This window comes from Streptomyces sp. NPDC045026 (assembly GCF_056432625.1).
This window is the reverse complement of record NZ_JBWKIS010000003.1, coordinates 317,243-373,686: the sequence shown is the minus strand read 5'-3', so window position 1 is coordinate 373,686 and position 56,444 is coordinate 317,243. Positions and strand designations below refer to the sequence as shown.

Genomic DNA, 56,444 nt, shown 5'->3' with positions numbered 1-56,444 from the left:
GCGGACGCGGACGAGTTGCGGGCCGGCGCGCAGACCGAGAGCGAGCGGGTCCGCACCGAGGCCATCGAGCGCGCCACGAATCTGCGCAAGCAGGCCGAGGAGACCCTGGAGCGCACCCGCGCCGAGGCCGAGCAGCACCGCGAGGAGGCCGCCGAGCAGGCCGAGGCCACCAAGGCGGAGGCCGAGCGGGCCGCGCAGGAGCTGCGAGAGGACACCGAGCGCGCGGTCGCCGCCCGGCAGTCGGAGGCCGCCGAGGAGCTGACCCGGCTGCACACCGAGGCCGAGCAGCGCCTGACGGCGTCCGAGACCGCGCTCACCGACGCGCGGGCCGAGTCGGAGCGCATCCGCCGCGAGACCGCGGACGAGACGGAGCGGCTGCGCGCCGAAGCCGCCGAGCGGATCCGTACGCTCCAGGCGCAGGCCGAGGCGGAGGCCGACCGGCTGCGCACCGAGGCCGCGTCGGACGCGTCCGCGACCCGTGCCGAGGCGGAGAACGTCGCCGTACGGCTGCGGTCCGAGGCCGCGGCCGAGGCCGAGCGGCTCAAGTCGGAGGCGCAGGAGAGCGCCGACCGGGTGCGCGCGGAGGCCGCCGCCGCGGCCGAGCGGGTCGCCACGGAGGCGGCTGAGGCACTGTCCGCCGCGCAGGAGGAGGCCGCCAGGCGGCGCCGCGAGGCCGAGGAGACCCTCGGTTCCGCGCGCCAGGAGGCCGACCAGGAGCGCGAGCGGGCCCGCGAGCAGAGCGAGGAACTCCTCGCGGTCGCCCGCGCCCGTGTCGAGGAGGCGCAGACCGAGGCCGTACGTCTCGTGGAGGAGGCCGACCGGCGCTCCACCGAGATGGTCGGCGCCGCCGAGCAGACCGCGCAGCAGGTGCGCGACTCCGTGTCCGGGCTCCAGGAACAGGCGCAGGAGGAGATCGCGGGCCTGCGCAGCGCCGCGGAGCACGCGTCCGAGCGCACCAAGCGCGAGGCGCAGGAGGAGGCCGACCGGGTCCGCGCCGACGCCTACGCGGAGCGCGAGCGCGCCACCGAGGACGCCAACCGCGTGCGCGACGAGGCCGCCGCCGAGTCGGAGGCCGCCAAGTCCCTTGCGGAGCGCACTGTTTCGGAGGCGATCGCCGAGTCGGAGCGGATGCGGTCCGAGGCGTCGGAGCACGCCCAGCGGGTCCGTACGGAGGTCTCCGAGCGGCTCGCGGCGGCCGAGCAGGACGCGTCCCGCAGCCGGGCCGAGGCCCGCGAGGACGCCAACCGGATCCGTTCGGACGCCGCCACCCAGGCGGACACCCTCATCACGGAGGCCACGAGCGAGGCCGAGCGCCTCACCCGCGAGACGAACACCGAGGCGGAGCGCGTCCGTTCCGAGTCGACGGCCGCGGCGGACAAGCGCGTCGGCGACGCCACGGAGGCGGCCGAGCGCCTGACGAACGAGACGAACGCGGAGGCGGAGCGCGTCCGTTCGGAGTCCGTCGCGCGTGCCGAGCAGCTCGTCGGCGACGCCACCGCCGAGGCCGCCAGGCTGCACGCGGAGTCCACCGCGGCGGCCGAACAGCTCGCGAACGAGACCCGCACCGAGGCGGAGCGGGTACGCGCCGAGTCGGTCGCCAAGGCCGAGAAGCTCATCGCGGACGCGGCCGGGGACGCCGAGCGGCTGCGCGCCGAAGCAGCCGAGACGGTCGGGGCGGCGCAGCAGCACGCCGAGCGGATCCGCAGCGAGTCGGAGCGCGTCAAGGCAGAGGCGGCGGCCGAGGCGGAGCGGCTCACGTCCGCGGCGCGCGGCGAGGCCGAGCGGACCCTCGACGAGACCCGCAAGGACGCCAACAAGCGCCGTTCGGAGGCCGCCGAGCAGGTCGACAAGCTCATCACGGAGGCGAGCTCGGAGGCCGAGAAGCTGACGTCCGAGGCGCAGCAGGCCGCGCTGAAGGCGACCACGGACGCCGAGTCGCAGGCCGACATGATGGTCGGCGCGGCCCGCAAGGAGGCCGACCGGCTGGTCTCCGAGGCGACCGTCGAGGGCAACTCCCTGGTGGAGAAGTCCCGTACGGACGCGGACGAGTTGCTCGTCGGCGCACGCCGTGACGCGACGGCGATCAGGGAGCGTGCCGAGGAGCTGCGCGAGCGCATCACCGGCGAGATCGACGACCTGCACGAGCGGGCGCGGCGCGAGTCCGCCGAGGCCATGAAGACGGCCGGCGAGCGGTGCGACGCGCTGGTGAAGGCCGCCGAGGAGCAGCTCGCCGAGGCGCAGGCGAAGGCCAAGGAGATGGTCTCGGAGGCGGGTTCGGAGGCGAGCAAGGTCCGGATCGCCGCTGTGAAGAAGGCCGAGGGCCTGCTCAAGGAGGCCGGGGCGAAGAAGAACGAGCTGACCCGCGAGGCCGAGCGCGTCCTGTCCGAGGCGCAGGCGGAGGCCGAGCGGACGGTGGCCGAGGGCAAGCGCGAGCTGGAGGTCCTGGTCCGCCGGCGCGAGGACATCAACGCCGAGATCTCCCGAGTCCAGGACGTTCTGGAGGCGTTGGAGTCCTTCGAGGCCCCGTCCGGTGGCGGCGGGACCAAGGACGGTGCCGTCAAGGCGGGAGCCGCCGCGGGAGCTACCCGATCGGGTGGCAAGGGGTCGGAAGGGTAGCCAGGACGGCAACGAGCGTGCTCGGTAAGGGCCTTCGGCGCTGCCGCTGGCAAGCCATCCTGCGGTTAGCCACTCAAAAGGGGTGTCATTCTCCAGATCAAACGGGCATCTGCTCGATGACACGCCGCTTTGACCCCTAGGATTCCCCCTATCACCTCACCGGTCTCATTCGACAGGAACCCCATGAGCGACACTTCCCCCTACGGCTTCGAGCTTGTGCGGCGTGGGTACGACCGCGCTCAGGTGGACGAACGCATTTCCAAGCTCGTCTCCGACCGTGACAGCGCTCTCGCTCGTATCACTGCTCTGGAAAAGCGCATCGAGGAGCTCCACCTCGAGACGCAGAACGCCCAGGCGCAGGTGAACGACGCCGAGCCGTCGTACGCCGGCCTCGGCGCGCGCGTCGAGAAGATCCTCCGCCTCGCCGAGGAGGAGGCGAAGGACCTGCGCGAGGAGGCCCGTCGCGCCGCCGAGCAGCACCGCGAGCTCGCCGAGTCGGCGGCCCAGCAGGTGCGCAACGACGCAGAATCGTTCGCTGCGGAGCGCAAGGCGAAGGCCGAGGACGAGGGCGTCCGGATCGTCGAGAAGGCCAAGAACGAAGCGGGCACGCTGCGCTCCGAGGCCCAGAAGGACGCTCAGTCGAAGCGTGAGGAGGCGGACGCCCTCTTCGAGGAGACCCGCGCCAAGGCCGCCCAGGCCGCCGCGGACTTCGAGACGAACCTGGCGAAGCGCCGCGAGCAGTCCGAGCGCGACCTGGCCTCGCGTCAGGCGAAGGCCGAGAAGCGTCTCGCGGAGATCGAGCACCGCGCGGAGCAGCTCCGCCTGGAGGCCGAGAAGCTGCGCACCGACGCCGAGCGCCGCGCCCGCCAGACGGTGGAGACCGCACAGCGCCAGGCCGAGGACATCGTGGCCGACGCGAATGCCAAGGCCGACCGGATCCGCTCGGAATCGGAGCGCGAGCTCGCCGCGCTGACGAACCGCCGCGACTCGATCAACGCGCAGCTCACCAACGTGCGCGAGATGCTGGCGACGCTCACCGGTGCGGCGGTCGCTGCCGCTGGGGCCCCGGCTGAGGATGAGCCGATCTCGCGTGGGGTTCCCGCCCAGCAGACCCGCTGAGCAACCGAAGTCGGACACCGAAGCCCCTTGCCGCTCCAGTGGCAGGGGGCTTTGTCCCGTTCTAGCGTTGCCGCATGATCGAGCTCGAGGGGCTGACCAAGCATTACGGCGAGAAGCTGGCCGTCAACAACCTCACGTTCACCGTCAGGCCGGGCATCGTCACGGGGTTCCTCGGCCCCAACGGCGCCGGGAAGTCCACGACGATGCGGATGATGCTCGGGCTCGACAACCCGTCAGCCGGCGACGTGCGCATCGACGGGAAGCACTACGCGCAGCTCAAGGACCCACTGACGTACATCGGCGCCCTCCTCGACGCGAAGGCCATGCACGGCGGCCGCAGCGCGTACAACCACCTGCTGTGCCTGGCGCAGAGCAACGGCATCCCGCGCGCCCGCGTCGCCGAGGTCCTCGACACGGTGGGTCTGACGCCCGTCGCCAGGAAGAAGGCGAAGGGCTTCTCGCTGGGCATGGGCCAGCGCCTCGGCATCGCGGGCGCGCTCCTCGGCGACCCGCGGATCCTGATGTTCGACGAGCCGGTCAACGGGCTCGACCCCGAGGGCATCCACTGGATCCGCAATCTGATGAAGTCGCTCGCCGCCCAGGGCCGTACCGTCTTCGTCTCCTCGCACCTGATGAGCGAGATGGCGCTGACCGCGGACCACATCGTCGTCATCGGCCAGGGCCATCTCCTCGCCGACACCTCGATGTCCGACTTCATCCAGCAGAACTCCCGCAGTTACGTGCGACTGCGCTCGCCGCAGCAGGAGCGGCTCCTCGACGTCCTGCACGAGGCCGGGATCACGGTCGTGGAGGCGGGCAACGGCACGCTCGAGGTGGACGGCGTCAGCCCCGAGCAGCTCGGTGACCTCGCGGCCGCCCACCATCTCGTCCTGCATGAGCTGAGCCCTCAGCAGGCCTCGCTCGAGGAGGCGTTCATGCAGCTCACCGCGGAGTCGGTGGAGTACCACGCGCACACCGACGAGCCCGGGATGTCGCCGCCCGTCCGGCTGCCGCCACCACCCCAGCAGCAGGGCTGGGGCGAGGGCTGGGACCGTACGCAGAACAAGGGAGCCCGATAGATGGCCGCGACCCAGGTTCTCCGGTCCGAGTGGACCAAGATCAGGTCCGTCGCTTCGACAGTGTGGACGCTCGGCCTCGCCGCCGTCCTGACGATCGTGCTCGGCGTGCTGATCTCGATCCTGTCCAGGAACGAGTTCAACAACATGCCCGCGCGGGAGCGGCTGTCCTTCGACCCCACGTTCATCAGCTTCGCCGGGATGAGTCTCGGACAGCTCGCGATGATCGTCTTCGGCGTCCTCGTCGTCTCGAACGAGTACAGCACCGGGATGATCCGCACCTCGCTCGCCGCGGTCCCCCAGCGGGGGACGTTCCTGTTCAGCAAGGTCGCCGTGGCCACCGTCCTGGCGTTCGTCGTGGGCCTCGCCACGAGCTTCATCGCGTTCTTCCTCGGGCAGGCGGTCCTGGGCGTGCACCGGGCGCAGATCGGCGACCCTGGCGTCCTGCGCGCCGTCATCGGCGGCGGGCTCTACATGACCCTCATCGCCATGTTCTCGATGGGCGTCGCGTCGATGCTGCGCAGCCCGATGCTGTCGCTCGGCATCCTGATGCCGTTCTTCTTCCTGATCTCGAACATCCTGGGCAACGTCTCGGCGACGAAGAAGATCGGCCGGTTCCTGCCCGACCAGGCCGGCAGCAAGATCATGCAGGTGGTGACGCCGATCGACGACGACACCCCGTACGGGCCGTGGGGCGGCCTCGGCATCATGGTGATCTGGGTGGTCCTGGCCCTGATCTTCGGATATGTACTCCTCAAGAAGCGGGACGCGTAGGGGCCGCGGGCAGGCCCGGGGGCTTTGCCTGGTCTTGGCCGGAACCGTCAGCGCCCCGATAACCTCCTAACCCTTACGGGGGCGTGTGCCCCGATGTCCTGAACCTTTCGATGGGTGCGGAGAATGATCGAGGCAGTCGGCCTGACGAAGCGCTACGGCGCCAAGACAGCCGTGTACAACCTTTCCTTCCAGGTCCGGCCGGGTACGGTGACCGGCTTCCTGGGTCCGAACGGGTCCGGCAAGTCGACGACCATGCGCATGATCCTGGGTCTCGACCAGCCGACCACGGGCCAGGTGACCATCGGCGGCTACCCGTACCGCAAGCTCCCCAACGCCCCGCGCCAGGTCGGTGCCCTGCTCGACGCCAAGGCGGTGCACGGCGGCCGGCATGCCCGTAACCACCTGCTCTGCCTCGCGCAGCTGTCCGGCATCCCGGCCCGCCGCGTGGACGAGGTGCTCGGCGTCGTCGGCCTCCAGGACGTGGCGAAGAAGCGCTCCAAGGGCTTCTCGCTCGGCATGGGCCAGCGCCTCGGCATCGCGGCCGCCCTGCTCGGCGACCCGCAGGTGCTGCTCTTCGACGAGCCGGTCAACGGCCTCGACCCGGAGGGCATCCTCTGGGTGAGGAACCTGATGAAGTCGCTCGCCGCCGAGGGCCGCACCGTCTTCGTCTCCTCGCACCTGATGAGCGAGATGGCCCTGACCGCCGAGCACCTGATCGTCATCGGCCGCGGGCAGCTCCTCGCCGACATGAGCGTGCGGGACTTCATCTCGCACAACTCGGCCGACTTCGCGCGGGTGCGCACGCCGGAGACGGAGCCGCAGCAGCGCGAGAAGCTGACGGCGGCGCTGACCGAGGCCGGCGGCCAGGTGCTGCCCGAGCAGGACGGCGCGCTGCGCGTCATGGGCCTGCCGCTCCCCCGCATCAGCGATCTGGCGCACGGCGCCGACGTACAGCTGTGGGAGCTCTCGCCGCACCAGGCCTCGCTGGAGGAGGCGTACATGCGGATGACGCAGGGCGCCGTCGACTACCGCTCGACCGTCGACCAGCGGGCCGGTCTTCAGCAGCAGCTCCCGCCGGGCGCGATGCCCCAGCAGCAGCTCCCCGCGCCCGGCCAGGGCCAGCCGGACTGGTACGCGCCGCCGCCGCCCCAGCAGGGCGGTCAGCCGTTCGCCCCGCCGCAGGCCGCCCCCGGCGGGCCGAACCCGTACGCCGCGCCGCCGCAGCAGCCGACTGCCGCGCCTGCCGCCCCGGCGCCCGTCGCCCCTGCCCCCGCCGACCTGAACAAGCCCGAGGACCACCGATGACGACGCCGTCCCCGCAGCCGGCTCCGCAGGCCTACGCCCAGCAGAGCGCGCCCAACTGGCAGGGCGCGCCCGGCACTTCGTACACCTCGCCCATCCCGGTCACGCGCACCCACCTGGGGCACGCGCTCGCCTCGGAGTGGACGAAGATCAAGTCCGTGCGCTCCACGCTCTGGACGCTCGGCATCTTCCTGTTCCTGGTCCTCGGCGGCGGCCTGTTCGTCTCCGCGCAGACCGAGGACCTCAACTACCAGGACCTGCCCTTCACGTTCCCGGCCTTCATCGGCCTGCTGCTCGGCCAGATCTGCCTGATCACGCTGGGCGTCCTCGTGACGTCGTCGGAGTACGGCACCGGCATGATCCGCACGACGTTCACCGCGTCGCCGCAGCGCTACCGCGTGTTCGCCGCCAAGATCCTGGTGTTCTTCGCGGTCTCGTTCGCCGTCTCCGCGGGCTCCATCCTCCTGGTGGGCCTGCTCACGTCGTCGATGCACAGCGGCCCCGACGCGGGCGACCTGAGCTGGGGCGGCACGGTCCTCAAGGGCGGGCTCTACGTGTCCCTGCTCGGCGTCCTCGGCCTCGCCGTGGGCTCCATGCTGCGGCACTCGGCGGGCGCGATCACCGCGATGCTCGGCATCGTGCTGCTGCCGTCGATCCTGCCGGTCTTCCTGATGATCTCGCGCAGCACGCGGACGCTCGGCGAGAAGATGCAGGAGTACAACGCCATCAACGCCCTCGCCAAGATCTTCGGCGCGGACGGGGACAGCTCGGGCGGGTCCCAGGTGTGGCTGCTGGTCGGCGTCACGGCCGCGGCCGTGATCGCCGCGTTCGCGCTGCTGGAGCGGCGCGACGTGTAGAGCCTTCAGGGGCTGGTGCTGTCAGCCCTTAGTAGCGTGGCGCGTTCCTGGACCGCTGCACCCGTGTGGTGCGGCGGTCCTTCGCGTTCCAGCAGGCCTTGTGCCAGTGCCGGCGCTCGTCCACGCCCGAGTGCTCGGGCCAGGCCACCACGTGCGCGACGCCGGAGGGGATCTCCTGGTCGCAGCCGGGGCACCGGTAGGTCTTGCCGGCGGCGCTCGCGCCCGCAACCTGGCGCACGCTCCACTCCTCGCCCTGCCACCTCTCCGTGCGCTCGAATCCGCCGTAGCGGCTGCCCTGCTCCTCGTCCGGTGCCTGGCTGGACGGTCGGCCGCCGCGACGGGGCGACGTCTGGTTTCGGCGGGGGGACACCGGCTCTCCTCTAGGACTTGTGCAGGTGCCTGCACAGGGGACTGGGGGTCACGTCCAGCGTACGCGGACGCCTCTCGGGTACCCGCACAACGTCACCCCCATGAGTTCTCCGGAAAATCTGTCAATCTCCATGGCAAGCCGTGCCCTTGGCACTTGTCAGCCGTTAATGCCCGTGGGGGAGTCTCGCGTCGGCGCCAAGAAAGGCAGGAGTGCGATGCGCGTAGGAACCTTTGTACTGGCGGCCCAGTTCCCCGGCCAGGGGCAGGGGGAGGCGCTGCACCGGGCGGTGCGGTCCGCCGAGGCGGCCGAGGAGGCCGGTCTCGACTCGGTCTGGCTGGCGGAGCACCACTTCGTGCCGTACGGCACCTGTCCGTCCGCGGTGACGCTCGCCGCGTTACTGCTCGGCCGCACCCGGCGCATCCGCGTCGGCACGGCGGTCAGTGTGCTCCCGACCGCCCACCCGGTCGCCCTCGGCGAGCAGGCGGCGCTGCTGCACCTCACGTCCGGCGGCCGCTTCTCGCTCGGCGTCGGACGCGGCGGCCCCTGGGTGGACCTGGAGGTCTTCGGCTCGGGCATCGAGGCGTACGAGGAGGGGTTCCCGGAGTCCCTGGACCTGCTGCTGCGCTGGCTGCGCGAACCCCACGTCGCGGCCGAGGGGGAACGGTTCGCCTTCCGTGAGGTCGCCGTGGTCCCGCGCCCCGACGAGGCGCTCGACTCCCCCGAGGGCCCCGAGGTCGTGGTCGCCTGCACCTCACCGAACAGCGTGCGGCTCGCGGCCGAGCGCGGCCTTCCGATGCTGCTCGGCATGCACTCCGGGGACGAGGAGAAGGCCGAGATGGTCTCCCTGTGGCGCTCGCACGCGCGGGCCTTTGGCCGCAGCCCGGAGGAGATCCACGCCGCGGCGCACGTCTCGGCCGGAGTGGCCCAGATCGGCGACCGAACGGCGCAGGCTCGGGAGACGCTCCTCAAGGCGATGCCAGGCTGGCTGAAGCAGGGACTCGACGCCCATGTGACGGTGGACGGCCGCACGCGGTCCATGCGGGACCCGGCCGCGTACACGGAACTGCTGTGCGCGCTGCACCCGGTGGGGACTCCCGGGCAGTGCGCCGACCGGCTCGCGGCGACCTCGGAGCGCACGGGCATCACGCGGTTCGCGCTGCTCGTCGAGGGCTCCGGAGATCTCGCGGCCACCGAGGAGAACGTGCGCAGGCTGGGCGCCGAGGTACTCCCCCGGCTCCGCTGAGTCGCGTAACGGCCGTGCGGCCCGTAGTCCACCGCTCCGTACTTGTGCACCTCCCACGCACGGAGCGGCAGACCATCCGATTCCGCCGTCAACCGGCCGTCAGCAGTCCCTGAGTTCCGGGGACTGGTTCAACAGCTGGTTGCGGGCCGAGGTGAAGCGGGCCAGCGTGCCGTCCACCGACGGGTCCTGTGGGAACACCGCCACACGGTGACAGTTCTGGAAGGCCAGCCGCACACCGAAGTGCCGCTGCAGCGCGCCACGAATCGCGTCACTCGCGAGCGCACGCAGCAGCTGCCCACGTGCCTGCTCGTCCGGCGGAGGCGTCTGGTTGTCGGCGAAGTCTCCGCCGTCGACCTTCAGCTGGGCCACCAGGGAGCTGATCATCTCCCATGCGTAAGGCAGGGAGGTCCGGACGCAGTCGACGAAGTCAGCTTCGTCGACCTCGCCTCGCTCGGCCTGTTCCAACAGTGCCGGTGAGACGTCGAGCGACATGGGTTCTCCTCTCGCACCCCCACGGGGAGCGGGGGCTGACGGGCAGGTAAGGAGCGCGCGACGACGTACGACCACGAACACGCTGCGTACAGGCGTCGCGACCTCCCGCTTATACGGTAAGCAACTGCCGGGGCCCGCAACAGGGGATCGCAGGCACAGTCGGTTCACAACCGGCCAATAACGAACCCGGGCCAAAAGGGGCGACTCGGAGGGACTCGACATAAGGGAGGTGGTGGGTGACGGGAGGGAGAATCGCGTGGACCACCCCGCGTCGAGTAGCGTTGTCGACCATGCGTCTCGTCATCGCCCGTTGCTCCGTGGACTACGCGGGCAGGCTCACAGCCCATCTCCCGTCGGCTCCCCGCCTGATCCTCGTGAAGGCGGACGGCAGCGTCTCGATCCACGCGGACGACAGGGCCTACAAACCTCTCAACTGGATGTCCCCGCCCTGCACCCTCAAGGAGGGCACGGGCGACGACAGCGGCATCTGGACCGTCATCAACAAGGCGGGCGAGAAACTCATCATCACCATGGAGGAAGTCCTCCACGACTCCTCGCACGAACTGGGCGTGGACCCGGGGCTCATCAAGGACGGCGTGGAAGCGCACCTCCAGGAGCTCCTCGCCGACAGGATCGACACGCTCGGCGAGGGCTACACGCTCATCCGCCGCGAGTACCAGACGGCGATCGGGCCCGTCGACATCCTGTGCCGGGACGGCAACGGCGCGACCGTCGCCATCGAGATCAAGCGGCGCGGCGAGATCGACGGCGTGGAGCAACTCACGCGCTACCTCGATCTGTTGAACCGCGACCCGCACCTCGCGCCGGTGCGCGGCATCTTCGCCGCCCAGGAGATCAAGCCGCAGGCGCGCGTCCTGGCCACGGACCGCGGCATCGGCTGCACGGTCCTCGACTACGACGCGCTGCGCGGCATCGAGGACGACAAGCTCCGCCTGTTCTGACCGGTCGAACAGCATGACGAAGGGCCGGGTTCCCGCGAACCCGGCCCTTCGTCCTGTGCTGCGTGCGTACGGCCCTCAGATCGTCGCCGAGGCGTCCGGCCCGCTGGGCGAACCCGGCGCGCCGTCCACTGGGCTGCTCATCGCGGAGCTGGCGCTCGGCGCCGGACCGCTCGCCGAGTCCGACGTGTCCGGGGACGACGGCGAGGTGGACGGCGACGACGGAGGCGGCTGGGAGCTCGTCGGGGGCTTGGACGTCGGAGACGTCGGGGGCTTGGACGTCGGAGGCTTCGACGACGGCGGCTTCGACGTGGTCGGCTTGTCCGACGGCTTGCCGGAGGGCTTGTCTGAGGGCTTGTCGCTCGGCTCGTCCGACGGCTTGCCGCTCTCGCCGGACGTGGGCCCGGTGCTGGGCGTCGGGTCGTCCGACGTGTTCGGGATGCCGTCCTTGCCCGGGTCGGCGGGCCCCTGAGTGGAGCCCGCGCCGTCGCCGCCCTGGTCCGCCTTGTCGGCGCCGATGTCGCCGCCGTCCTCGCCCTGCGAGGCCGACGGGTTCACGTTGACGTTGTCGGACGGGGTCTCGTTGTTCGACGTGGCGCCGAGCGTCACGACGGTGCCGAGGACGGCCGCGAGGAGCGCTCCGGCGCCCACGGCCACGAGGTTGCGCCGGGCGCCGGTGACGACGGCACGACCGGCTCCGCCGGGCTTGCCCCCGGGTCCGTGACCGGCCTGCCGGGAGACCAGCGTGTCGGGTTCCCGGGGCGGCGCGGGCGGCGCGAAGGCGGCCGGCACCCCGCCGGGGGGCGACGCCGACTCCTCGTAGCGCGCCGCGGGAACCTCTTCGCCCGCCGCCGTACGCCCGCCGGGGAGCGCGCCGCCGGAGCGGTCCGCGACCAGGGCGAGGGCGCGGCGGCCCGCGATGGTGCCCCGCTTGTCGGCCAGCGCACCGCGCAGGGCGATGGAGGCCTCCAGCTCGGCGCGGGCCCGGTCGAGCTGCCCGCCGAGCAGCGCGAGAATGCCCAACTCGTGGTGGAAATAGGCCTCTTCGGCCACTTCGCCGGAGAGCCGCGCGGCCTCCTGGCCGGCCCGCAGGCACCGCTCCCACACGGTCCAGCTGAGCCCGGCGGCGAACGCGGGCGCGGCGGTACGGGCGAGCAGCACCGCGACGCTGCCCGTCGTCTCGTCCGGCGCGTCCGGCGCGGTCGGCGGCGTGGCGGGGACGAGTACGGTCAGTGCGGCGAGCAGCGCGTGGGCCTCGGCCGCGACCCGCTCGGGCCCGACCGAGGGGTGCCCGGCCCACCACGCGTAGTGCTGGGCGGCGGTGTGTGCGTGGCCGTCGGCGTCGTCGGCGTATCCCGCGGTCGCCAGCTGGTCCTGCACTCCGCAGGCCAGGCGGTAGCGGCCACCGACCGGTGTGACGAGGGCGCAGCCGACGAGTTCGGCGAGGGCCGCGTCGGCGTGGGTGTCGCCCACGAGGGCGGGCAGGTGGGCCTGGTGCGGCACTTCGCCGCCGAGCGCGACCGCGAACCGCAGGGTGGCGCGGGCCGACTCGCTGAGCCGGGACGCGAGCAGGGCGCCGGGCGCGGCGCCGTCGGCGAGCGAGGGCAGCGGCACGTCGTGGCCGTCCTCGGCGTCGAAGGGCGCGTCGACGGGCGGGGCGCCGGGGCCTCCGAAGTAACCGAACTCGTCGAAGGCGTTCGGGTCGGCGCGCAGCCGGTCGCGCTGGCGCAGGAGCGCGCCGGCCTGCACGAAGCGCAGCGGGAGCCCCTCCGACTCGAACCAGAGGTCGCCGGCCCAGTTCGCCTCCTCGTCCGTGAGGACGCGGCCGACGGACCGCTCCAGGAGTTCGAGGCCGCCGCCGCGGCCGAGGCCGCCGAGGAAGACCTCTTCGAGGTGCGAGTCGGCGGCCGGCGCGGCGACGTCGGGCGTGGCCGCGACCAGGAAGGCACACTCGGGCGTCGCTTCGAGGAGCTCTTCGAGCGCGGCGCCACCGAACTCGAGGTCGTCGAGGACGACCACGGCGCCGATGTCGTGGACGAGTTCGAGGAGCAGGGCGCGGTCGGGGCGGTGCAGCGGCGCGTTGTACACGGCCGCGAAGAGGTCGTACAGCAGGTCGCTCGACGAGCGGCGGTGCCCTGAGAGCCGGACGACGCCGTCGGGCGCGATGTCCGCGCAGTCCCCGGCGACGGTGTCGAGCAGCGCGGTGCGCCCGGAGCCCGAGGGTCCGGTGAGCCGCACGGAACGCCCACGCGCCAGGAGCCGGACGAGCCGCTCGCGCTCCTCCTGGCGCTCCAGGAGCGGCAGCCGGGGCAGCGGGGGTCCGGCCGGCAGCGGCGGACGTGCGGCGCGGGCCATCTCGGCGCGTTCCGCCGGTGCGTACTTGACGGGCCGTCCCGGCCGCTCCCCCGGCGGGCACGGCTCGATCTCGCTGCCGTCGACGGGGTTGACGGTGAGCAGGAAGTCGCCGGACACGAGCTGCACGGTGCGGGCCAGCCCTTGTGCGGGCTGGCCGAAGTCAGGAGTGAGGGGATCCCTGGGCGGGCGCGGACGGCTCGCCTGGGTGTCGCTCTCGTCGTCGTGGTGGCCACGGTCCGCGCGGTCGTAGGGATCCCCGCCGTACGGATCGTGCCCGAAGTCTTCCGGTCCCCGGTTCATCGGGTCCATGGTCAAAGCCCCCCAAAAGCGTCGTGCGCCACTGCCCCTCCCGGCCTGTGCACACTGCGCTGTCGCTTCTGGTCCGGTGCCCGCGAGAGGGTCCGTCAATCCGCGGGCGACCGAACCCTAGACCTGGGTCAGTATCGCCGAACGGCCGGGGTACCGCCCCGTCCGAGACGTCACAGTCTCGTGAGGATTGTGGGTGCTGCATACCGGAACGCCCGATTCACACCCTGGGCAACGATTCGACCCCGATGCCGCCTTCGATGGCGAGGATGCGGTGCAGCCGCGTCGCCACGAGGAGGCGCTGCATCTGGGGCGGCACACCGCGCAGCACGAGCCTGCGGCCGCAGCGTCCGGCCCGCCGGTGGGCGCCCATGATGACGCCGAGGCCGGTCGCGTCCCACGAGTCCAGCTCTGACAGATCGAGCACCAGGTCGCCGACGCCGTCGTCGAGGGCCGTGTGCAGGACCGTACGGGCGTCCGCCGCGCTGCGGACGTCGAGGCGGCCCCCGACGACCAGCCCGGCGTGGTCGCCCCTGATGTGCATATGCGCTCCCCGAGAGTGCTGGTGTGCGGTGATTCCAGTGGTCTCTGTGTCGTACGGCGATTCTTGGTATGTCACTGCAACTGACTGGCGCGGGGGCGCAGAAGTTGCCGTCTGTAAGCGAACCGATACCGAATTCACCCCGTGGGGTTACCCACGGGGTGACGAGGGATCAGTGCTTATAGAACCCCTGCCCGCTCTTGCGCCCGATGTCACCGGCGTCAACCATCCGGCGCATCAGCTCGGGCGGAGCGAACTTCTCGTCCTGGGACTCGGTGTAGATGTTGCTGGTGGCGTGCAGCAGGATGTCGACACCCGTGAGGTCGGCGGTGGCGAGCGGCCCCATCGCGTGGCCGAAGCCGAGCTTGCAGGCAATGTCGATGTCCTCGGCGGTGGCGACGCCCGACTCGTACAGCTTGGCGGCCTCGACGACGAGGGCCGAGATCAGCCGCGTGGTCACGAAGCCCGCGACGTCGCGGTTGACGACGATGCAGGTCTTGCCGACGGATTCGGCGAACTCCCGCGTGGTGGCGAGCGTTTCGTCGCTCGTCTTGTAGCCGCGGACCAGCTCGCACAGCTGCATCATCGGCACCGGCGAGAAGAAGTGGGCGCCGACGACGCGCTCCGGGCGCTCCGTGACGGCCGCGATCTTCGTGATCGGGATGGCAGAGGTGTTCGAGGCGAGCACGGCGTCCTCGCGGACGATCTTGTCCAGCGCCCGGAAGATCTCGTGCTTGACCTCGAGCTTCTCGAAGACGGCCTCGACGACGATGTCAGCGTCGGCCACCGCGTCCAGATCGGTGGTCGTGGTGATGCGCCCGAGCGCGGCCTCGGCGTCCTGCGCGGACAGCTTGCCCTTGCTCACGAACTTGTCGTACGAGGCCTTGATGCCGTCGGTGCCACGGGCCAGGGCGGCGTCGGTGACGTCGCGCAGGACGACGTCCCAGCCCGCCTGCGCCGAGACCTGGGCGATGCCGGACCCCATGAGTCCGGCTCCGATGACGGCGAGCTTCCCTGCCACTGTGCGACTCCCCTTACCCGCTGACCGCGTACCACTTGCAACTGACCGCTGACCGCTGTTCACGTGTCTCTCCGGCGGACATTAGCGTCCGCGAGGGGTCGTGGGGCCGCGAAGTAATGCGCGTCACGTCTCGAATGACGGACATCACACCGGACGGGCCATCAGGCGTCGCGTACGGCGTAGTTGAGCACCGGCTCACCCAGGAGGCCCTCCATCTCGTCGAGCAGGCCGAGTGCTTCGCGGGACACCTCCCCGGCCGGCCTCGCCTTGATCATCTCGGCGGCGATGCGGGAAAGCAGCGTCGTGTGGATCCAGTTGATCTGTCCGGCCATGAGGGCGGGCAGCGTGTCGCGGTCGTCCGCCGCCGTCTCCTCGCGCAGCGTCGCCTCGAGCAGGGTCAGCGACTCCTGCTGCATGTACCAGAGCCGGGCCCGCAGTCCGGCCGCTCCCTCGATGACCTTCATGAAGCGGTCGTAGCCCTCGATCAGGCCGACCTCGGGCGACACGGCGACGACTTCGCGACGCAGCTCGCGCAGGACGGCCTCGGCCGCGGACTCGCCCCGGTCACGTCCGCGCACGAAGCGGGAGAGCCGGGCCACGCTGCCCTTGGCCCGGTCGAGGAACAGGTCTTCCTTGGCCTGGAAGTAGTTGTAGACGGTGTTGACGGAGACGTCGGCCGCTTCGGCGACCTCGGCGATCGTCACCTCGTCGAAGCCGCGCTCCAGGAAAAGGCCCGTGGCCACATCGGAGATGTGCTGCCTGGCCAGCCGTTTCTTGCGCTCACGCAGTCCCTCTGCCATGCGGCCAGTCTAGCTTTCGTTGTGCTCACTTGAATTTTGGGGACATTGCAAAATTTCAGTGACTCTGTTTTTCTGGACCCATGGCAGTCATCAGCACGTCCGGCCTGGCCCGGACCTTCACCACCCCACGCGGCCCCGTCGAGGCGGTGCGCGGCATCGACCTGACCGTGCGGCCCGGCGAGATCCTCGGCCTCCTCGGCCCGAACGGCGCGGGCAAGACGACGACCCTGCGCATGCTCACGACGCTCCTCCCGCCCACCGGGGGCGCCGCCACCGTCGCGGGCTGCGACCTGGCGACGGATCCGGCGGGCGTGCGCCGTGCGGTCGGATACGTCGCCCAGTCCGGCGGCGTCGACCCGAACATCTCCGTACGGGAGGAACTGGTCACCCAGGGGCGGCTGTACCGGCTGCCCAAGGCGCGGGCGGTGGCGCGCGCCGGCGAGCTGGCCGAGGACCTCGGTCTCACGGAGCTCCTCGACCGCAGGACCGCCGCGCTCTCCGGCGGGCAGCGGCGCCGCCTCGACATCGCGATGGGAATCGTGCACCGCCCGAAGGTGCTCTTCCTCGACGAGCCGACGACCGGACTCGACCCGGCCGGCCGCGCCGATCTGTGGGACCTCGTGCGGCGCCTGCGCGACGAGCACGGCACGACTGTCTTCCTCACCACCCACTACCTCGACGAGGCCGACGCGCTCGCCGACCGGATCGCCGTCGTGGACAAGGGAGTTGTGGCCGCGGAGGGCACCCCGGGCGCGCTCAAGCTGGCGTACGGCGGGTCGCTCGACGCGACGCTCCAGGACACCTTCCTCGCGATCACCGGGCGCGGCCCGGCGACCGCACCGACGACTCCCGTGGCGGTGTGACGGGCATGAACACCGGGACCGGCATGAAGACCCTGCTCTCCGACACCGCGCTGATCTTCGGGCGCTATGCCCGACAGACCCTCAACTCCAAGTTCCAGATGCTCTTCGGCGTCCTGATGCCGCTGCTGTACCTGCTGTTCTTCGGGCCGCTGCTCACCGATGTGCCCTTGGGCTCGGCCGGCAGCTCCTGGCAGGTGCTCGTGCCGGGGCTGCTGCTCCAACTGGCCTTGTTCGGCGGGCTGTTCTCCGGTTTCGCGATCATTATCGAGAAGAACTACGGCGTGGTGGAGCGCATGCGCGTCACCCCCGTCAGCCGTCTCGCGCTGCTGCTCGGGAGAGTGCTGCGCGACGCCGTGCTCTTCGTCCTCCAGGCGGTCCTCCTCGTCCTCGCCGCGCTGGTGATGGGGCTGAGGGCGCCGCTGGCCGGCGTCCTCATCGGGTTCGCGTTCGTCGCGCTCCTGACCGTCGCCCTCGGCTCCATGTCGTACACGGTGGCCATGAAGGTCGACCGGCCACAGGAGTTCGGCCCGATCGTCAACGCCGTCTCGATGCCGTCGATGCTCCTGTCCGGGCTGATGCTGCCGATGGCGCTCGCGCCTGGCTGGCTCGACGTCCTGTCGCACTTCATGCCGATCCGCTATCCGGTCGACGCGATGCGCGACGCGTACGTCGGCCACTACGCGACCGCGCACATGCTGTACGGGGTCCTGGTCGCCCTCGCCCTGGCAGCGCTCGCCGTGACGGTCGGCACACGTGGCTTCCGCAGGGCGGCCGCGTAACTACGCTGACCCCATGGTCAATCTGACGCGTATCTACACCAGGACCGGCGACCAGGGCACGACCGCCCTCGGCGACATGAGCCGGACCGCCAAGACCGATCTGCGGATCTCCGCCTACGCCGACGCCAACGAGGCCAATGCCGTCATCGGCACGGCGGTCGCGCTCGGCGGGCTCGACGAGGAGGTCGTGAAGGTCCTCGTACGGGTCCAGAACGACCTGTTCGACGTGGGCGCCGACCTGTCGACGCCCGTGGTCGAAGAACCGAAGTACCCGCCGCTGCGCGTCGAGCAGTTCTACGTCGACAAGCTGGAGGCGGACTGCGACCACTTCAACGAGCAGCTGGAGAAGCTCCGGTCCTTCATCCTGCCCGGGGGCACCGCGGGCGCGGCGCTGCTGCACCAGGCGTGCACCGTGGTCCGCAGGGCCGAGCGCTCCACGTGGGCGGCGCTGGAGGTGCACGGCGAGTCGATGAACCCGCTGACGGCGACGTATCTGAACCGCCTCTCCGACCTCCTGTTCATCCTGGCGCGCACGGCGAACAAGGAGGTCGGGGACGTGCTGTGGGTCCCGGGCGGCGAGCGCTAGCAGTCGAGAGCGGGCGCCTTCTTCGGGAACAGCGTGTAGCTGAGCGCGATCACGAGGTTGATGCCGATCACGAAGAGCATCTTCTGCTGCCACATCCGCAGCGAACCGATGTTCCCGTCGCCGCCCACGTACCAGATCGCGCCCTGAAGCAGGGCGAGCGCGACGGCGCAGGCGAGGATCCAGCGCGCGGCCGTCCGCCACTCGTGGGCGGCGCGCGCGGCCCCGTACCTCGGCGGCTTCACCGGGGGCGGTCCCCCGGCGAAGCGGTGGGCGACCCGGGCGTCCACCCACTTGACGGTGGAGTGGCCGAGCCCCACCGAGAAGCCGATGTAGACGGCGGCGAGGCCGTGTTTCCAGTCCGGCTCGGCCCCGTTCTTGAGGTCCATCGCGGTGACGACGAACAGGACGACCTCCAGGAGCGGCTCGCACAGCAGGACGCCGACGCTCGTGCGCGGCATCTTCGCCACGTAGCGCAGGGCGAGTCCCGCGGCGAGCAGCACCCAGAAGCCGATCTCGCAGGCGACGATCAGCGTGACGATCACGGCGGGCTCCTCGGGACGGGGCTGGTAGTCCGACCGGTGGGTCTGACTGGTGGTCCGGTTTGTGGTCCGGCTTGTGGTCTCCTTCCAGCGTCGGGCCGCCGCGCCCGCCCATCGTCGTCGCCGGTGACGAAACGGGACTGCATCCTTCGATGTACACCGGTCGCGCGGGCCCGCCCGCCAGGTGCAGGCGCGGCCCCGTCCCGCCGTATTGAATGGGTGGCATGCCCCTGCCCTTCGCCCGCCCGCACCGCGACGACGTCCGTATCGCGGCGGTCGGGCTGCTCGGCGGACTCCTGCTGTGGGCGCTCGGCCTGACCAACAGCCAGGGCTTGCGGGTCCTCGGCGGTGGCTGGCTGCTGCTGCCGCTCTGCGCGATGGCGGGCCTGGAGCTGCTGCGCAGGAGCGCGCCGCAGACCGCTCTGGTCCTCGGCACGTTCGTCCTGATCGCGGACCAGTTCACGCCGGGCAGCCTCGCGACGACGCTGATGTTCACGGACCTCGTCTACGCGGCCGTCCTGTACGGCACCCCGGCCGCCGCCCGCCGCATCCCGGTGACCACGGCGCTGATCACCATCGCGGTGACTCTGGGGTTCCTGGCCTGGTTCCGGCGGCCGGAGGCGTTCCTGATCGGGGTCGTCACCGGCCTCGTGTCGTTCGCGCCGGCCGCCACCGGAGTCCTCGTACGCAACCACCGCGAGGCCGCCGACTCCGCGCGGCTGCGTGCCGAACAGACCGCGCTGCTCGCCGAGATGGACCGCACCCAGGCGGTCGTCGCCGAGCGCGCCCGGATGGCCCGCGAGCTGCACGACATGGTCGCCAACCATCTGTCGGCGATCGCCATCCACTCGACGGCGGCGCTCTCGCTCGACGATCCGAGGACCACACAGCAGGCCCTCACGGTCATCCGCGAGAACAGCGTGGAGGGCCTCGCCGAGATGCGCCGCCTCATCGGCATCCTGCGGGACGACAGCGGAGACTCCCAGGGCGAGCCCGTCGCCGCACCCACGCTGGACGGCCTCGGAGCCCTCGTCGGGCAGTCCCGCGCCAACGGCCTCGATGTCGCGCTCACCGTCGGCGACGGCGTCGGCGGCCTGCCCGCGCCGATCGAGCTGGCCGCGTACCGCATCGTGCAGGAATCGCTCACGAACGCCCTCAAGCACGCGTCACCCGGCACCGTCTCCGTGGCCGTCCACCGTACCGACGGCGCCCTGACGGTGCGGGTGACCAGCCCGTACGGGGATCTGGACGGTCCGCGCGCACCCGGCTCGGGCGCCGGGCTCATCGGGATGCGCGAGCGCAGCGCTCTGCTGCGCGGCACGTTCGAGGCGGGTCCCGAGAGCGGGCCCGGCAGCAAGATCTGGCTGGTGAGGGCCGAGCTGCCCGTCGGCCCGGCTGACGAAGGAGTGTCCGAATGAACCGGGTGATCCGGGTACTTGTCGCCGAGGACCAGTCCGCCGTACGGGCGGGGCTCGTCCTGATCCTGGGCAGCGCCCCCGACATCGAGGTCGTCGGGGAGGCGGCGGACGGCGAGCAGGCGGTGGCGATGGCGCGCGAACTTCGGCCGGATCTGGTCCTCATGGACATCCAGATGCCGCGCCTCGACGGCGTCTCGGCGACCCGCCAGGTGGTCTCCGAGGGGCTCGCGGACGTACTGGTCCTGACGACGTTCGACCTCGACGAGTACGTCTTCGGGGCGCTGCGCGCGGGCGCCGGCGGCTTCCTGCTGAAGAACACCGAGGCGAAGGACCTGATCGAGGGTGTCCGCACGGTCGCGCGCGGTGAGGGGCTGATCGCTGCGGCGGTCACCCGCAAGCTCATCGCCGAGTTCGCGGCGAAGCCCGTGCGCCCGGAGCCGGGGCCCGCGCCCGCGGGGCTCGACACCCTCACGCGCCGGGAGCGGGAGGTGCTTTCCTGCCTCGGCGACGGCTTGTCGAACGCGGAGATCGCGGTGCGGCTGGGGATGGCGGAGGCGACGGTGAAGACGCACGTCAGCAGGATGCTGGGGAAGCTGGAACTGCGCAGCAGGGTGCAAGCGGCCGTGCTGGCGCAGGAGTTGGGGCTGTGAGGGGCCAATTCCTGTAATTGGTTTAGACCTTGACCGCTGGTCCAGACCTTTCTATTCTCACGGCACTGCGGTGAGCGCAACCATGCACATGACCATCACGACCAGCACGGCGATGCTCACGGGCGGCGCAGGGTTCCACCCCCGTCATGTCCCCCGGACCACCCGAGGAGCACCCCTTGCGCTTGAGACTCAGACAGAGAGCCGTCGCAGGCCTCACCACCCTGCTGCTCCCGGCCGCCGCCCTCGTCGGCCTCGCCACCCCCTCCCACGCGGCCGCCGCCGCGAGCACCGCCACCGCGACCTACGCCAAGACCCAGGACTGGGGCACCGGCTTCGAAGGCAAGTGGACCGTCAAGAACACCGGTACCACGGCGCTCAGTTCATGGACCGTCGAGTGGGACTTCCCCGCCGGCACCAAGGTGACCTCGGCCTGGGACGCCACCGTCACCAACTCCGCCGACCACTGGACCGCCAAGAACCTCTCCTGGAACGGGTCGCTCGCCCCCGGCGCCTCGATCTCCTTCGGATTCAACGGCTCGGGCCCCGGCGCCCCCTCCGGCTGCAAGCTCAACGGCGCCTCCTGCGACGGCGGTGACGTCCCCGGTGACGCGGCCCCCTCCGCGCCCGGCACCCCGACCGCCTCCTCCGTCACGAACACCTCGGTCAAGCTCGACTGGACCGCGGCCACCGACGACAAGGGCGTCAAGAACTACGACGTCCTGCGCGACGGCGCCAAGGTCGCGACGGTGACCGGGACTTCGTACTCCGACACCGGGCTCACCGCGGGCACCGACTACTCGTACACCGTCCAGGCCCGCGACACCGCGGACCAGAGCGGCCCCGCCTCCGGCTCGGTCCGGGTGCACACGACCGGCGGCGGCACCGACCCGGGCCCCGGCGGCAAGGTCAAGATGGGGTACTTCACCGACTGGGGCGTCTACGGCCGCCAATACTTCCCGAAGAACCTGGAGACCTCCGGCTCCGCCGCGAAGGTCACCCACATCAACTACGCCTTCGGCAACGTGCAGAACGGCCAGTGCACCATGGGTGACTCCTACGCCGACACGGACATGGCGTACACCGCGGCCAACTCCGTCTCCGGCGTCGCCGACACCTGGGACCAGCCGCTGCGCGGCGCGTTCAACCAGCTGCGCCAGCTGAAGGCCAAGCACCCGAACCTCAAGATCATCTGGTCGTTCGGCGGCTGGACCTGGTCCGGCGGCTTCCCGCAAGCGGCGCAGAACCCGGCAGCGTTCGCCGACTCCTGCTACAAGCTGGTCGAGGACCCGCGCTGGGCCGACGTCTTCGACGGCATCGACATCGACTGGGAGTACCCCAACGCCTGCGGCCTGTCCTGCGACACCTCGGGCCAGGACGCCCTGAAGAAGCTGTCCTCCGCACTGCGCGCCAGGTTCGGCTCCAGCAACCTGGTGACGGCGGCGATCACGGCCGACGCCTCCACCGGCGGCAAGATCGAGAAGAACGACTACGCGGGCGCGTCCCAGTCCTTCGACTGGTACAACGTCATGACCTACGACTTCTTCGGCGCCTTCAACGCCCAGGGCCCGACGGCCCCCCACTCCCCGCTCACCTCGTACCCCGGCATCCCGCAGCAGGGCTTCGACTCCGCTGACGCCATTGCCAAGCTGAAGGCCCAGGGCGTCCCGTCGAGCAAGCTCCTGCTCGGCATCGGCTTCTACGGCCGCGGCTGGACCGGCGTCACACAGAAGGAGCCGGGCGGCACAGCGACAGGCCCCGCCGCCGGCACCTACGAACAGGGCATCGAGGACTACAAGGTCCTCAAGACGAAGTGCCCCGCGAACGGGACGGTGGCCGGTACGGCGTACGCGTACTGCGGCTCCGACTGGTGGTCGTACGACACCCCCGCGACCATCAACTCCAAGATGGCCTGGGCCAAGAGCCAGAACCTGGGCGGCGCCTTCTTCTGGGAGTTCAGCGGTGACACCGCGGGCGGCGAGCTGGTGACCGCGATCGACGGCGGCCTGAAGTAGCAGCGCCGGGCCGCACATGACGGAAGCCGGGTGAACAGGGCCGCCCCCTGTTCACCCGGCTTCTCCATGCAAAGACTCAGGCCACGTTCACCCTCTGGCCGGGAGGCGCCGCCTCCAGCCACGCCAGGAAACCGGTCAGCGCGTCCTCGCTCATCGCCAGCTCGAGACGCGAGCCGCGGTGCGAGCACGCGAGGACGATCGCGTCCGAGAGCAGAGCCAGCTCCTCCTCGCCCTCCGGAGCACGCCGCCCCGTCACCTCGATCGCCGAGCGCTCAAGGGTGCGACGGGGCCTGACCGAGTAGGAGAAGACCCGGAACCACTCGATCCGGTCGCCGTTGTAGCGGGCCACGCCGTAGCCCCAGCCCTTGCCGGAGGCATCGCCACCCTCGGCGACGTCCCACCGCAGGGAGCAGTCGAAGGTGCCCCCCGAGCGCTGGATCAGCCGGCGCCTCAGTCCGAAGACGAACAGCCCCAGCAATACGAGTACGACGACCGCGACCACGCACAGCACAAGAACGAGGACCATTCGTACCGACCTCCTCGCCTCATCTGATAACGGGCCCGACAGCGGATCCGATAACGGAACTGCAAAATTGACCAAGGATCGCCTCAGCCGCGACCCGGTCCGGAGGAGTTCTCCGGTCCTGGCCGCGGCTGAGTCATGTCACTCCGCGCTCCCCCATAGCCTAAAGGGCCTGGGGGTGCCCCCAGGGCTCAGCGCGTCGCCACCGCACGCAGACGGACGTCCGCGCGACGCTCGGCGGATGCGTCCGCATCCGACTGAGCACGCTCGAGCGCCCGCTCCGCACGCTGGACATCGATCTCGTCCGAAAGCTCGGCGATCTCGGCGAGCAGGGAAAGCTTGTTGTCGGCGAACGAGACGAAACCGCCGTGCACAGCGGCGACAACCGTCCCGCCGTCGCTCGTGCGGATCATCACCGGGCCCGACTCCAGCACACCGAGAAGCGGCTGGTGACCGGGCATGACGCCGATGTCGCCGGACGTGGTGCGTGCGACGACCAGGGTGGCCTCGCCGGACCAGACACTGCGGTCCGCGGCGACGAGCTCGACGTGCAGCTCAGTAGCCAAGGTGGGCTCCTCGGGTCACCACCCGGCGGTTGCTGCCGGGTGTTGGGTCAAAGTCTAGTCGGCGTACGGAGAGGGGCGGGACACGCCCTGCGGGTATCCCCCGCCCCTCTCCCACGAGTCTGTGCTTCCGAAGAAGCCAGAATCAGGAGACGCCGAGCTCCTTGGCGTTGGCCTTCAGGTCCTCGATGCCACCGCACATGAAGAACGCCTGCTCGGGGAAGTGGTCGTAATCGCCGTCGCAGATCGCGTTGAACGCGGTGATCGACTCCTCGAGCGACACGTCCGAACCGTCCACGCCGGTGAACTGCTTGGCGGCGTGGGTGTTCTGCGACAGGAAGCGCTCGACGCGACGGGCACGGTGGACGATGAGCTTGTCCTCCTCGCCCAGCTCGTCGATACCGAGGATCGCGATGATGTCCTGGAGGTCCTTGTTCTTCTGCAGGATCGTCTTGACGCGCATGGCGGTGTCGTAGTGATCCTGCGCGATGTAACGCGGGTCCAGGATGCGGGACGTGGAGTCCAGCGGGTCCACGGCCGGGTAGATGCCCTTTTCGGAGATCGGACGGGAGAGAACCGTCGTCGCGTCGAGGTGGGCGAACGTGGTGGCCGGGGCCGGGTCGGTCAGGTCGTCCGCGGGGACGTAGATCGCCTGCATCGAGGTGATCGAGTGACCACGGGTCGACGTGATGCGCTCCTGGAGGAGACCCATCTCGTCGGCGAGGGTCGGCTGGTAACCCACCGCGGAAGGCATGCGGCCGAGCAGGGTCGAGACCTCGGAACCGGCCTGCGTGAAGCGGAAGATGTTGTCGATGAAGAACAGCACGTCCTGCTTCTGCACATCGCGGAAGTACTCCGCCATGGTCAGACCGGCCAGGGCGACGCGAAGACGCGTGCCCGGCGGCTCGTCCATCTGGCCGAAGACCAGCGCGGTCTTGTCCAGAACGCCGGCTTCCTCCATCTCGACCATGAGGTCGTTGCCCTCACGGGTGCGCTCGCCGACACCGGCGAAGACGGAGACACCGTCGTGCAGCTTGGCCACACGGACGATCATTTCCTGGATCAGAACGGTCTTGCCGACACCGGCACCACCGAACAGACCGATCTTTCCACCCTTGACGTACGGGGTGAGAAGGTCGACGACCTTCAGGCCGGTCTCGAACATCTCGGTCTTCGACTCGAGCTGGTCGAAGGCCGGGGCCTTGCGGTGGATCGTCCAGCGCGGGGCGTCCGCAACCGACGACGGGTCGTCGTTCAGGACCTCGCCGAGGGTGTTGAACACACGACCCTTGGTCACGTCGCCGACGGGCACCGAGATGCCGGCGCCGGTGTTGGTCACGGCAGCCTGGCGGACGAGGCCGTCCGTGGGCTGCATCGAGACCGTGCGGACCACGCCGTCACCCAGGTGCTGGGCGACCTCGAGGGTCAGCGTCTTCTTCGCGCCCGCGGTGGCCGGGTCGTCGACCTCGACGTGCAGGGCGTTGTAGATCTCCGGCATCGCGTCGACGGGGAACTCCACGTCGACGACCGGGCCGATGACCCGGGCGACGCGGCCCGTGGCAACGGCCGTCTCAACAGTGGTCGTCATTACTTGTCACTCCCCGCGGTCGCGTCGGACAGGGCTGCAGTGCCGCCGACGATCTCGCTGATTTCCTGGGTGATTTCGGCCTGGCGGGCCGCGTTGGCAAGTCGGGAGAGCGAGTTGATCAAGTCTCCCGCGTTGTCGGTGGCCGACTTCATCGCGCGGCGCGTGGCGGCGTGCTTGGAAGCAGCCGACTGGAGCAGCGCGTTGTAGATACGGCTCTCGACGTAGCGCGGCAGCAGGGCGTCGAGGACGTCCTCCGCCGACGGTTCGAAGTCGTACAGCGGAAGGATCTCGCCCTTGGACTTCGACTCCTCCGCCACCTCTTCGAGGCTGAGCGGAAGCAGACGGCCGTCAACGGCCGACTGCGTCATCATCGAGATGAACTCCGTGTAGACGATGTGGAGTTCATCCACGCCGCCCTCCGCCGAGTCCTTCTCGATGGCCTCGATCAGCGGGCCCGCGACCTTCTTGGCGTCCGCGTACGAGGGCTCGTCGGTGAAGCCCGTCCACTGCTCCGCGATCTTGCGCTCACGGAAGTTGTAGTGGGCGACACCACGGCGGCCGACGATGTAGATCTCGACCTCCCTGCCCTCGGCCTCGAGACGCGCGGTCAGCTTCTCCGCGGCCTTGATGGCGTTCGAGTTGAAGGCGCCGGCCAGTCCGCGGTCGCTCGTGAGGAGCAGCACCGCGGAGCGCGTCGCCGTCTCCGGCTCCGTCGTCAGCGGGTGGTTCGTGTTCGAACCGGTGCCGACAGCCGTGACCGCGCGGGTGAGCTCGGTCGCGTACGGCGTGGAGGCCGTCACCTTGCGCTGCGCCTTGACGACACGCGAGGCGGCGATCATCTCCATCGCCTTGGTGATCTTCTTGGTCGCGGTGACGGATTTGATGCGACGCTTGTAGACCCGGAGCTGGGCTCCCATGAGTCAGGTCCCTTCCGTCGTCACTTACCGGCGGCGGCCGGAGCGTCCTCGCCGAGAAGCTTCCCGTCCGAGGTCTCGAACTGCTTCTTGAAGTCCGCGATGGCGTCGGCGGTGGCGGTCAGGGTGTCGTCCGACATCTTGCCGCCCTCCTTGATGGAGGTCATCAGGCCCTGCTCCTTGCGGTGCAGGTAGTCGAGCAGCTCGCGCTCGAAGCGCCGGATGTCCACGACCGGGACGTCGTCCATCTTGCCGGTGGTGCCGGCCCAGACGGAGACAACCTGGTCCTCGGTCGCCATCGGCTGGTACTGGGGCTGCTTGAGCAGCTCGACCATGCGCTGACCGCGCTCCAGCTGCGCCTTCGACGCGGCGTCCAGGTCGGAACCGAAGGCGGCGAACGCCTCGAGCTCACGGAACTGGGCGAGGTCCACGCGGAGGCGGCCGGAGACCTGCTTCATCGCCTTGTGCTGCGCGGAACCACCGACTCGGGAGACGGAGATACCGACGTTCAGCGCGGGGCGCTGACCGGCGTTGAACAGGTCCGACTCCAGGAAGCACTGGCCGTCGGTGATGGAGATGACGTTGGTCGGGATGAACGCCGACACGTCGTTCGCCTTGGTCTCGACGATCGGCAGACCGGTCATCGAGCCGGCACCCATCTCGTCCGAGAGCTTCGCGCAGCGCTCGAGGAGGCGGGAGTGCAGGTAGAAGACGTCACCCGGGTAGGCCTCGCGCCCCGGCGGGCGGCGGAGCAGCAGGGACACGGCGCGGTAGGCGTCGGCCTGCTTCGAGAGGTCGTCGAAGATGATGAGGACGTGCTTGCCCTCGTACATCCACTGCTGGCCGATGGCCGAACCGGTGTACGGCGCCAGGTACTTGAAGCCGGCCGGGTCGGACGCCGGGGCGGCGACGATGGTCGTGTACTCCAGCGCGCCGGCCTCTTCCAGGGCGCCACGCACGGAGGCGATGGTCGAGCCCTTCTGGCCGATGGCGACGTAGATGCAGCGGACCTGCTTCTTCGGGTCGCCGGTGCGCCAGTTGTCACGCTGGTTGATGATCGTGTCGACAGCCAGGGCGGTCTTGCCCGTCTGGCGGTCGCCGATGATCAGCTGACGCTGACCGCGGCCGATCGGGGTCATCGCGTCGACGGCCTTGTAGCCGGTCTCCATCGGCTCGTGCACCGACTTGCGCTGCATGACCGTGGGGGCCTGCAGCTCAAGGGCGCGACGCGCGCTGGTCTCGATCTCGCCGAGGCCGTCGATCGGGTTGCCGAGCGGGTCGACGACGCGACCCAGGTAGCCCTCGCCGACGGCCACGGAGAGCACCTCACCGGTGCGCTGCACCGGCTGGCCCTCCTCGATACCGGTGAACTCACCGAGCACGATGGCACCGATCTCGCGCTCCTCGAGGTTGAGGGCGAGGCCGAGGGTGCCGTCCTCGAACTTCAGCAGTTCGTTGGCCATGGCCGAGGGCAGGCCCTCGACCTTCGCGATACCGTCGCCGGCAAGGGTGACCGTACCGACCTCCTCGCGCGAGGCCGCGTCCGGCTTGTACGCCTGGACAAAGTTCTCCAGCGCGTCCCGGATCTCCTCCGGCCGGATCGTGAGCTCCGCCATCTGGGTTCCCTGCTCTCCTTGTTGGGCCCGAAAGTTTTCTTGGGGGGTCTGGGGTCAGCCCCCAGGAATCCTCTGCACGGCCCAACTAGGGCCGTAGGTACTACTACGTTGTGCGAGTCGGCTAGCCGGCCATGCGGCGGCTGGCGTCCTCAATGCGGTCCGCGATGCTTCCGTTGATGAGCTCGTCGCCCACCTGCACGTTGATCCCGCCGAGGACCTCGGGGTCCACGTCGAGGTTCAGGTGCATCTGACGCCCGTAGAGCTTCGCCAGGGCGGCGCCCAGGCGCTGCTTCTGCGCATCGCTCAGCGGAACCGCCGAGGTGACGACGGCGACCATGCGGTCCCGGCGCTCCGCGGCGAGCTTGGACAGGGACTCGAGTCCCATCTCCAGGCTACGTCCACGCGGCTGGGTCACAAGGCGCTCTACCAGACGCTCCGTGCCGGCCGTGGCGCGACCGCCGAGCAGGCTGCGCAGCAGCTCGCTCTTGGCCGTGCCCGTGGCGATACGGTCCGTGAGCGCGGCGCGCAGCTCGGTGCTCGCGGCGACGATCCGGCCGAACCGGAACAGCTCGTCCTCGACGTCGTCCAGCTCGCCGGCCTTCTGCGCCGCGGTCAGCTCGGCGATGTTGGCCAGCTCCTCGACGGAGTCGACCAGGTCGCGCGGAGCGGACCAGCGGGAGCGGACCAGGCCGGCCACCAGGTCGGCGGTCGTGCCGCTGACCTGGCCGCTCAGCAGGCGTCCCGCGAGCTCGGCCTTGGCCTCACCGGACTGCGCCGGGTCGGTCAGGACCCGACGCAGCGACACCTCGCGGTCGAGCAGCGCGGTGACCGCGGCAAGCTCGGAGGCGAGCTGTCGGGCGTCGACCGAGGTGCTGTCGGTCAGCGCGTCGAGACGCTCACGTGCGGAGGCGAGTGCCTCGCGGCTCGCTCCGTGGGCAGTCATCGAGCAGCCTCGGCCTTCGTCGCCGTCTCGTCGAGTCCGTCGAGGAAGCGGTCGATCGTGCGCGACTGCCGAGCGTGGTCCTCGAGCGACTCGCCGACCAGCTTGCCGGCCAGAGTGGTGGCCAGCTGGCCCACGTCCTGGCGCAGCGCCTGAGCGGCGGCCTTGCGGTCGGCCTCGATCTGCGAGTGGCCGGCGGCGATGATTTCCTCACGCTGCCGCTGGCCTTCCGCGCGCATCTCGGCGATGAGCGTGGCGCCCTGCTCCTGCGCCTCCTGGCGCAGCCGCGCGGCCTCGTGACGAGCCTCGGCGAGCTGAGCCTTGTACTGCTCAAGAACGCTCTGGGCCTCGGTCTGTGCGGCTTCGGCCTTCTCGATACCGCCTTCGATCAGCTCGCGACGCTCTTCCAGCACCTTGTTGATGCGCGGGAGGAGCTTCTTGGCGAAGAAGAAGAAAACGATGGCGAAGGCGATGGTGCCGACAAGCAGCTCGGGGCCGGCCGGGACAAGCGGGTTCTGCTTCTCCTCGGCCGCCAGCTGCACCAGGTTGGCGATCACATCAGTGCCTTTCGTCGAATAATGGTCTGTGAGGAGTTAGGTCACGTACCGTAAACGAACGGCAGAACGATGCCGATGAGGGCGAGCGCCTCACAGAAGGCGAAGCCGAGGATCTGGTTGGCGCGGATCAGACCGGCGGCCTCGGGCTGACGGGCCAGGGCCTGGGTGCCGTTACCGAAGACGATACCGACGCCGATGCCGGGGCCGATGGCAGCGAGACCGTAGCCGATGGAACCGAGGGAGCCGGAGACGCCAGCGGCGAGTTCGATGGTCGCGGACATGCCGTTACTTCCTTCTCTTTAACGAACCGGTGGGGGTTGGCCACCGGACGACAGGGGGTATGACGGGACGGACAGACTCAGTGGTGCTTGGCGACAGCGCCCTGAATGTAGGTGCTGGCGAGGAGTACGAAGACGTACGCCTGGACCGCCTGTACGAAAAGCTCGAAGAGGATCATGGCGATGGTCATCACGAAGGACACGCCCGCGGCCGGGATCATCCAGCTGTTCAGCAGGTACCAGGAGGCGACGGTGAACATCACCAGCATCAGGTGACCGGCGAACATGTTGGCGAACAGTCGCACCGCGTGCGTGAACGGACGGACCAGCAGGTTCGAGAAGAACTCGATGAACGAGACGAGCCACTTGATCGGGCCGAGCGAGCTGTCGTAGCCCGTGATGTTCTTCCAACCGCCCACGAAACCATGGCGCTTGAAGGTCAGCGGCACCCAGATCAGGTAGACGACGGCCGCGAGCACGACCGGGTACGCGAACACCGACGCGACCGGGAACTGGGTCAGCGGGATCACGGACCAGATGTTCATGATCCAGATGAAGAAGAACAGCGACACCATCAGGGGGACGTACTTCTCGCCCTCCTTCTTGCCCATCGTCTCGTAGACGATTCCGCGGCGTACGAAGTCGTACCCCGCCTCCACGGCCATCTGAAGCTTGCCCGGGACGACCTTGGCCTTGCCGAACGCTGCGTAGAAGACACTGACGACGACGAGCGTCGTCAGGAGAGCGAGCAGCATCACCTTGTTGAACTCGAACCCGCCGACGGTGAACAGCGGCTTGAAGAGGAACGAGTGCAGGCCAGGAGCCGGAAAGCCGCAGCCGTTGTCGGACATGATCCGACAGCTCCAGTCAAAGGCGAGCTCAGTCTGGTCAGCACTCACCACAGGCTCCTTCGGCGTGACGCATAGGTACGGCAACCTCGTTGTGTCGTTGCGGCGCGCAGCCGCGGATCGGCACCGGTCTGGTGTTTCGGATGTGGGGGCGGCAGGCAGGCAGTGAGCCTCGCAGTCGAGCAGGCGTCAGCTCAGATGCCCGCGCCCGCAGTGCCGCAGTTGGCACCGGACGATAGCAGTAACGCGAACCCGCATTTATCCCGCCCCTACCCCTCATGAGGACGACCCTGAATTCTCGGGCTTGTCGCTCTTCTCGGAGTCTTTGCCCGAGTCGGGATCGATATAGAAAATCTTGGCCTTCATGTGCGCACGCGCCTGCGCGGCCATCCATACGACGGTGGCGGCGACGAGTGAAGCGGCGAAGGCCCTGGGGTTGAACAGCGTCGTGTCCTTGAAGACGGCGACGAAGATCAGAAGCAGCAGCAACTGGGCGACGTAGAGCATCAGCCCCATCGCCTGGAAGAGCTGCGGAAGCGATTTTGCCGTCCGCTGGAGGACGACCTGCCCGAGGCCCATGAAGACGATGACGACCACCGTGCCGATGACAGCGCCGAGCGCCCCCTTGCCGCCGGCGAGCACACCACTGATCACGGCGGCAATCGCGCCGGCAATGGCTGTGGGCACAACGGCCTGGAGGAGGATCCGTGCGTCATTCGAGGGCATGGCGGCAGCTCCGCTAACTGGACGGGGGCAGGGTGTCGTCATGGACGAGCGTAGTCCGGGGCCGAGAGGGAAATTCGGGCCAATGGGCCGTCGCACTACGGTCCTTCGGCTCTGTCCCCGGGTCTCGTGAACGGTATCACAAACTATTTGATGAGGTCTTTACCTCTACAGTGTGCTCACTGTCACACGTGAGAGGTAATCCGCGCGTCTGAGCAAGGCAGAGGTCAACTTGTCTGGTATTGACGCGCTTTGACCCCGAGCGTCAGCGCGACGAGTCCGCCTTGCGCCGATCCAGGAACCGCGAACGGGGGCCAATGGCCGTTGCCCCGTTGACTCCTGCGGGCATCGGCGTGCGCGCGGGTTCGCTCTCAGGCATCTGTGCGGCCACACCCGTCTCGGCGTCCTCGGCTGTCTCGGCCTCGTCCCGCGCCGTGTACGACGGCGACGCCTCAGTCGCCTCGGCCGCCGCCCGCGCGGCCCGCCTGCGCCGGTAGCGCGGCGGCAGGAAGGCCTCCGCCCAGCGCGGGGCGCGCGGCGTGAAGCGCGGCAGCAGAAGCAGTACGAGACCGAGGAAGCTCAGCGCGACGATCGCCAGGACGATCCACATGGACGTCGAGTGGACGGAGTAGGCGACCGCGCCGAAGGACAGCAGCGCCGCCCAGAAGTACATGATCAGGACCGCGCGACTGTGGGAGTGGCCGATCTCCAGGAGCCGGTGGTGCAGGTGTCCGCGGTCGGCGGCGAACGGCGACTGGCCCTTCCAGGTGCGCCGCACGATCGCGAGGACCAGGTCCGCGAACGGCACCGCGATGATCGTCAGCGGCATCAGCAGCGGGATGAAGACCGGGACCATCGCGTGGGTGGCGTCACGGGTGCCGCCGAAGTTCAGCTTCATCAGACTCGGGTCGACCTGGCCGGTGATGGAGATGGCGCCGGCGGACAGGACGAGGCCGATGAGCATCGATCCGGAGTCGCCCATGAAGATCCGGGCGGGATGCATGTTGTGCGGCAGGAAGCCCAGGCACATGCCGATCAGGATCGCCGCGAACAGCGTCGCGGGGGCGGCCGCCTCGATGCCGTAGCCGTACCAGAGGCGGTACGAGTACAGGAAGAACGCCGACGCGGCGATGCACACCATGCCGGACGCGAGGCCGTCGAGGCCGTCCACGAAGTTGACCGCGTTGATGCTGATCACGACCAGGGCGACGGTGAGGAGCGTGCCCTGCCACTGCGTGAGCGAGACCGTGCCCACACCCGGGATCGGCAGCCACAGGATCGTCAGACCCTGCATGACCATGACGCCGGCGGCGATCATCTGGCCGCCCAGCTTGATCAGGGCGTCGATCTCGAACTTGTCGTCCAGGACGCCGATCAGCCAGATCAGGGCGGCTCCGGAGAGCAGCGCCCGCGGCTCGTTCGACATCTCGAAGACGGGGCTGAGGTTCGTCAGGTGGTCCGCGACGAGGAGACCCGCGCACAGGCCGAAGAACATGGCGATCCCGCCGAGCCGGGGCGTGGGCTCCCGGTGCACGTCGCGGGCGCGGATCTCCGGCATGGCGCCGGCCACGATCGCGAACTTCCGCACCGGGCCGGTCAGCAGGTATGTCACCGCGGCCGTGATGCAGAGCGTCAGCAGGTATTCACGCACGGGCTTCCCCACAGATATCGCTGGCCATCTCAGCCCCACACCCTAGCTTCGCGCGCATGTGGTGAAGGACTGCCGGGTAGCGACGATGGTTGCACGAGTGACGGACCACCCTCGCCCGCCTACCCCTGTCTAGGCCGGATACGGCGGAAATCTTCCGGTGAGATCGCGCACTTCCGCGCGTGCAGTACGCGGATCGGCCTCGTCCCGCAGCACCCCCGCGAAGAGCACCGCGATGCGCGCCATCTCCGGCTCGCCCATGCCCTGCGTGGTGACGGCGGCGGTGCCCAGACGCAGGCCGCGCCCGTCCCCGAAGGGCAGCGCGCACGTGTCGAGGACCATGCCGGCCGAGGCCAGCCGGCCCCGGGCGGTCGGGCCGTCGACGCCCAGCGACGTGGGGTCGGCGGTCAGCAGATGGGTGTCCGTGCCGCCGGTGGTGATCGCGAGGCCCTCGGCGGCGAGCGCGGCCGCGAGCACCCTCGCGTTGGCAACCACCTGATGGGTGTACGCGGCGAAGGCCGGGGTCGCCGCCTCGCCGAACGCGACGGCCTTGGCGGCGATCGTGTGCATCTGGGCGCCGCCCTGTGTGAAGGGGAAGACGGCCCGGTCGATGCGCGCGGCGAGCTCGGCCCCGCACAGGATCATGCCGCCGCGGGGGCCGCGCAGGACCTTGTGCGTGGTGGCGCAGACGACGTCGGCGTACGGCACCGGGTTCGGCGCCGCTCCCCCGGCGACCAGGCCGATGGGGTGCGCGGCGTCGGCGATGAGATAGGCGCCCACGTCGTCGGCGATGTCCCGGAAGGCCGCGTAGTCGATGTGCCGCGGATAGGCGATCGAGCCGCAGACGATCGCCTTGGGGCGGTGTACGCGGGCCAGGGCTCGGACCTGGTCGTGATCGATGAGGCCGGACTCCGGATCGACGCCGTAGGGCACGAAGTCGAACCAGCGGCCCGAGAAGTTCGCGGGCGACCCATGGGTGAGGTGGCCGCCGTACGGGAGCCCCATCGCGAGGACGGTGTCGCCGGGGCGCAGGAGGGCGGCGTACGCGGCGAGGACCGCGGAGGAGCCGGAGTGGGGCTGCACGTTGGCGTGCTCGGCTCCGAAGAGCGCTCTGGCCCGGTCGACGGCGATCTGCTCCGCCACGTCGACGAGCTCGCAGCCGCCGTGGTGGCGGGCGCCGGGGTAGCCCTCGGCGTACTTGTTGGCGAGCGGGGAGCCGAGGGCTGCGAGGACGGCCGGCGACGTGAAGTTCTCGGCGGCGATCAGCTGCAGCGACGTGGCCTGCCGGGCCGCCTCGCCGAGCATGATCTCGGCGATCTCGGGGTCCTGCCGGCGCAGCATGTCGAAGCCGGCGTGCGCGTACGTCGCACCGGCGGTGGCTTGTTCAGTGGTGACCGGCATCTTGGGCTCCGGGCCTCGCGGGGATGACCTCAGAACCAATGTAGGCCCGCACCGCCCGCAGCGCCCGAAACTCAGGCACGAGTGAGTACTTCTGTGGCCGCCGTACTGCGTTCAGCGGCAGGCGGGGACACCCGTGAGGGCCGTCACCACGGGCTCCAGCGCCTCGCTGATCTCCTCGCCGACCGAGCGGAAGAAGGGCAGAGGCGCGCCGTACGGGTCGTACACCTCGTCGGCCTCGACGTTCGGCGCGAGAAGCCACCCGCGTAGAGCCGCCGCGGCACGCACCAGGGCGCGGGCGCGTTCCACCACGCCGCCGGCCGCCCCGTCGAGGGGGTCGGGCAGCGTGGCCGGATCGATCGCCTGGACGAGGCGCGTGAACTCCTTCAGCGTGAAGGTGCGCAGGCCCGCGCTGTGGCCCATGGAGATGACCTGGGCGCGGTGGTCGCGGGTGGCCGTGAGGACCAGGTCCGCGCGGATCACGTGGTCGTCGAGGAGCTCCCGGCCCACGAAGCCGGAGGCGTCCGCCCCGAAGTCCGCGAGGACCGTCTCGGCGTTGGCCTCCATGGGCGCGCCCTCGTGTCCCCAGGTGCCCGCGCTCTCCACGATCAGGCCGCGTACGAGGGGGTCGCCGAGTCTTCCCACCAGGGCATGCCGGGTCAGCCGCTCGGTGATCGGCGAGCGGCACACGTTGCCGGTGCTGACATGGAGGATGCGGAAGGAGTCCTCGTTGCCTATGCCACGCCCCGTCTCAGGGGCTGTCAATTCGCCACCTCGAGGTCGGGTACGACCTTGCGCAGCTCTTCTGCGGTCAGGGCACCCGCGCGCAGGAGCACCGGAACCTTCCCGGTCACGTCGACGATCGAGGACGGGACGATGCCGGGCGTGGGGCCGCCGTCGAGGTAGACGGAGACGGAGTCGCCGAGCATGTCCTGCGCGGCGTCGCAGTCCTCGGGGGCGGGGTGCCCGGTGAGGTTCGCGGAGGACACGGCCATGGGACCGACCTCGGTGAGCAGCTCGATCGCGACCGGGTGCAGGGGCATGCGGACGGCGACGGTGCCACGGGTGTCGCCGAGGTCCCACGCCAGGGACGGCTGGTGCTTGGCGACGAGCGTGAGGGCGCCCGGCCAGAACGCGTCGACGAGTTCCCAGGCCATCTCGGAGAAGTCCGTGACGAGGCCGTGCAGCGTGTTCGGGGAGCCGATGAGGACCGGGGTCGGCATGTTGCGGCCGCGCCCCTTGGCGTCCAGGAGGTCGGCGACCGCCTCGGAGGTGAAGGCGTCGGCGCCGATGCCGTACACGGTGTCCGTGGGCAGCACGACGAGCTCACCGCGGCGGACGGCGGACGCGGCTTCACGCAGACCGGTCGTACGGTCCGACGCGTCGTTGGTGTCGTATCGCCGAGCCATTTAGCGGGCCTCCTCGTACACGAAGTACACGTAGTCCATGCGAGAGATGCGGGAACTGCTGGTGCTGCAGCCGCCGGACCGACCGGTCCTGCCGGGACGGCTGATGCTGCGCTGATTCTTTCGCGTCACGGCATCGCCTTGCGGGCGGTCGCGAAGCGCGGGCGGTTGTTCAGGTCGGGGTGGTCGGCGGCGTCGGCCCAGCCCCGCTCCTCGGTGAAGATCCACGGCACCTGGCCGCCCTGGGTGTCGGCGTGCTCGACGACAACGACGCCTCCGGGCCGGAGCAGGCGGTGCGCGGTGCGCTCGATGCCGCGGATCAGGTCGAGCCCGTCCTCACCGGAGAAGAGCGCGAGCTCAGGATCGTGGTCGCGGGCCTCGGGGGCGACGTACTCCCACTCGGTGAGCGGGATGTACGGCGGGTTGGAGACCACCAGGTCGACCTGCCCGTCGAGCTCGGGGAAGGCCTCCAGGGCGTCTCCCTGGCGCAGGTCGACCCTGGACCCCTCGACGTTCTTGCGCGTCCACCTGAGGGCGTCCTCGGACAGCTCCACGGCGTGCACGCGGGAGCGCGGGACCTCCTGCGCGAGGGCGAGCGCGATGGCTCCCGAACCCGTGCACAGGTCGACGATGAGCGGCTCGACGACATCCATGGCCCGTACGGCGTCTATGGCCCAGCCGACCACGGACTCCGTCTCGGGCCGCGGCACGAACACGCCCGGCCCCACCTGGAGTTCGAGGTAGCGGAAGTAGGCGCGCCCGGTGATGTGCTGGAGCGGCTCGCGGGCCTCGCGGCGCGCGGTGACCTCCCAGTAACGGGCGTCGAAGTCCGCGTCCTTGACGGTGTGCAGCGCACCCCGCTTCACGCCGTGCACGAAGGCGGCGAGCTCCTCCGCGTCGTTGCGCGGCGAGGGCACGCCCGCGTCGGCGAGGCGCTGGGTGGCCTGGGCGACTTCCGCGAGCAGCACGCTGCGGGGGTTTGGGGGTCGCCCCCCAAGATGTTGCTGCACGCTGATCCTCCGGGGCTGAGCTGGTCTTTTTGGCGTGGCTTAGGCGGCGGCGAGCTTGGCGGCCGAGTCGGCGTCGACACAGGCCTGGATCACCGGGTCGAGCTCACCGTCTAGCACCTGGTCCAAGTTGTACGCCTTGAAACCGACGCGGTGGTCCGAGATGCGGTTCTCCGGGAAGTTGTACGTACGGATCTTCTCGGAGCGGTCGACGGTGCGGACCTGGCTGCGGCGGGCGTCCGCGGCCTCGGCCTCGGCCTTCTCCACCGCTGCCGCCAGGAGCCTGGAGCGCAGGATACGCATCGCCTGCTCCTTGTTCTGGAGCTGGCTCTTCTCGTTCTGGCAGGAGGCGACCACTCCGGTGGGCAGGTGCGTGATGCGCACCGCGGAGTCGGTCGTGTTGACGGACTGGCCGCCGGGGCCCGAAGAGCGGTAGACGTCGATGCGGAGGTCGTTCGCGTGGATCTCGACGTCGACGTCCTCGGCCTCGGGCGTCACGAGGACACCGGCCGCGGAGGTGTGGATGCGGCCCTGCGACTCGGTCGACGGCACACGCTGCACGCGGTGCACGCCGCCCTCGTACTTCAGGCGGGCCCAGACGCCCTGGCCGGGCTCGGTCGCGCCGTTGCCGCCCTTGGTCTTCACGGCGACCTGGACGTCCTTGTAGCCGCCCAGCTCGGACTCGGTGGCGTCGATGATCTCGGTCTTCCAGCCGACGCGCTCCGCGTACCGCAGATACATGCGCAGCAGGTCGCCGGCGAAGAGCGCCGACTCGTCGCCGCCCGCGCCCGCCTTGACCTCGAGGATGACGTCCTTGTCGTCGTTGGGGTCCCGGGGGACCAGCAGGAGCCGCAGCTTCTCGGTGATCTCCTCGCGCTGCTTCTCGAGTTCCTTGACCTCGGCGGCGAAGTCCGGGTCGTCCGCGGCGAATTCGCGCGCGGTCTCGATGTCGTCACCGGTCTGCTTCCAGGAGCGGTAGGTGGCGACGATCGGGGTCAGCTCCGCGTAGCGCTTGTTGAGCTTGCGCGCGTTCGCCTGGTCCGCGTGGACCGATGGGTCCGCGAGCTTCGTCTCGAGATCGGCGTGCTCACCGATGAGGTCCTCGACGGCCTCGAACATCTCCGGCTCCTGAAGTGAGGTACAGCGAAAGGGAACGGCCACCGGCCGGCCGGGGAAGACCCCCGGGTCCCCGGCCAACCAAAAAAGCACGCCGGTCCCGGCCCGCCCCGAAGGGCGGCCGTGGACCGGCGCAAGTGGCTCGCTACTTGTTGGCGGCAGCAGCCTTGCCGAAGCGGGCCTCGAAGCGGGCCACGCGGCCACCGGTGTCGAGGATCTTCTGCTTGCCCGTGTAGAACGGGTGGCACTCGGAGCAGACCTCGGCACGGACGGTGCCGCTGGAGATCGTGCTGCGGGTGGTGAACGACGCGCCACAGGTGCAGCTGACCTGCGTCTCGACGTACTCGGGGTGAATGTCGCGCTTCAAGGTGTCTCCTATGATCTCGGAGGGCTCCGGGTCGCTTCCGCGGATTGCGGGGGCGTGAACCGGGGCCGACGTACCAGTCTGCCAGGACTGGCCGTATCCCCCAAAACCGGGGTCGGGGCGCAACTATTCCCGAAGGGTCACCGAGAAGTGGTGTCCGGCGTCTAGTGACTGGTGACGACGGAGCCCGCGGCGCCCTTGTCACCGGCGGAGTCCTTGATCGCGGAGGCCGGAACGGGCTGGTCCGTCTTCAGGGCCGCCCAGACCTTCACGCCCGCCTTCTCCAGCGGGAGTACGCGGTTGGGGTCGGCGGGGTCGTACTGGACGGGGAGCGTCACCATCTTCATGTCGCCGGCGCCGATGCCCTTGAGGCCGCCCGCGAAACCGGCCAGCTCCTTGACCGAGTTGAGCTCGGAGTCGGTGGTGACGGCGCTGGTGGCGGTGTCCGCGAGGTCGTAGAGCTTCTTGGGACTGGTGAAGACGCCGACGTCCTTGATCTGGTTGATCAGCGCCTTCATGAAGGCCTGCTGGAGCTGTATTCGGCCCAGGTCGCTGCCGTCGCCGACGGCGTGCCGGGTGCGGACGAGGCCGAGCGCCTGCTCGCCGGTGAGCGTGTGCTTGCCGGCCGCCAGGTGCAGATGGCTCTTGTCGTCGTTGATCGCCTGCTGGGTGGTGATGTCGACGCCGCCGAGGGTGTTGATGAGCTTCTTGAAGCCCGAGAAGTCGACCTCGACGTAGTGGTCCATGCGGATCCCGGACATCTTCTCGACCGTCTTGACGGCGCAGGCCGGGCCACCGACCTCGTACGCAGTGTTGAACATCTGCTGGCCGCCGCCCGCGACCGTGTTGCCGGCGCTGTCGGTGCAGGTCGGGCGGGTGACGAGGGTGTCGCGCGGTATGGAGACCACGCTGGCCTTCTTGTGGCCCTTGTACACGTGGACGACCATCGCGGTGTCGGAGCGGGCGCCACCGCCGTCCTTGCCGTACTTGGCGTTCGCGCCGGAGCGCGAGTCCGAGCCGAGGACCAGGATGTCCATCGAGCCGTTGTCGACGTTCGCGGGGCGGTCGGTGCCGAGCGCGGCGTTGATGTCGACGCCCTTGATGTTCCCGTTGAGCTTGAAGTACAGAAAGCCGGCGCCCGCGCCCGCCACGACGACGAGTCCGGCCGCGGTGCAGGCCGTGATGACGAGGGCCTTGCTGCGCTTGGCGCGCGGCTTGCGCCGCCGGCCGCCGCCTCCGCCGCCGCGGGTGGGGCGGCTCGGATCGGTGGTCGCGGGGCTGCTCTCGTCGGGCATGTGCTCCTCAGTCCTCAGCTGCTCGGTTGGCCGGTTACCCCCTGGTTGCAGGGTCAGGCGGGATCGGACGCGTCTTCGTCCGTCTCTTTCTCTTCGTCCGCCTCTTGCGCGGGACGTGGAAACCGGGAAGAAGGGTTGCACAACGCGCTGTGCCCGCCGCGGAGCTCGCGGCGGGCACAGAGAGTGCTGACGACAGCCGGTCACCCGGCTCTCACCTGCGGGTTTATCCGAATACGTTGTACTGCGTGTAGCCGGTCCCGATCTTGATGCGTGTGGCAAAGATCTCCGAGGAGGCGGTCCCCGTGCCCGGGTACAGGTAGAGCGTGCCGCCGGGCGTGCGCGCCACGTAGTCGGCCTTGCCGTCGCCGGTCACGTCGCCCGGCGCCGCGAACGCGTTGTACCCGTCCCAGGTGCGCACCTGCACGCCGGCCTCGAAGGGCGCGGACGCCTTGCCGGTGCCCTTGAGGAGGTACAGCTTGCCGCCGCTGCCGCGGGCGATCAGGTCGCTCCTGCCGTCGCCGGTGAAGTCGCCCTTGCCGCGCAGGGAGTTGAAGACCTGGTAGCCGCTGCCGACGGTGGTCCGGGTGCCGTACGTCCCGTCGCCCTTGCCGGGGTACAGGTAGAGCGTGCCGCCGGAGGTCGCCGACAGGAGGTCGGGGTAGCGGTCGCCGGTCACGTCACCGGGCGCCACGACGAACTTCCGCGTCGCCCAGTCGCTCGCGATCTTCGTGTCCGTGTACGTCGAGCTCGACGCGGACCGGTGACGCCAGTAGACGGCCCCGTCGGACCTGCGGCGGATGATGAAGTCCTGGTACCCGTCGCGGTTCATGTCGGCCTGGAGGACCAGGTTGTACGCGCTCCAGGACCCGGTCAGCGTCTTGCGCGTGGCGAACCCGCTGCCCGTGGACTCCTTGACGTACCCCTTGCCGCCGGAGGACGCCCGGACGAAGAGGTCGGCCTTGCCGTTGCGGCTGATGTCGGTGTCGTCGATGCGCGGACGGACCTTGGACTGGTACGTGGAGACCTTGGTGAACGCCTCGTACGTGCCGGAGACGTTGCAGACCTGCTTGCCCTGGCTGATGCCCCACGAGACGATGCCGACGACCTTGTCGCCCACGACGAGCGGGCCGCCCGAGTCTCCCGGGCACGTGGTCTTCCCGGTGCTGTCGTCGCCGGTGCCGAGCTGTCCGGCGCAGATCATCTTCCCGGCCTGGAAGTACGGGTCGAGGTTCTGGGTGCAGGCGTCGTCGGAGTTCAGCGGCAGGGTGACCTTCTGCAGCTGGGACGCGATGTCGGCGGTGTCCTCGTTCGAGCTGGTGAGGCCCCAGCCGTACACGGTGGCGTTCGTGCCGGCGGCGTACAGCGCGCTGTCGTCCGCTCCGGCCAGCTCCAGCGTGGTCTGGGCGACCGGCTTGGCGAGGGTGAGCAGGGCGACGTCGTTCGTGATGGCGTCGGGGTCGTAACCGTCACGCACCCAGCTGCGGGTGACGTCGATGTACGTGGCGCCGTTGCCGGCGACGGTGACGCTCTTGCTGGTGCCTACGGCGACTTCGCCGTACTTGCCCCAGTCCTGCCGGTTGCCGTTCTCGTCGTGCAGGCAGTGCGCGGCGGTGAGCACCTTGTTGGGCGCGACCAGGGTGCCGCCGCAGACGAAGTAGGAGCCGCCGGCGGGGTCGTTGTAGACGAGCTGCACCATCCAGGAGGCGGCGCTTCCCGTGCCGCCGATGATGCGGGGCGTGACGGTCCTGTCGCCGCTCGGTGACGGGGACGACGCCGCCGGCTCGGCGGTCTTCGCGCCGGGCGGCGGCTGCACGACCCGGCCGGTGTCGGACTCCCCCGCGTACGAGGTGACGGCGAACGCGCCCGCGCCGATCAGCGCGAGCCCGGCCGCGGCGGCCGGCAGCACCTTGCCGAGTCTTCGACGGTGCCGGCCGGAGCCGGATACAGATATGTCCACGCAAGTCCCCCAGGGAGCGATGAGTTGAACGTTGGATGAAGAGCGCGATCGTACAACCCGCCCCGGAGCACACAAAGGGCCGCCCCCGTCACGGATGTGACGGGGGCGGCCCTTGAGCGGTGCTACCGCTGAGCGAAGCTCTTAGTCGTTGCCGTTGCCCGGCGTCGGCGTCGTCTTCGCGATCTGCATCAGGAACTCGGCGTTCGACTTCGTCTGCTTCATCTTGTCGAGAAGCAGCTCGATGGCCTGCTGCGAGTCGAGCGCGTGCAGCACCCGGCGCAGCTTCCAGACGATCGCCAGCTCTTCCGCGTTGAGCAGGATCTCTTCCTTACGGGTGGAGGACGCGTCGACGTCCACCGCCGGGAAGATGCGCTTGTCGGAGAGCTTGCGGTCGAGCTTGAGCTCCATGTTGCCGGTGCCCTTGAACTCCTCGAAGATCACCTCGTCCATGCGCGAGCCGGTGTCGACCAGCGCGGTGGCGAGAATGGTCAGCGAGCCGCCGTCCTCGATGTTGCGCGCCGCACCGAAGAAGCGCTTCGGCGGGTAGAGCGCGGTCGAGTCGACACCACCGGACAGGATGCGGCCGGAGGCCGGCGCCGCCAGGTTGTAGGCACGGCCCAGACGCGTGATCGAGTCGAGCAGGACGACCACGTCGTGACCGAGCTCCACGAGGCGCTTGGCGCGCTCGATGGCGAGCTCGGCGACCGTGGTGTGGTCCTCGGCCGGGCGGTCGAAGGTCGAGGAGATGACCTCGCCCTTGACCGACCGCTGCATGTCGGTGACCTCTTCCGGACGCTCGTCGACCAGGACGACCATCAGGTGGCACTCGGGGCTGTTGACGGTGATCGCATTGGCGACCGCCTGCAGGATCATGGTCTTGCCGGTCTTCGGCGGGGCCACGATCAGGCCTCGCTGGCCCTTACCGATCGGCGACACGAGGTCGATGATGCGGGTGGTCAGAATGCCCGGGTCGGTCTCCAGACGGAGGCGGTCCTGCGGGTAGAGCGGCGTCAGCTTGTTGAACTCCGGCCGCCCGCGCCCGGATTCGGCCGCCATGCCGTTCGCCGAGTCGAGGCGGACCAGCGCGTTGAACTTCTCGCGGCGCTCGCCGTCCTTGGGCTGGCGGACCGCGCCGGTGACGTGGTCACCCTTGCGCAGGCCGTTCTTGCGGACCTGGGCGAGGGACACGTACACGTCGTTCGGGCCGGGCAGGTAGCCCGAGGTCCGGATGAACGCGTAGTTGTCGAGGATGTCCAGGATGCCCGCGACGGGGATCAGGACGTCGTCCTCGGAGACCTGCGGCTCGTTGCCGAAGCCGACCTCGTCGCGGCCACGACGGCCACGGCGGTCGCGGTAGCGGCCACGGCGGCCGCGGCGGCCACCCTCGTCGTCGAAGTCGTCCTGCGGACCGTTGTCCCGCTGACGGTCCTGGCGTCCGCCGCCCTGCGGCTGACGGTTTCCGCCCTGCTCCTTGCCCTGCTCGTCGCCCTTGCCACGGCGGTCGCCGCGGTCACGGCCGCCGCGCTCACCGCGGTCGCCACCACGGTCACCGCGGTCACCGCGGTCACCGCGGTCACGACGGTCACGACGCTCGCGCCGGCCCTCGGCGCCACCGTCACCGGCGTCGCCCTTGGCCTCGCCCTGGGCGTCGGTGCGGGTCTCGGTCTTCGCCTCGGCGGTGACGGTCTCGGGGCTGCCGGCCTCCGAGGTGGCACGGCGGCGACGACGCTCGCCGCCCTTGTCGTCGCTCGCCGGCTGACCGGGGATGTCGATCTGCTGAGCGGCGGCCTTCGCGGCCTTCGCGTCCTCGGCCTTGGTGGCCTTCGCCGGGGCCTCGGTGCCGTTCGCCACGGCCTCGTCACCGGTGCGCGCCTTGGAGGTGGCGCGGCGCTTCGGCTTGGTCTCGTTGGTGTCGGCGCTCTTCGCGGGAGCGCCTCCCCCGGCCTGCGCCTCCTTGATGACCTCGATCAACTGGCTCTTGCGCATACGCGCGGTGCCCCTGATGCCGAGGCCCGATGCGACCTGCTGAAGCTCGGCCAGCACCATGCCGTCGAGGCCGGTACCGCGGCGCCGACGGGAGCCCGAAGCACCGGCGGCAGGCGCAGCAGAGGCATCCGCAGCGGCGGAGGGCGCGGCAGCGGAGCTGTCGGCGTTCACGCCCATCAGATCGGTGGTGTCGCTCACGAAGGGTCCTTCCCTGGAGCGGACGTCGGCCTGTCTGGCTCGGCGACCGGTTGTGCTGTCCGGCGGTGGTCCTGTCCGTATGGACCGTGCCGGGGCGGTGGTCCGCCAACGCGGCGGAAGAATTCATTGGTGACGGCGAGTCCCGAAGCCGCGGGTTTCACTGGAATGTCTGTGTCACCCGGCTCGATCACACCGGTTCCGGAGCATGCTCGAAACAGCTCAGTGCACGGCACAGAGCAATTTGCGGGGCTCCTGGAAGAATGGTTGTCCCGGAGGGGGACACACAGCACCTCGCCATGGTGGGGTCGGGTGCAGACTTGAGGTTAACACTACCGGATCCAACAAATATTCCCCCTCTCGAATTCCGGCAACCGTGTGTCAGTGGGCAAGCGGCAGCACGCTCGCTCCGTCGACATCGAGGTCGAGGCGGTTCGCCGCCCAACCCTCACCGGCCAGCCGGGCGACCTTGTCGGCCGCCTCCTTCTCCACAAGGGCGAGGACCGTGGGGCCCGCCCCTGAGATCACCGCGGGAACGCCGTCGGCCCGCAGCCGCTCCACGAGTGCGACGCTCTCCGGCATCGCGGGAGCCCGGTACTCCTGGTGGAGCCGGTCCTCGGTGGCGGGCAGCAGCAGCTCGGGGCGCCTGGTCAGGGCCTCTACGAGCAGGGCCGCTCGGCCCGCGTTCGCCGCGGCGTCCACATGCGGGACGCTGCGCGGCAGGAGACCGCGTGCGGTCTCGGTGAGTACCGGCTTTCCCGGTACGAAAACCACCGGAACGATGGAACCCGCGGGGTCCATCCTGATCGCGCGGGCCGCGCCGCCGTCCATCCAGGAGAGCGTGAAGCCGCCGAGCAGGCAGGCCGCGACGTTGTCCGGGTGCCCCTCGATCTCGGTCGCGAGCTCGAGCAGGGCCGCGTCGTCGAGCCGGGCGTCGCCGCCTATGGTCACGGCGCGCGCGGCGACGATGCCGGCGCAGATGGCGGCGGACGAGGAGCCGAGGCCGCGGCCGTGCGGGATCCGGTTGGCGCAGACGACCTCGAGGCCGCGCGGCTGTCCGCCGAGCAGGTCGAAGGCCGTACGCAGGGAACGTACGAGCAGATGGGACTCGTCGCGCGGGAGGGTGTCGGAACCCTCACCTGCGATGTCGATGTTCAGGCCGGAGTCGGCGACCCGGACGACCACGTCGTCGTAGAGACCCAGCGACAGGCCGAAGGCATCGAAGCCCGGGCCGAGGTTGGCGCTGGAGGCGGGGACGCGCACCCTGACGGCGGCGGCGCGGAAGGCGGGACCGGCCATCGCTCGATGACACTCCTTGAGCTGCGGTTCTTGCGTGATGAACGAGGTGACTGCGGTAGAGATCCGATGATTGCTGCCCGTGTGGGAACCCGAAGGCCGCGAAGGCTACGACAACGCCTGCGGCACCGCGGCATGTGCATGTGCGGCGGGGTGGGTTCGGTACAGCCTATCGAAGGAAGGTTCTGTGGCGACATAGGGCGCACAGGAGGCGCACGATGCGTGTCGCAAGCCCCCTGTGCACCCCCTGTGTGGAGTTGACCGGCCCTGTCCGGTTACGCCAGGCCGAGGCGCTCGGCCGCCGTGGCCGCGTCGACCGGGACGGTGACGGGCTGCGGGGCGCCGGCGACGGCCCAGTCGGGGTCCTTGAGGCCGTTGCCCGTGACGGTGCAGACGATCTTCTGCCCCTTGTCGACCTTGCCCTGCTCGGCGGCCTTGAGGAGACCGGCGACGGAGGCGGCCGAGGCGGGCTCCACGAAGACACCCTCCTGGGACGCCAACAGCTTGTAGGCGCGCAGGATTTCACGGTCCGTCACTTCGTCGATGAAGCCGCCGGACTCGTCACGGGCGGCCAGCGCGAAGTCCCAGGACGCGGGGTTGCCGATGCGAATCGCGGTGGCGATCGTCGACGGGTCCTTGACGATCTCGCCGCGCACGATGGGCGCGGAACCGGAGGCCTGGAAGCCCCACATGCGCGGGGTGTGCGTGGCGATGCCGTCCGCCGCGTACTCCTTGTAGCCCTTCCAGTAGGCCGTGATGTTGCCGGCGTTGCCGACGGGAAGGACGTGGATGTCGGGCGCGTCGCCGAGCGCGTCGACGATCTCGAACGAGGCGGTCTTCTGGCCCTCGATACGGAACGGATTGACCGAATTGACCAGCGCCACCGGGTAGTTCTCGGAGAGGGAGCGGGCCAGGTTCAGGCAGTCGTCGAAGTTGCCGTCGACCTGGAGGATCTTCGAGCCGTAGACCAGCGCCTGGCCCATCTTGCCGAGCGCGATCTTGCCCTGCGGGACGAGTACGGCGCAGACCATGCCCGCGCGCACGGCGTAGGCCGCGGCGGAGGCGGAGGTGTTGCCGGTGGAGGCGCAGATGACGGCCTGCGCGCCCTCCTCCTTGGCCTTCGTGATCGCCATCGTCATGCCGCGGTCCTTGAAGGACCCGGTCGGGTTGGCTCCCTCGACCTTGAGGTGGACCTCGCAGCCCGTGCGCTCGGAGAGCACCTGGGCGGGCACGAGCGGCGTGCCGCCCTCGCGCAGCGTGACGACCGGCGTGGTGTCGGACACCGGAAGCCGGTCGCGGTACTCCTCGATGATTCCGCGCCACTGGTGGGTCATTGCTCGTTACTCCCCTTCAACACGCATGATGCTGGCGACACCACGCACGGTGTCGAGCTTGCGCAGCGCGTCGACGGTCCCGGTGAGGGCCGCGTCCGCCGCACGGTGGGTGACCACGACGAGGGAGGCCTCGCCGTCCTTGCCCGATTGGCGCACCGTGTCAATGGATACGCCGTGCTCGGCGAAGACCGTCGCGACCTGGGCGAGGACGCCCGGCTTGTCGGCCACGTCGAGGCTGATGTGGTAGCGCGTCACGACCTCGCCCATGGGCGAGACGGGCAGCTGGGTGTAGGCGGAGTCACCGGGTCCGGTGGCCTCGCCGAGTTTGTTGCGGCACACGGCCACGAGGTCGCCGAGGACGGCCGAAGCGGTGGGCGCGCCGCCGGCTCCGGGCCCGTAGAACATGAGCTGGCCGGCGGCCTCGGCCTCGACGAACACGGCGTTGTAAGCGCCGCGCACGGAGGCGAGGGGGTGGTCGAGCGGGATCATCGCGGGGTGCACGCGCGCGGTGACGGACCCGCCGTGCGCCGCCCGCTCACAGATGGCGAGCAGCTTGATGGTGCAGCCCATCTCCTTCGCGGAAGCGAAGTCGGCGGCGGTCACCTCGGTCATGCCCTCGCGGTACACGTCGTCGAGACGTACGCGGGTGTGGAAGGAGATCCCGGCGAGGATGGCGGCCTTGGCGGCGGCGTCGAAGCCCTCGACGTCGGCGGTGGGGTCGGCCTCGGCGTAACCGAGCGCGGTGGCCTCGTCGAGGGCCTCCTGGTAGCCGGCGCCCGTCGAGTCCATCTTGTCGAGGATGAAGTTCGTGGTGCCGTTGACGATGCCCATCACACGGTTGATCTTGTCGCCGGCGAGGGACTCCCGCAGCGGCCTGATCAGCGGGATCGCACCGGCGACGGCGGCCTCGTAGTAGAGGTCCCTGCCGTGCTCCTCGGCGGCGGCGTGCAGCGCGGCGCCGTCCTGGGCGATGAGCGCCTTGTTGGCGGAGACGACGGAGGCGCCGTGCTCGAACGCCGTCATGATGAGGCCCCGGGCCGGCTCGATGCCTCCGATGACCTCGACGACGACGTCGATGTCGCCCCGTTTGACCAGCGCGGTCGCGTCCGTCGTCACGAGCGAGGGGTCGATGCCCTCGCGCACCTTCGACGGGCGCCGGACGGCGACCCCGGCCAGTTCCACGGGGGCGCCGATCCGGGCCGCGAGGTCGTCGGCGTGCGTCGTCATGATGCGCGCCACCTCTGAGCCGACTACCCCACAGCCAAGGAGCGCCACCTTCAGCGGACGCGTACGCATCATCGACCTACGCCTTTCATTGAACCCAGCTCAGAGAGCTCAGCCTGCTTGATACTGCTTCAGTGGACCAGTCTCACCCACCGGACCGGGGTTTCTGCCCCCGGTCCGAATCCTGAGACGTGTATTTCATTTATCCGACGTCGAGACGCAGGAGATCTTCCTCCGTCTCACGCCTGACGATCACCCGCGCCTCGCCGTCGCGCACGGCGACGACGGGCGGGCGAAGTGCGTGGTTGTAGTTGCTGGCCATGGACCGGCAGTACGCGCCGGTCGCCGGCACGGCGATCAGGTCACCGGGCGCGAGGTCGGCGGGCAGGAAGGCGTCCTTGACCACGATGTCGCCACTCTCACAGTGCTTGCCCACCACGCGGACGAGCATCGGCTCGGCGTCGGACCTCCGCGAGACGAGGGCGACCGTGTATTCGGCGTCATAGAGGGCGGTGCGGATGTTGTCCGACATGCCGCCGTCCACGGACACGTACGTACGGAGGGTTTCGAGCGGCTTGATGGTGCCGACCTCGTAGAGCGTGAAGGCGGTCGGGCCGACGATGGCGCGGCCGGGCTCGACGGAGATGCGCGGCGTGCGCAGACCGGCGGCCTCGCACTCGCGCGTCACGATCTCGCCGAGCGCCTTGGCGATCTCGTGCGGCTCGCGCGGGTCGTCATCGGAGGTGTACGCGATGCCGAGCCCGCCACCGAGGTCGATCTCGGGCAGCTCGACACCGTGCTCGTCGCGCACCTCGGCCAGCAGCGACACGACGCGCCGCGCGGCGACCTCGAAGCCCGCCATGTCGAAGATCTGCGAACCGATGTGGCTGTGGATTCCGATGAGCTCGAGACCGTCGAGCTTGAGCGCCCGCCGTACGGCCTCGGCGGCCTGCCCACCGGCGAGCGCGATCCCGAACTTCTGGTCCTCGTGCGCGGTGGCGATGAACTCGTGGGTGTGGGCCTCGACGCCGACCGTCACGCGGATCTGCACGGGCTGGCGCTTGCCGAGCCGCTCGGCGATGTGTGCCACCCGCACGATCTCCTGGAACGAGTCGAGCACGATCCGCCCGACCCCGACCTCGACGGCCCGCTCGATCTCTTCCTCGGACTTGTTGTTGCCGTGGAAGGCGATACGGGCCGGGGGCATCCCGGCGGACAGGGCCGTGGCGAGCTCGCCGCCGGAGCAGACGTCCAGGTTGAGGCCCTCCTCATGCAGCCAGCGCACGACGGCGCGGGAGAGGAAGGCCTTCCCGGCGTAGAAGACGTCGGCGTCGGCGCCGAACGCGTCGCGCCAGGCGCGGCAGCGGGCCCGGAAGTCGTCCTCGTCGAGGAAGTAGGCCGGGGTGCCGAACTCCTCGGCGAGCCGGGCCACTTCGATGCCGCCGACGCGCACCGTGCCGTCGCCCTCACGGGTGACGGTCCGCGACCACACCTTGGGGTCGAGGGCGTTGAGATCGGCGGGCGGAGCGGCGTAGTGCCCCTCGGTCAGGACATCGGCGTGGCGGGGCCCGGCGGGGTGTGCGGAACGGCTCATGACTGTCTTCTGCGCTCTCTCAGAGATGTTCGGGTGCGTCGATACCGAGCAGGGACAGGCCGCCGGCGAGCACCGCCCCGGCGGCTTCGGCAAGCGCGAGCCGGGCACGGTGGGCGGCCGAGGGTTTCTCCTCCCCCTGCGGCAGCACGGTGTGCTGAAACCCGAGCAACGCGTCGGCGACCACCACGAGGTGCCGGGCGAGCCGGTCGGGGGCGTGGTGGGTGGCGGCGAGGGTGAGGGTTCGGGGGTGGGCGGACAGGGCGGCGTGGAGGGGGGCCGCGGCGTTCGCCTGGGCGGAGCCGGCGTCCCCCGAGCCGGTCGCCTTGCCGTTGTCGCGTACGTCGCCGGGTTCGGCGGCGAAGCCGAGGGCGGCGGCGTTGCGGGTGAGGGCGCGGGTGCGGGCGTAGGCGTAGCGGACGCGGAAGAGGGGGTTGCCCTCGCGCTGGGCGAGATGTTCGTCGCCGATACGGGGCCGGTCGTGCGCGGCGGGCAGGAGCAGGGCCCAGCGGGACGCGTCGCGGCCGAGGGCGGCGGGGTCACAGGGAGCGGGCACGGGCCGCAGATTCACGACGTGCGCGGCACCCGGCTCGGGCGGCTCACCATGGACGACGCGGGCCTCGGCGCCCTGCGTGGCGAGGATGCGGCCGAGCGACTCGGCGACGACCTCGGCCCTGACCTCGTAAGGAATATGGATCTCGAACCGCTGACCTGCGAGAACATCCCCGCACCCATACCGGCCACCCTGGGCGAGGATCTCGCGGACGAGGACTGCGGGGTCGTCGTCGGCGAGGGTGAGGTTGAGGAATCCGGGGCCGGTGACCTCGACGCCGGCGATGCCGGGACTGTCGGCGAGGCGCCGCGAAAGGAGCTCGGCGACGTGCCGGGGCGGGCGCCCGGCGGGCCCGGCCAGTTGCAGCGCGACGTTCGTGGAGTAATCCCCGCATCCGCCGGGCCGCGGCCGCTCGACCACGACGCGTTCCGGCACGACCACGCTCAGCTCACCATCGTCGACCGCGCGGCGCACGGCGCGCAGGACGGTACGGGAGAGCTCGACGGGGGTCACGGGACAAGCGTATGGGAGGAGGGGGGTGGGTGAGCGACCCGGTTTACGGGACGGTCCGCCATACGGACACGCTCCACTCCCCCGTACCGGTCAGCCCCAGCTACGCCCGGCGCGCTCGGCCTCTTCGGCACCGCGACCGCCCTCGCGCCCGCGCTCACTCAACTGCCGTACGACCTGGACGAGTTCACCGGGCTCGAAGGGCTTTTCCAGGAAGGCGTCGACTCCGACGTCGAGTCCGGTGTCAACCTCGTGATGGGTGCAGGCACTGACGATCACGATCGGGACACTCCGCGTATGGGTGTCGGAGCGCAGCCGCGCGGCGGTACGCAGACCGTCGAGCCGGGGCATCACGACGTCCAGGGTGATCACATCAGGCCGAACCTGATGCACCACATCCAGACACTCGGCACCATCAGCCGCGGTCACGACCTCGAAGCCCTCCAGCTCGAGATTGACCCTGATCAGCTGCCGAATCACCTTGTTGTCGTCCACAACAAGCACTCGGCCGGACGCGCCTGGCACAACTCGAGAGTAGGACCGCAAGCGCCACCGCGTCCGGGTTTTCCCCACTTCCGCCCCGTACAGGGGACTACCACCCTCCCGCGACCCCACACACAGCCCTCCCAGGACGCCACCTCAGCAGCGAAATAACCGTTCATGGGGACCCCGAAGGAGCTGGTAGGGTTCTACCCGTCGCCACGCCAGCCGCGGTGAACGCGCCCCCGTAGCTCAGGGGATAGAGCAACGGCCTCCGGAGCCGTGTGCGCAGGTTCGAATCCTGCCGGGGGCACCTTGTATTGGGTGCCCAAAGACCCCGCCATCAGTGCTTTTGCTGAGGACGGGGTCTTCGCGTATCTGCGGGCGTGTGCAGTCGTATGCCGCTCTGAGCGGCTCCATGTCGGGGTCTGTGGACTATTCGTGGATAGGATCTTGGTGGCATCGCCCCAGGTCAGCCCCCGAGAATCCGAGGGACTCCCAGGAACGGCGAAGGCCCCCGGACGGATCCAGGGGCCACGCTCGCGCGTTGGGGCTCAGGCTCGTATCTCTCGTAGCAAGGCGCCGGTGTCGTCACACAGTTCCAGGGTGAACCGCAGGCCGAAGCGGCTGAGCAGGCCGGCGAGGTCGTCGAGGCGCTGGGGGTCGATGACTCCGTTGAGCAGGACCTCTCGCTCCTCGATCGGGTCCAGCTCGGCTTGTCCCCAGCTGGTCTCCACCTCGTAGCCGTGCCAGGACGACGAGCGCGACGACCAGCCGGCGCGGACGAAGGCGGCGGCAACGGGCGCGGCGTCTCGGCAGCCTTGTACAACGCCACAGACGTTGTTGTTCACGTCGAGCCACTGAGGATCCAGGTTCTGGCCGTCATCGGATATGTCCACGGTCGGAGTATGAGACACCACAGCTATCGGCCTCACTCGTACACCCGAAGCAGATCTTCAATGCGCCGATTGGCGACTTCCTGCCTGCCCCGTTCCGTCCCGCCGTCGACCCGGGCAGGGCCGAGCGGGCGTGGGGCGACGGCAGGCAGGGTGGGAGCTGGGGTGAGTGGTGGTTTGATGCAGTAGTGGCGCCTGCGCGTCGATCGGGCTACTGAAGTGCCGCTTTGTCGAATAAGGCCGAAAGACGCCCTGTTTGAATGATGTACCGGGCACTCACACTCAAAAAATGGCGGTTCTCCACAGTGTCAGCCAGCCTGAGTGCCTGTTGTGCTCCTCGCACGGGCCCGACGTTCGTGAGCGGAGACGGATCATTCGCCTGTCAGCCGAACTCTGCGACAGGTGCTGGAACAAGGTCGCCAACGAGCATGCCCTGAGCGAGGGCGCTACAGCAGCACCCGAGCCCGAGTTCGACCCGGATCACGTGCAATGGATCGAGCCTCGTGCGTGCCGGCATTGCGATGCGCTGGTGCGTTGCTACCCGACCACCTATGACCGTTGGGTTGAACTGGCCACGTTCGAGCTGCCGGCGGAGGAGGTCTCTCCCCTGCACCGTTGGCGTTTGAGGCATCCGAAGGCGACGAATACGCCAATTGCTGTGACGACAGTGGCCATCAGGATCGGCGCCATCGATCCCACACCCGGGGAGCCCGTCATCCCCGCTCACGAATTCGTGTGTCTGAGAGATGAAGGACGAGAGGCCCGACCGCTTTTCGCCGGCTAGGGCTCTCAACCGGCTTGGCAGGTATGGGATTTGAAACCACAGTGACTCGCGCCGCGACGGTTTTCAAGGTTTCTCTCTCAGGGGTTACCGCGCCGATGGCGACTGGCCGATGGAGACTGATGGAGACTCCACCGACATCAGGCAGCCCTCAGCGCGCTCCGAGCGGCCATGCCATGTGGACCTGCTCGAGTCTCCGACGATGGGCATCGACCCAGTCGTCGGGCAGGCGCACCAGAACGCGGACCGAGGTGAGGGAGACTGAGGCGTCTCTTACCTCGACCTCTACGGCGTTGAGGGTCTCGCCCTGAGAGATGTAGGGGCCCTTCAACTCAATCCGGATCTCCGGGTTGCGCCCGTCATCCATCCAGCTGACCGGTCGGCCGGCCGCAAGCAGGTCCAGCGCCTCAGCCCAGTCGTCCAGATCGTCGGGGAGCAGATACACCTCTGCGAGGCGACCGTTCGCGAACTCACTGGCCGCCACGATCTCGGCGATGAGGCAGCCGCCCTCAGGGAGGCCGGCACTCGTCGCCCCCACCACTCGAACGATCACGCTGTTCTCTTTGTCGGCAAGGCGGATGAGCTCCACTGGCCCGTGCTCGGTCATGCCCCTGTCCCTTCGGCCACACAGATACGCCGACTCATGATGCATGCTGCCCTGAATCTCCATCCTGCGTCCCCGGGCAGCACGTGCCCTTGCGGGCTTGATCGGACGCGTAATTGGACGGGGCATTGGACGGGTCCGTGGTCGGAGTATTCGGAGTATGAGGCAGCGCTTCAATCGTCGTCACTCGTCGCGTACCTGGATTACCGCGTGCGTTCCCTTTGTTCGCCAGTTTTGGGGTTCCGCAGCGTTCAGTGTGCGCTCCGTTTGTGCGTCCAGGCCCACTACGACGTCTGACTTGAGGGTGCGTAGGGCTGCTACGGGGGACGGGAAGTAGGACGTGCGGGTGAGGAATGGGGTCGTGGGGGGCCAGAGTTGGTCGCCCACCAGGCGGCGGTAGTTCAGGTCGCCCTTCAGGATCGTCAGTGTGGCCGTGTCGAAGGACTTCTTCAGGTCCTCCGGCATTGCGGCGTACGGCAGAGGGGCGCAGGAGAACGGATGCGTGCGGAGCTGCAGGTGGCCTGTTGATGTCGCTTGCCATAGGCGTTCGCCCGCATCGCCTGCCTCGCCCGGGGCTTGCTTCAGGTGGCGCAGGGCGTCGATGACGTCCGTAGGGGTCGCGTCGGAGACGTAGTACGGGTGCGGCTTCACCTGGAGGACCACTTGTTCCGCGTGTGCGTGACGGAGGAAGTGGTCGATGAGGAGGAGGTCGGGGACCAGTTCGCGGCCCGCGTTGTCCGCCACCACGTGGACGGTGCTCCCGGCCCCGGGCGGCAGGAGCGACCAGAGGCGCTCCGAGTCGTCCACCAAGAGGGGAGTCGTGGGGGTGTCGGGGGCGGTCGATGTCAGTCGGAAGCCGAGGTCTGCTCTGTTGCCCCACACGGAGCCGTGGAGCAGGGCCCGGCCTTGGGTTTCCGTCGGTTCCTGCGCGAGGTGGTCCAGGGCCGTCAGTTCCGCCTGCGCCTCCGGGCTCCGTAGCTCCGCCTGCTTGAAGGGGCGGAACGGGTCGATGCCCTGCCACGGTCCGGCGGTGTCGAAGTAGCCGACCGCGTCCAGCAGTCTGCGGTAGAAGTAGCTCTCCGCCCACAGGAAGGGCGCGTCGAACCATGACCCGCCCACGTGCTCGCCACTCCCCCACTCCTCCCACTGTTCGCGGTCGCGGGCGCCGGCCGGGAGCGGTTCCATCACGCCGGCCGGATCCGTGCTCTCCCTCAGGAGCGCGTCCAGCGCCCGCTGCCGCTCCGGGTCGTACGGGAACGCGTCCCGCACCCGCTGGATGAGCGCCGGGTGGCGCTCGCGCAGCACGCTGTACGGAAATGATCCGGGGATATTGCTCCGGATGACGTCGTCAGCGTCGTCAAAGTTGTCCATGGCTGCGTCGTCAAAGTTGTCCATGGCTGATTGATCCTCCGGTCGTCGGGCCGAGCAGCATCGTCACCAGTCTTTCCGTCTGCTCCCCCGGGTCCCGCGCCGTGTCCCCCCACGTCGTCATCAAAAGGTGGTGGACCGTCCCGACCAGCGCCAGCGCCAGCGCCGTCGTGTCCGTGGCCGGGGAAAGACGGCCCCGTTCCACCTCCGCGTCCAAATACGCCGCGATCGACTCCTGGATCGCGTCGAAGCCAGGGGCGCCCGCCTTCAGGGCCTCGCGGATACGCTGCGACGCCGCCGGAGTCGAGACCGCCAGGCCCGCCGTCGTGGCGTTCAGGGACGTCAGGAGCGCGTAACCGATCGTCTTCAGGTTGGCCGCCACCGTGGACTCGCCCGCGCGCGCCGGAAGGTCCTCCGCCAGGCCCGCCGTACGGGCGAGGCGGGCCAGGACGAGTTCCGCGACGAGTTCGCCCAGGCCCGCGAAGTGCTTGTGCAGGAGGCCCTTCGCGCAGACGGCCTCGGTGGTGACCGCCCTGCTCGTCAGGCCGGACGGGCCCTCCCGCGCCAGGATCCGCTCCGCCGCGTCGAAAAGCCGCTCTCTTACGTCGGAGATCGCTACTCCACGCGGGGACATGCTGCTGCTTCTTCCTCTTCGCATCAGGTGCACAGTCGGGTCCGGCCATGGGCCGGCCCAGCCATCGGCCGGCCCGGCCAAGCCGAGCCCGTTCAATGCCCTTGCTGTCAGTTTGGGCGCGCGCCCATACTTGGTTTGGGCGGACGCCCATTCTAGGTCGCCCGTCGGCCGGTCCGCCACCACGAGGGGATTTCGTCATGCCGCACATCGTGAACGACGATCAGTCCCAGGCCTGGAACGGGTACGAAGGCGAGCACTGGGCCCGCAACCAGGACCGCTGGGACGCCGTGAACGGAGGGTTCGACCAGCCCCTCCTCGACGCCGCAGCCGTCCGCGCCGGTGAGCGCGTCCTCGACGTCGGCTGCGGCGCCGGGGCCACCACCCGTCTCGCCGCCCGGCAGGCGGGCCCGGACGGGCGGGCGCTGGGTGTCGATCTGTCCGGGCCCATGCTGGCGCGGGCCGAGGAGGCCGCCCGGCAGGAGGGGGCGGTCGGTGCCGGGTTCGAGCAGGGCGACGCCCAGGTCCACCCCTTCCCCGCCGGGGGCTTCGACGTCGCCATCAGCCGGTTCGGGGTGATGTTCTTCGCCGACCCCGTCGCCGCCTTCGCCAACGTCCGGCGCGCCCTCCGGCCGGGCGGGAGACTGGCGTTCATCTGCGCCGCCGAGCCCGGGGGCAACGACTGGCTCCGGGCCATCGCAGAACTGCGCGGCATCCTGCCGGTCGGCGACTTCGGGGCTCCGGGCGAGCGGGACACGTCGCGCGGCCCGGGGATGTTCTCCCTGGCCGACCCGGACGCCACGCGCGGCGTGCTGTCCGACGCCGGGTTCGCGGGCGTCGAGGTGCGGCGCGTGGAGACGTACGGGCTGTGGGGGCGAGACGCCGGTGACGCCGCCACGTTCCTGCTCGGCTCCGGGCCCGGCCGGCACCTGACCGAACAAGTCGACGGCGAGACACGGGAGTTGGCGCACCGCACGCTCACGAACACCCTGCACGCGTACGAGCACGCCGACGACGGGGATGCGGGCGGGAACAGAGGGGTGCGGATGAAGAGCGTCGGATTCCTCGTCACCGCATTCAGTCCGGAAGGGGCTGCCCGCACCCTGGCCAAGGCCTCACCTAAAGTGTGAAGATCCTGTGTCTACGCAGGAGTTCATCATCTGGGGGGCCTCATGGCACTGTTCGGAAACGCTCACACCGTCGACCCCGCCGGCGCGCAGCAGGAGTACGCCAAGCTGTTCGGTCAGGGCGAGCAGGTGCAGGCCGCGTACCTGCTCATCCGCGACACCATCCTCTTCACCGACCGGCGCCTGATCTTCGTCGACAAGCAGGGAATCACCGGCAAGAAGGTGGAGTACCACTCCATCCCCTACCGGAGCATCACGCACTTCGCCGTCGAGACCGCCGGGCACTTCGACCTCGACGGTGAGCTCAAGATCTGGATCTCCGGCACGGCGGCGCCCGTCCAGAAGACGTTCAGCAAGGGCGTCGACATCTACGAGGTGCAGGCGATCCTGACGCAGTTCGTGGCCCGGTAGGCACACAGCGGCGGCCTGGCGGCGGCACGTTCGTGCGT

At 69.8% G+C, this 56,444-nt stretch carries 54 protein-coding genes and 1 tRNA gene (1 of these 55 cut by a window edge); 18 read left to right on the top strand and 37 right to left on the bottom strand.

Annotated elements, in window-relative coordinates:
• The 6 genes from scy to AC07EJ_RS09085 form a co-directional block, all read left to right on the top strand.
• Positions 1–2,616, top strand: partial view of a polarized growth protein Scy gene (scy, locus tag AC07EJ_RS09110; RefSeq protein ID WP_478883996.1) — the 3' portion only. The gene continues 1,473 nt to the left of window position 1, outside the view; 2,616 of the gene's 4,089 nt are visible here — the last part of the coding sequence; the start codon falls outside the window, past its left edge; it ends in the stop codon at positions 2,614–2,616.
• A gap of 183 nt (positions 2,617–2,799) precedes the next feature.
• Positions 2,800–3,735 (top strand): coiled-coil domain-containing protein, encoded by a 936-nt coding sequence (locus tag AC07EJ_RS09105; protein WP_389478229.1) that lies wholly within the window; start codon positions 2,800–2,802, stop codon positions 3,733–3,735.
• Between the two features lie 74 nt (positions 3,736–3,809).
• Positions 3,810–4,814, top strand: a complete 1,005-nt coding sequence (locus AC07EJ_RS09100) for an ABC transporter ATP-binding protein (protein WP_389478227.1) — start codon at positions 3,810–3,812, stop codon at positions 4,812–4,814.
• A complete protein-coding gene (locus AC07EJ_RS09095) occupies positions 4,815–5,585 on the top strand; it encodes an ABC transporter permease (protein WP_389478225.1) in 771 nt (256 codons plus the stop codon).
• 123 nt (positions 5,586–5,708) lie between these two features.
• Positions 5,709–6,890 carry an ABC transporter ATP-binding protein gene (locus AC07EJ_RS09090; RefSeq protein WP_389478224.1) on the top strand — a complete coding sequence of 394 codons (1,182 nt, stop codon included), beginning with the start codon at positions 5,709–5,711 and terminating at the stop codon, positions 6,888–6,890.
• Entirely contained in the window at positions 6,887–7,744 is an 858-nt protein-coding gene (locus tag AC07EJ_RS09085) for an ABC transporter permease (RefSeq protein WP_389478222.1), read from the top strand. Before AC07EJ_RS09090 ends, AC07EJ_RS09085 begins: the two co-directional genes overlap by 4 nt.
• A 28-nt stretch (positions 7,745–7,772) precedes the next feature.
• Here the strand turns inward: AC07EJ_RS09085 and AC07EJ_RS09080 are convergent, their stop codons facing one another.
• Positions 7,773–8,114, bottom strand: coding sequence for an ATP/GTP-binding protein (locus AC07EJ_RS09080; RefSeq protein ID WP_393584833.1), 342 nt, complete (start codon positions 8,112–8,114; stop codon positions 7,773–7,775).
• A 214-nt stretch (positions 8,115–8,328) separates the two neighbouring features.
• Between AC07EJ_RS09080 and AC07EJ_RS09075 the strand changes: the two genes are divergently transcribed.
• Positions 8,329–9,357, top strand: coding sequence for an LLM class flavin-dependent oxidoreductase (locus AC07EJ_RS09075; protein ID WP_478883995.1), 1,029 nt, complete (start codon positions 8,329–8,331; stop codon positions 9,355–9,357).
• 99 nt (positions 9,358–9,456) lie between these two features.
• Here the strand turns inward: AC07EJ_RS09075 and AC07EJ_RS09070 are convergent, their stop codons facing one another.
• Positions 9,457–9,849 (bottom strand): SCO5389 family protein, encoded by a 393-nt coding sequence (locus AC07EJ_RS09070; RefSeq protein ID WP_100595840.1) that lies wholly within the window; start codon positions 9,847–9,849, stop codon positions 9,457–9,459.
• A gap of 290 nt (positions 9,850–10,139) precedes the next feature.
• Between AC07EJ_RS09070 and nucS the strand changes: the two genes are divergently transcribed.
• Positions 10,140–10,811: an endonuclease NucS gene (gene nucS / locus AC07EJ_RS09065; RefSeq protein ID WP_389478216.1), complete on the top strand. Its 672-nt coding sequence runs from the start codon at positions 10,140–10,142 to the stop codon at positions 10,809–10,811.
• Between the two features lie 75 nt (positions 10,812–10,886).
• On the opposite strand, the gene AC07EJ_RS09060 is transcribed toward nucS, so the two are convergent.
• The 4 genes from AC07EJ_RS09060 to AC07EJ_RS09045 all read right to left on the bottom strand — a co-directional run bounded on the left by AC07EJ_RS09060 (position 10,887) and on the right by AC07EJ_RS09045 (position 15,831).
• The gene (locus AC07EJ_RS09060; RefSeq protein WP_478883994.1) at positions 10,887–13,472 is read right to left on the bottom strand and encodes an ATP-binding protein; all 2,586 of its coding nucleotides are present in this window, start codon (positions 13,470–13,472) and stop codon (positions 10,887–10,889) included.
• Positions 13,473–13,689: 217 nt separating this feature from the next.
• Positions 13,690–14,013, bottom strand: a complete 324-nt coding sequence (locus tag AC07EJ_RS09055) for an STAS domain-containing protein (protein WP_389478214.1) — start codon at positions 14,011–14,013, stop codon at positions 13,690–13,692.
• 169 nt (positions 14,014–14,182) lie between these two features.
• Entirely contained in the window at positions 14,183–15,031 is an 849-nt protein-coding gene (locus AC07EJ_RS09050; RefSeq protein WP_227297243.1) for a 3-hydroxyacyl-CoA dehydrogenase family protein, read from the bottom strand.
• Between the two features lie 161 nt (positions 15,032–15,192).
• Positions 15,193–15,831: a TetR/AcrR family transcriptional regulator gene (locus tag AC07EJ_RS09045; protein ID WP_478883993.1), complete on the bottom strand. Its 639-nt coding sequence runs from the start codon at positions 15,829–15,831 to the stop codon at positions 15,193–15,195.
• Positions 15,832–15,911: 80 nt separating this feature from the next.
• Here AC07EJ_RS09045 and AC07EJ_RS09040 point away from each other — a divergent pair, with 80 nt between their 5' ends.
• The 3 genes from AC07EJ_RS09040 to AC07EJ_RS09030 are packed head-to-tail and all read left to right on the top strand — an operon-like array spanning position 15,912 to position 18,059.
• Complete coding sequence (locus tag AC07EJ_RS09040; protein ID WP_478883992.1) at positions 15,912–16,694, top strand: ABC transporter ATP-binding protein; 783 nt, start codon at positions 15,912–15,914, stop codon at positions 16,692–16,694.
• 23 nt (positions 16,695–16,717) lie between these two features.
• Positions 16,718–17,473 (top strand): ABC transporter permease, encoded by a 756-nt coding sequence (locus AC07EJ_RS09035; protein ID WP_389478389.1) that lies wholly within the window; start codon positions 16,718–16,720, stop codon positions 17,471–17,473.
• Positions 17,474–17,486: 13 nt separating this feature from the next.
• Positions 17,487–18,059 (top strand): cob(I)yrinic acid a,c-diamide adenosyltransferase, encoded by a 573-nt coding sequence (locus AC07EJ_RS09030; protein WP_389478209.1) that lies wholly within the window; start codon positions 17,487–17,489, stop codon positions 18,057–18,059.
• On the opposite strand, the gene AC07EJ_RS09025 is transcribed toward AC07EJ_RS09030, so the two are convergent.
• Positions 18,056–18,601, bottom strand: a complete 546-nt coding sequence (locus AC07EJ_RS09025; RefSeq protein WP_393584826.1) for a hypothetical protein — start codon at positions 18,599–18,601, stop codon at positions 18,056–18,058. The genes AC07EJ_RS09030 and AC07EJ_RS09025 overlap by 4 nt on opposite strands.
• 221 nt (positions 18,602–18,822) lie before the next feature.
• Here AC07EJ_RS09025 and AC07EJ_RS09020 point away from each other — a divergent pair, with 221 nt between their 5' ends.
• The 3 genes from AC07EJ_RS09020 (at position 18,823) to AC07EJ_RS09010 (ending at position 22,678) form a co-directional block, all read left to right on the top strand.
• Positions 18,823–20,016: a sensor histidine kinase gene (locus AC07EJ_RS09020; RefSeq protein WP_389478207.1), complete on the top strand. Its 1,194-nt coding sequence runs from the start codon at positions 18,823–18,825 to the stop codon at positions 20,014–20,016.
• Positions 20,013–20,666 (top strand): response regulator, encoded by a 654-nt coding sequence (locus AC07EJ_RS09015; RefSeq protein WP_389478206.1) that lies wholly within the window; start codon positions 20,013–20,015, stop codon positions 20,664–20,666. The genes AC07EJ_RS09020 and AC07EJ_RS09015 overlap by 4 nt, the downstream gene beginning before the upstream one ends.
• Positions 20,667–20,812: 146 nt before the next feature.
• Positions 20,813–22,678, top strand: coding sequence for a glycoside hydrolase family 18 chitinase (locus AC07EJ_RS09010; RefSeq protein WP_393584823.1), 1,866 nt, complete (start codon positions 20,813–20,815; stop codon positions 22,676–22,678).
• A 76-nt stretch (positions 22,679–22,754) separates the two neighbouring features.
• On the opposite strand, the gene AC07EJ_RS09005 is transcribed toward AC07EJ_RS09010, so the two are convergent.
• The 26 genes from AC07EJ_RS09005 to AC07EJ_RS08880 form a co-directional block, all read right to left on the bottom strand.
• Positions 22,755–23,204, bottom strand: a complete 450-nt coding sequence (locus AC07EJ_RS09005; RefSeq protein WP_389478203.1) for a DUF2550 domain-containing protein — start codon at positions 23,202–23,204, stop codon at positions 22,755–22,757.
• 188 nt (positions 23,205–23,392) lie between these two features.
• Positions 23,393–23,767 (bottom strand): F0F1 ATP synthase subunit epsilon, encoded by a 375-nt coding sequence (locus AC07EJ_RS09000; RefSeq protein ID WP_389478201.1) that lies wholly within the window; start codon positions 23,765–23,767, stop codon positions 23,393–23,395.
• A gap of 142 nt (positions 23,768–23,909) precedes the next feature.
• A complete protein-coding gene (gene atpD / locus AC07EJ_RS08995; RefSeq protein ID WP_389478200.1) occupies positions 23,910–25,352 on the bottom strand; it encodes a F0F1 ATP synthase subunit beta in 1,443 nt (480 codons plus the stop codon).
• Positions 25,352–26,269: a F0F1 ATP synthase subunit gamma gene (locus AC07EJ_RS08990; protein WP_389478198.1), complete on the bottom strand. Its 918-nt coding sequence runs from the start codon at positions 26,267–26,269 to the stop codon at positions 25,352–25,354. The genes atpD and AC07EJ_RS08990 overlap by 1 nt, the downstream gene beginning before the upstream one ends.
• A 20-nt stretch (positions 26,270–26,289) precedes the next feature.
• Positions 26,290–27,882, bottom strand: a complete 1,593-nt coding sequence (gene atpA / locus AC07EJ_RS08985) for a F0F1 ATP synthase subunit alpha (RefSeq protein ID WP_389478197.1) — start codon at positions 27,880–27,882, stop codon at positions 26,290–26,292.
• A gap of 121 nt (positions 27,883–28,003) precedes the next feature.
• Positions 28,004–28,825 carry a F0F1 ATP synthase subunit delta gene (locus AC07EJ_RS08980; RefSeq protein ID WP_478883991.1) on the bottom strand — a complete coding sequence of 274 codons (822 nt, stop codon included), beginning with the start codon at positions 28,823–28,825 and terminating at the stop codon, positions 28,004–28,006.
• Positions 28,822–29,379 carry a F0F1 ATP synthase subunit B gene (locus AC07EJ_RS08975; protein ID WP_389478194.1) on the bottom strand — a complete coding sequence of 186 codons (558 nt, stop codon included), beginning with the start codon at positions 29,377–29,379 and terminating at the stop codon, positions 28,822–28,824. The genes AC07EJ_RS08980 and AC07EJ_RS08975 overlap by 4 nt, the downstream gene beginning before the upstream one ends.
• 41 nt (positions 29,380–29,420) lie before the next feature.
• Positions 29,421–29,660: an ATP synthase F0 subunit C gene (gene atpE / locus AC07EJ_RS08970; protein WP_389478193.1), complete on the bottom strand. Its 240-nt coding sequence runs from the start codon at positions 29,658–29,660 to the stop codon at positions 29,421–29,423.
• Between the two features lie 77 nt (positions 29,661–29,737).
• A complete protein-coding gene (gene atpB, locus AC07EJ_RS08965; RefSeq protein WP_389478387.1) occupies positions 29,738–30,508 on the bottom strand; it encodes a F0F1 ATP synthase subunit A in 771 nt (256 codons plus the stop codon).
• A 273-nt stretch (positions 30,509–30,781) separates the two neighbouring features.
• Positions 30,782–31,231 (bottom strand): Cg1360 family ATP-synthase-associated protein, encoded by a 450-nt coding sequence (locus AC07EJ_RS08960; protein WP_362908222.1) that lies wholly within the window; start codon positions 31,229–31,231, stop codon positions 30,782–30,784.
• Between the two features lie 262 nt (positions 31,232–31,493).
• On the bottom strand, positions 31,494–32,879 hold the full coding sequence (locus AC07EJ_RS08955; RefSeq protein WP_389478191.1) for an MraY family glycosyltransferase: 1,386 nt from the start codon (positions 32,877–32,879) through the stop codon (positions 31,494–31,496).
• 129 nt (positions 32,880–33,008) lie between these two features.
• The gene (locus tag AC07EJ_RS08950) at positions 33,009–34,277 is read right to left on the bottom strand and encodes a serine hydroxymethyltransferase (protein ID WP_393584819.1); all 1,269 of its coding nucleotides are present in this window, start codon (positions 34,275–34,277) and stop codon (positions 33,009–33,011) included.
• 111 nt (positions 34,278–34,388) lie between these two features.
• Entirely contained in the window at positions 34,389–35,039 is a 651-nt protein-coding gene (locus tag AC07EJ_RS08945) for an arsenate reductase/protein-tyrosine-phosphatase family protein (RefSeq protein WP_389478189.1), read from the bottom strand.
• On the bottom strand, positions 35,036–35,683 hold the full coding sequence (locus tag AC07EJ_RS08940; RefSeq protein ID WP_389478188.1) for an L-threonylcarbamoyladenylate synthase: 648 nt from the start codon (positions 35,681–35,683) through the stop codon (positions 35,036–35,038). The genes AC07EJ_RS08945 and AC07EJ_RS08940 overlap by 4 nt, the downstream gene beginning before the upstream one ends.
• Positions 35,684–35,808: 125 nt before the next feature.
• Positions 35,809–36,648: a peptide chain release factor N(5)-glutamine methyltransferase gene (gene prmC, locus AC07EJ_RS08935; protein WP_362908227.1), complete on the bottom strand. Its 840-nt coding sequence runs from the start codon at positions 36,646–36,648 to the stop codon at positions 35,809–35,811.
• A gap of 81 nt (positions 36,649–36,729) precedes the next feature.
• Complete coding sequence (prfA, locus tag AC07EJ_RS08930) at positions 36,730–37,806, bottom strand: peptide chain release factor 1 (protein WP_389478186.1); 1,077 nt, start codon at positions 37,804–37,806, stop codon at positions 36,730–36,732.
• 142 nt (positions 37,807–37,948) lie between these two features.
• Positions 37,949–38,170, bottom strand: coding sequence for a 50S ribosomal protein L31 (gene rpmE, locus AC07EJ_RS08925; RefSeq protein WP_100595864.1), 222 nt, complete (start codon positions 38,168–38,170; stop codon positions 37,949–37,951).
• A 161-nt stretch (positions 38,171–38,331) separates the two neighbouring features.
• A complete protein-coding gene (locus tag AC07EJ_RS08920) occupies positions 38,332–39,462 on the bottom strand; it encodes an LCP family protein (protein ID WP_389478184.1) in 1,131 nt (376 codons plus the stop codon).
• Positions 39,463–39,685: 223 nt separating this feature from the next.
• Positions 39,686–41,419, bottom strand: coding sequence for a trypsin-like serine protease (locus tag AC07EJ_RS08915; protein ID WP_393584815.1), 1,734 nt, complete (start codon positions 41,417–41,419; stop codon positions 39,686–39,688).
• 141 nt (positions 41,420–41,560) lie between these two features.
• A complete protein-coding gene (gene rho, locus AC07EJ_RS08910; RefSeq protein ID WP_478883990.1) occupies positions 41,561–43,603 on the bottom strand; it encodes a transcription termination factor Rho in 2,043 nt (680 codons plus the stop codon).
• Between the two features lie 378 nt (positions 43,604–43,981).
• Positions 43,982–44,899, bottom strand: coding sequence for a homoserine kinase (gene thrB / locus AC07EJ_RS08905; protein ID WP_389478180.1), 918 nt, complete (start codon positions 44,897–44,899; stop codon positions 43,982–43,984).
• Positions 44,900–45,171: 272 nt separating this feature from the next.
• A complete protein-coding gene (gene thrC, locus AC07EJ_RS08900; protein ID WP_384676333.1) occupies positions 45,172–46,230 on the bottom strand; it encodes a threonine synthase in 1,059 nt (352 codons plus the stop codon).
• Between the two features lie 6 nt (positions 46,231–46,236).
• The gene (locus AC07EJ_RS08895; RefSeq protein ID WP_389478386.1) at positions 46,237–47,526 is read right to left on the bottom strand and encodes a homoserine dehydrogenase; all 1,290 of its coding nucleotides are present in this window, start codon (positions 47,524–47,526) and stop codon (positions 46,237–46,239) included.
• 130 nt (positions 47,527–47,656) lie between these two features.
• A complete protein-coding gene (lysA, locus tag AC07EJ_RS08890) occupies positions 47,657–49,048 on the bottom strand; it encodes a diaminopimelate decarboxylase (protein WP_389478177.1) in 1,392 nt (463 codons plus the stop codon).
• Between the two features lie 19 nt (positions 49,049–49,067).
• Positions 49,068–50,111, bottom strand: a complete 1,044-nt coding sequence (gene nrtL / locus AC07EJ_RS08885) for an ArgS-related anticodon-binding protein NrtL (RefSeq protein WP_389478175.1) — start codon at positions 50,109–50,111, stop codon at positions 49,068–49,070.
• A 90-nt stretch (positions 50,112–50,201) separates the two neighbouring features.
• A complete protein-coding gene (locus AC07EJ_RS08880; RefSeq protein WP_389478385.1) occupies positions 50,202–50,738 on the bottom strand; it encodes a response regulator in 537 nt (178 codons plus the stop codon).
• A gap of 91 nt (positions 50,739–50,829) precedes the next feature.
• On the opposite strand from AC07EJ_RS08880, the gene AC07EJ_RS08875 reads away from it, so the two are divergent.
• Positions 50,830–50,901: transfer RNA gene (locus tag AC07EJ_RS08875), tRNA-Arg, on the top strand.
• Between the two features lie 241 nt (positions 50,902–51,142).
• Here AC07EJ_RS08875 and AC07EJ_RS08870 read toward each other — a convergent pair.
• Complete coding sequence (locus AC07EJ_RS08870; protein ID WP_389478173.1) at positions 51,143–51,487, bottom strand: hypothetical protein; 345 nt, start codon at positions 51,485–51,487, stop codon at positions 51,143–51,145.
• A gap of 286 nt (positions 51,488–51,773) precedes the next feature.
• Here AC07EJ_RS08870 and AC07EJ_RS08865 point away from each other — a divergent pair, with 286 nt between their 5' ends.
• Positions 51,774–52,268: a DUF6083 domain-containing protein gene (locus AC07EJ_RS08865; RefSeq protein ID WP_389478171.1), complete on the top strand. Its 495-nt coding sequence runs from the start codon at positions 51,774–51,776 to the stop codon at positions 52,266–52,268.
• Positions 52,269–52,416: 148 nt separating this feature from the next.
• Here AC07EJ_RS08865 and AC07EJ_RS08860 read toward each other — a convergent pair whose 3' ends face one another.
• The 3 genes from AC07EJ_RS08860 to AC07EJ_RS08850 all read right to left on the bottom strand — a co-directional run bounded on the left by AC07EJ_RS08860 (position 52,417) and on the right by AC07EJ_RS08850 (position 54,871).
• Entirely contained in the window at positions 52,417–52,872 is a 456-nt protein-coding gene (locus tag AC07EJ_RS08860; RefSeq protein ID WP_389478170.1) for a DUF5959 family protein, read from the bottom strand.
• Positions 52,873–53,052: 180 nt separating this feature from the next.
• Positions 53,053–54,264, bottom strand: coding sequence for a damage-control phosphatase ARMT1 family protein (locus AC07EJ_RS08855; protein WP_478883989.1), 1,212 nt, complete (start codon positions 54,262–54,264; stop codon positions 53,053–53,055).
• Positions 54,251–54,871: a TetR/AcrR family transcriptional regulator gene (locus AC07EJ_RS08850; protein ID WP_478883988.1), complete on the bottom strand. Its 621-nt coding sequence runs from the start codon at positions 54,869–54,871 to the stop codon at positions 54,251–54,253. Before AC07EJ_RS08850 ends, AC07EJ_RS08855 begins: the two co-directional genes overlap by 14 nt.
• Before the next feature lie 197 nt (positions 54,872–55,068).
• On the opposite strand from AC07EJ_RS08850, the gene AC07EJ_RS08845 reads away from it, so the two are divergent.
• Both AC07EJ_RS08845 and AC07EJ_RS08840 read left to right on the top strand, forming a co-directional pair.
• Entirely contained in the window at positions 55,069–55,998 is a 930-nt protein-coding gene (locus AC07EJ_RS08845) for a class I SAM-dependent methyltransferase (RefSeq protein WP_478883987.1), read from the top strand.
• 42 nt (positions 55,999–56,040) lie between these two features.
• Complete coding sequence (locus AC07EJ_RS08840; protein ID WP_383095526.1) at positions 56,041–56,406, top strand: PH domain-containing protein; 366 nt, start codon at positions 56,041–56,043, stop codon at positions 56,404–56,406.
• Positions 56,407–56,444: the final 38 nt, after the last annotated feature.

Bases quoted from the DNA above. Each gene is read 5' to 3' on its own strand.
- AC07EJ_RS09105 (WP_389478229.1), top strand. From the start codon at position 2,800: ATGAGCGACACTTCCCCCTACGGCTTCGAGCTTGTGCGGCGTGGGTAC.
- AC07EJ_RS09100 (WP_389478227.1), top strand. From the start codon at position 3,810: ATGATCGAGCTCGAGGGGCTGACCAAGCATTACGGCGAGAAGCTGGCC.
- AC07EJ_RS09095 (WP_389478225.1), top strand. From the start codon at position 4,815: ATGGCCGCGACCCAGGTTCTCCGGTCCGAGTGGACCAAGATCAGGTCC.
- AC07EJ_RS09090 (WP_389478224.1), top strand. From the start codon at position 5,709: ATGATCGAGGCAGTCGGCCTGACGAAGCGCTACGGCGCCAAGACAGCC.
- AC07EJ_RS09085 (WP_389478222.1), top strand. From the start codon at position 6,887: ATGACGACGCCGTCCCCGCAGCCGGCTCCGCAGGCCTACGCCCAGCAG.
- AC07EJ_RS09075 (WP_478883995.1), top strand. From the start codon at position 8,329: ATGCGCGTAGGAACCTTTGTACTGGCGGCCCAGTTCCCCGGCCAGGGG.
- AC07EJ_RS09070 (WP_100595840.1), bottom strand. From the start codon at position 9,849: ATGTCGCTCGACGTCTCACCGGCACTGTTGGAACAGGCCGAGCGAGGC.
- nucS (WP_389478216.1), top strand. From the start codon at position 10,140: ATGCGTCTCGTCATCGCCCGTTGCTCCGTGGACTACGCGGGCAGGCTC.
- AC07EJ_RS09060 (WP_478883994.1), bottom strand. From the start codon at position 13,472: ATGGACCCGATGAACCGGGGACCGGAAGACTTCGGGCACGATCCGTAC.
- AC07EJ_RS09055 (WP_389478214.1), bottom strand. From the start codon at position 14,013: ATGCACATCAGGGGCGACCACGCCGGGCTGGTCGTCGGGGGCCGCCTC.
- AC07EJ_RS09045 (WP_478883993.1), bottom strand. From the start codon at position 15,831: ATGGCAGAGGGACTGCGTGAGCGCAAGAAACGGCTGGCCAGGCAGCAC.
- AC07EJ_RS09040 (WP_478883992.1), top strand. From the start codon at position 15,912: ATGGCAGTCATCAGCACGTCCGGCCTGGCCCGGACCTTCACCACCCCA.
- AC07EJ_RS09035 (WP_389478389.1), top strand. From the start codon at position 16,718: ATGAAGACCCTGCTCTCCGACACCGCGCTGATCTTCGGGCGCTATGCC.
- AC07EJ_RS09030 (WP_389478209.1), top strand. From the start codon at position 17,487: ATGGTCAATCTGACGCGTATCTACACCAGGACCGGCGACCAGGGCACG.
- AC07EJ_RS09020 (WP_389478207.1), top strand. From the start codon at position 18,823: ATGCCCCTGCCCTTCGCCCGCCCGCACCGCGACGACGTCCGTATCGCG.
- AC07EJ_RS09015 (WP_389478206.1), top strand. From the start codon at position 20,013: ATGAACCGGGTGATCCGGGTACTTGTCGCCGAGGACCAGTCCGCCGTA.
- AC07EJ_RS09010 (WP_393584823.1), top strand. From the start codon at position 20,813: ATGTCCCCCGGACCACCCGAGGAGCACCCCTTGCGCTTGAGACTCAGA.
- AC07EJ_RS09005 (WP_389478203.1), bottom strand. From the start codon at position 23,204: ATGGTCCTCGTTCTTGTGCTGTGCGTGGTCGCGGTCGTCGTACTCGTA.
- atpD (WP_389478200.1), bottom strand. From the start codon at position 25,352: ATGACGACCACTGTTGAGACGGCCGTTGCCACGGGCCGCGTCGCCCGG.
- AC07EJ_RS08990 (WP_389478198.1), bottom strand. From the start codon at position 26,269: ATGGGAGCCCAGCTCCGGGTCTACAAGCGTCGCATCAAATCCGTCACC.
- atpA (WP_389478197.1), bottom strand. From the start codon at position 27,882: ATGGCGGAGCTCACGATCCGGCCGGAGGAGATCCGGGACGCGCTGGAG.
- AC07EJ_RS08980 (WP_478883991.1), bottom strand. From the start codon at position 28,825: ATGACTGCCCACGGAGCGAGCCGCGAGGCACTCGCCTCCGCACGTGAG.
- atpE (WP_389478193.1), bottom strand. From the start codon at position 29,660: ATGTCCGCGACCATCGAACTCGCCGCTGGCGTCTCCGGCTCCCTCGGT.
- atpB (WP_389478387.1), bottom strand. From the start codon at position 30,508: ATGTCCGACAACGGCTGCGGCTTTCCGGCTCCTGGCCTGCACTCGTTC.
- AC07EJ_RS08960 (WP_362908222.1), bottom strand. From the start codon at position 31,231: ATGCCCTCGAATGACGCACGGATCCTCCTCCAGGCCGTTGTGCCCACA.
- AC07EJ_RS08950 (WP_393584819.1), bottom strand. From the start codon at position 34,277: ATGCCGGTCACCACTGAACAAGCCACCGCCGGTGCGACGTACGCGCAC.
- AC07EJ_RS08940 (WP_389478188.1), bottom strand. From the start codon at position 35,683: ATGGCTCGGCGATACGACACCAACGACGCGTCGGACCGTACGACCGGT.
- prfA (WP_389478186.1), bottom strand. From the start codon at position 37,806: ATGTTCGAGGCCGTCGAGGACCTCATCGGTGAGCACGCCGATCTCGAG.
- AC07EJ_RS08920 (WP_389478184.1), bottom strand. From the start codon at position 39,462: ATGCCCGACGAGAGCAGCCCCGCGACCACCGATCCGAGCCGCCCCACC.
- thrB (WP_389478180.1), bottom strand. From the start codon at position 44,899: ATGGCCGGTCCCGCCTTCCGCGCCGCCGCCGTCAGGGTGCGCGTCCCC.
- thrC (WP_384676333.1), bottom strand. From the start codon at position 46,230: ATGACCCACCAGTGGCGCGGAATCATCGAGGAGTACCGCGACCGGCTT.
- AC07EJ_RS08895 (WP_389478386.1), bottom strand. From the start codon at position 47,526: ATGCGTACGCGTCCGCTGAAGGTGGCGCTCCTTGGCTGTGGGGTAGTC.
- lysA (WP_389478177.1), bottom strand. From the start codon at position 49,048: ATGAGCCGTTCCGCACACCCCGCCGGGCCCCGCCACGCCGATGTCCTG.
- AC07EJ_RS08865 (WP_389478171.1), top strand. From the start codon at position 51,774: ATGGCGGTTCTCCACAGTGTCAGCCAGCCTGAGTGCCTGTTGTGCTCC.
- AC07EJ_RS08860 (WP_389478170.1), bottom strand. From the start codon at position 52,872: ATGACCGAGCACGGGCCAGTGGAGCTCATCCGCCTTGCCGACAAAGAG.
- AC07EJ_RS08855 (WP_478883989.1), bottom strand. From the start codon at position 54,264: ATGGACAACTTTGACGACGCAGCCATGGACAACTTTGACGACGCTGAC.
- AC07EJ_RS08850 (WP_478883988.1), bottom strand. From the start codon at position 54,871: ATGTCCCCGCGTGGAGTAGCGATCTCCGACGTAAGAGAGCGGCTTTTC.
- AC07EJ_RS08845 (WP_478883987.1), top strand. From the start codon at position 55,069: ATGCCGCACATCGTGAACGACGATCAGTCCCAGGCCTGGAACGGGTAC.
- AC07EJ_RS08840 (WP_383095526.1), top strand. From the start codon at position 56,041: ATGGCACTGTTCGGAAACGCTCACACCGTCGACCCCGCCGGCGCGCAG.